This window comes from Streptomyces sp. DG2A-72 (assembly GCF_030499575.1).
Lineage (GTDB): Bacteria > Actinomycetota > Actinomycetes > Streptomycetales > Streptomycetaceae > Streptomyces.
In genome coordinates, this window is the sequence record NZ_JASTLC010000001.1 from 169,664 (window position 1) to 226,782 (window position 57,119).

The 57,119-nt window shown below is 70.0% G+C and carries 49 protein-coding genes and 10 pseudogenes (2 of these 59 running past the window's edge); 31 read left to right on the plus strand and 28 right to left on the minus strand.

Annotation, left to right across the window (positions count from 1 at the left end):
• Positions 1-404 carry the end of an IS110 family transposase gene (locus QQY66_RS00940; protein WP_301987093.1) on the plus strand. 691 nt of this gene lie to the left of the window's left edge, so only the last 404 of its 1,095 coding nucleotides appear in the window; its start codon lies off the left edge, out of view; its stop codon occupies positions 402-404.
• Between the two features lie 76 nt (positions 405-480).
• Here QQY66_RS00940 and QQY66_RS00945 read toward each other — a convergent pair whose 3' ends face one another.
• The 4 genes and pseudogenes from QQY66_RS00945 to QQY66_RS00960 form a co-directional block, all read right to left on the minus strand.
• The gene (locus QQY66_RS00945; RefSeq protein ID WP_301977098.1) at positions 481-1,350 is read right to left on the minus strand and encodes an alpha/beta hydrolase; all 870 of its coding nucleotides are present in this window, start codon (positions 1,348-1,350) and stop codon (positions 481-483) included.
• Between the two features lie 375 nt (positions 1,351-1,725).
• Complete coding sequence (locus QQY66_RS00950) at positions 1,726-2,874, minus strand: serine hydrolase (RefSeq protein ID WP_301977099.1); 1,149 nt, start codon at positions 2,872-2,874, stop codon at positions 1,726-1,728.
• Between the two features lie 237 nt (positions 2,875-3,111).
• A pseudogene (locus QQY66_RS00955) lies at positions 3,112-3,495 on the minus strand (transporter); the annotation flags it as partial.
• Positions 3,496-3,601: 106 nt separating this feature from the next.
• Entirely contained in the window at positions 3,602-3,940 is a 339-nt protein-coding gene (locus QQY66_RS00960) for a hypothetical protein (RefSeq protein WP_301977100.1), read from the minus strand.
• A 475-nt stretch (positions 3,941-4,415) separates the two neighbouring features.
• Between QQY66_RS00960 and QQY66_RS00965 the strand changes: the two genes are divergently transcribed.
• A complete protein-coding gene (locus QQY66_RS00965; protein ID WP_301977102.1) occupies positions 4,416-6,098 on the plus strand; it encodes an ABC transporter permease subunit in 1,683 nt (560 codons plus the stop codon).
• A gap of 35 nt (positions 6,099-6,133) precedes the next feature.
• Positions 6,134-7,522 (plus strand): nitrate/sulfonate/bicarbonate ABC transporter ATP-binding protein, encoded by a 1,389-nt coding sequence (locus QQY66_RS00970; RefSeq protein ID WP_301977103.1) that lies wholly within the window; start codon positions 6,134-6,136, stop codon positions 7,520-7,522.
• Positions 7,523-7,528: 6 nt separating this feature from the next.
• Here QQY66_RS00970 and QQY66_RS00975 read toward each other — a convergent pair whose 3' ends face one another.
• The 4 genes and pseudogenes from QQY66_RS00975 to QQY66_RS00990 form a co-directional block, all read right to left on the minus strand.
• Positions 7,529-7,936, minus strand: coding sequence for a metalloregulator ArsR/SmtB family transcription factor (locus QQY66_RS00975; protein WP_301977104.1), 408 nt, complete (start codon positions 7,934-7,936; stop codon positions 7,529-7,531).
• Between the two features lie 378 nt (positions 7,937-8,314).
• Positions 8,315-8,756: pseudogene (locus QQY66_RS00980) on the minus strand (SLC13 family permease); the annotation flags it as partial.
• Between the two features lie 123 nt (positions 8,757-8,879).
• Entirely contained in the window at positions 8,880-9,209 is a 330-nt protein-coding gene (locus tag QQY66_RS00985) for a penicillin-binding transpeptidase domain-containing protein (protein WP_301977105.1), read from the minus strand.
• Between the two features lie 216 nt (positions 9,210-9,425).
• Positions 9,426-9,949, minus strand: a pseudogene (locus QQY66_RS00990) (glycoside hydrolase domain-containing protein); the annotation flags it as partial.
• 422 nt (positions 9,950-10,371) lie between these two features.
• Here QQY66_RS00990 and QQY66_RS00995 point away from each other — a divergent pair.
• On the plus strand, positions 10,372-11,106 hold the full coding sequence (locus QQY66_RS00995) for a hypothetical protein (protein WP_301977106.1): 735 nt from the start codon (positions 10,372-10,374) through the stop codon (positions 11,104-11,106).
• A 710-nt stretch (positions 11,107-11,816) separates the two neighbouring features.
• On the plus strand, positions 11,817-12,509 hold the full coding sequence (locus QQY66_RS01000) for a hypothetical protein (protein WP_301977107.1): 693 nt from the start codon (positions 11,817-11,819) through the stop codon (positions 12,507-12,509).
• Between the two features lie 179 nt (positions 12,510-12,688).
• On the opposite strand, the gene QQY66_RS01005 is transcribed toward QQY66_RS01000, so the two are convergent.
• Together QQY66_RS01005 and QQY66_RS01010 are read right to left on the minus strand one after the other, a co-directional pair.
• A complete protein-coding gene (locus QQY66_RS01005; protein WP_301977108.1) occupies positions 12,689-12,907 on the minus strand; it encodes a hypothetical protein in 219 nt (72 codons plus the stop codon).
• Between the two features lie 98 nt (positions 12,908-13,005).
• Positions 13,006-13,512 carry a MarR family winged helix-turn-helix transcriptional regulator gene (locus QQY66_RS01010; protein WP_301977109.1) on the minus strand — a complete coding sequence of 169 codons (507 nt, stop codon included), beginning with the start codon at positions 13,510-13,512 and terminating at the stop codon, positions 13,006-13,008.
• Positions 13,513-13,658: 146 nt separating this feature from the next.
• Between QQY66_RS01010 and lgt the strand changes: the two genes are divergently transcribed.
• Complete coding sequence (gene lgt, locus QQY66_RS01015; RefSeq protein ID WP_301977110.1) at positions 13,659-14,540, plus strand: prolipoprotein diacylglyceryl transferase; 882 nt, start codon at positions 13,659-13,661, stop codon at positions 14,538-14,540.
• Between the two features lie 350 nt (positions 14,541-14,890).
• Positions 14,891-15,079: pseudogene (locus QQY66_RS01020) on the plus strand (phosphatase PAP2 family protein); the annotation flags it as partial.
• 78 nt (positions 15,080-15,157) lie between these two features.
• Here the strand turns inward: QQY66_RS01020 and QQY66_RS01025 are convergent.
• Together QQY66_RS01025 and QQY66_RS01030 are read right to left on the minus strand one after the other, a co-directional pair.
• Positions 15,158-16,447, minus strand: coding sequence for a hypothetical protein (locus QQY66_RS01025; RefSeq protein WP_301987754.1), 1,290 nt, complete (start codon positions 16,445-16,447; stop codon positions 15,158-15,160).
• A gap of 628 nt (positions 16,448-17,075) precedes the next feature.
• On the minus strand, positions 17,076-17,375 hold the full coding sequence (locus QQY66_RS01030) for a hypothetical protein (protein WP_301977111.1): 300 nt from the start codon (positions 17,373-17,375) through the stop codon (positions 17,076-17,078).
• Positions 17,376-17,658: 283 nt separating this feature from the next.
• On the opposite strand from QQY66_RS01030, the gene QQY66_RS01035 reads away from it, so the two are divergent.
• The 7 genes and pseudogenes from QQY66_RS01035 (at position 17,659) to QQY66_RS01065 (ending at position 26,482) form a co-directional block, all read left to right on the plus strand.
• Positions 17,659-19,995, plus strand: a complete 2,337-nt coding sequence (locus QQY66_RS01035) for a HAMP domain-containing protein (protein WP_301977112.1) — start codon at positions 17,659-17,661, stop codon at positions 19,993-19,995.
• A gap of 18 nt (positions 19,996-20,013) precedes the next feature.
• Positions 20,014-21,202: pseudogene (gene pgsB, locus QQY66_RS01040) on the plus strand (poly-gamma-glutamate synthase PgsB); the annotation flags it as partial.
• Positions 21,203-21,443: 241 nt separating this feature from the next.
• Positions 21,444-21,926: a poly-gamma-glutamate biosynthesis protein PgsC/CapC gene (locus QQY66_RS01045; RefSeq protein WP_301977113.1), complete on the plus strand. Its 483-nt coding sequence runs from the start codon at positions 21,444-21,446 to the stop codon at positions 21,924-21,926.
• Between the two features lie 31 nt (positions 21,927-21,957).
• The gene (locus tag QQY66_RS01050) at positions 21,958-23,031 is read left to right on the plus strand and encodes a hypothetical protein (RefSeq protein ID WP_301977114.1); all 1,074 of its coding nucleotides are present in this window, start codon (positions 21,958-21,960) and stop codon (positions 23,029-23,031) included.
• A gap of 51 nt (positions 23,032-23,082) precedes the next feature.
• Complete coding sequence (locus QQY66_RS01055) at positions 23,083-25,008, plus strand: glycosyltransferase family 39 protein (protein WP_301977115.1); 1,926 nt, start codon at positions 23,083-23,085, stop codon at positions 25,006-25,008.
• Positions 25,009-25,132: 124 nt separating this feature from the next.
• Positions 25,133-25,891 carry a hypothetical protein gene (locus QQY66_RS01060; RefSeq protein WP_301977116.1) on the plus strand — a complete coding sequence of 253 codons (759 nt, stop codon included), beginning with the start codon at positions 25,133-25,135 and terminating at the stop codon, positions 25,889-25,891.
• Positions 25,888-26,482, plus strand: a pseudogene (locus QQY66_RS01065) (ATP-binding protein). The gene QQY66_RS01060 and the pseudogene QQY66_RS01065 overlap by 4 nt, the downstream one beginning before the upstream one ends.
• Here QQY66_RS01065 and QQY66_RS01070 read toward each other — a convergent pair.
• Positions 26,457-27,314: an acyl-CoA thioester hydrolase/BAAT C-terminal domain-containing protein gene (locus QQY66_RS01070; RefSeq protein WP_301977117.1), complete on the minus strand. Its 858-nt coding sequence runs from the start codon at positions 27,312-27,314 to the stop codon at positions 26,457-26,459. The pseudogene QQY66_RS01065 and the gene QQY66_RS01070 sit on opposite strands and share 26 nt — an antisense overlap.
• 433 nt (positions 27,315-27,747) lie before the next feature.
• On the opposite strand from QQY66_RS01070, the gene QQY66_RS01075 reads away from it, so the two are divergent.
• From QQY66_RS01075 to QQY66_RS01085, 3 genes are all read left to right on the plus strand, one after another.
• A complete protein-coding gene (locus QQY66_RS01075; RefSeq protein ID WP_301987095.1) occupies positions 27,748-28,965 on the plus strand; it encodes an EfeM/EfeO family lipoprotein in 1,218 nt (405 codons plus the stop codon).
• A complete protein-coding gene (gene efeB, locus QQY66_RS01080) occupies positions 28,962-30,185 on the plus strand; it encodes an iron uptake transporter deferrochelatase/peroxidase subunit (RefSeq protein WP_301977118.1) in 1,224 nt (407 codons plus the stop codon). Before QQY66_RS01075 ends, efeB begins: the two co-directional genes overlap by 4 nt.
• 185 nt (positions 30,186-30,370) lie before the next feature.
• Positions 30,371-32,266, plus strand: a complete 1,896-nt coding sequence (locus QQY66_RS01085; protein ID WP_301977119.1) for a phospholipase C — start codon at positions 30,371-30,373, stop codon at positions 32,264-32,266.
• Positions 32,267-32,326: 60 nt separating this feature from the next.
• Here QQY66_RS01085 and QQY66_RS01090 read toward each other — a convergent pair whose 3' ends face one another.
• The 7 genes and pseudogenes from QQY66_RS01090 to QQY66_RS01120 all read right to left on the minus strand — a co-directional run bounded on the left by QQY66_RS01090 (position 32,327) and on the right by QQY66_RS01120 (position 40,961).
• Complete coding sequence (locus tag QQY66_RS01090; protein WP_301977120.1) at positions 32,327-33,724, minus strand: FAD-binding oxidoreductase; 1,398 nt, start codon at positions 33,722-33,724, stop codon at positions 32,327-32,329.
• A 410-nt stretch (positions 33,725-34,134) separates the two neighbouring features.
• Positions 34,135-35,298, minus strand: a pseudogene (locus tag QQY66_RS01095) (N-acetylmuramoyl-L-alanine amidase); the annotation flags it as partial.
• 169 nt (positions 35,299-35,467) lie between these two features.
• Positions 35,468-36,967, minus strand: coding sequence for an HAD-IA family hydrolase (locus QQY66_RS01100; protein ID WP_301977121.1), 1,500 nt, complete (start codon positions 36,965-36,967; stop codon positions 35,468-35,470).
• A 57-nt stretch (positions 36,968-37,024) separates the two neighbouring features.
• Complete coding sequence (locus tag QQY66_RS01105; RefSeq protein ID WP_301977122.1) at positions 37,025-38,104, minus strand: ABC transporter ATP-binding protein; 1,080 nt, start codon at positions 38,102-38,104, stop codon at positions 37,025-37,027.
• 3 nt (positions 38,105-38,107) lie between these two features.
• Positions 38,108-38,920, minus strand: a complete 813-nt coding sequence (locus tag QQY66_RS01110) for an ABC transporter permease (protein ID WP_301977123.1) — start codon at positions 38,918-38,920, stop codon at positions 38,108-38,110.
• A complete protein-coding gene (locus tag QQY66_RS01115; RefSeq protein WP_301977124.1) occupies positions 38,908-39,807 on the minus strand; it encodes an ABC transporter permease subunit in 900 nt (299 codons plus the stop codon). Before QQY66_RS01115 ends, QQY66_RS01110 begins: the two co-directional genes overlap by 13 nt.
• Positions 39,804-40,961, minus strand: coding sequence for an ABC transporter substrate-binding protein (locus tag QQY66_RS01120; RefSeq protein ID WP_301977126.1), 1,158 nt, complete (start codon positions 40,959-40,961; stop codon positions 39,804-39,806). The genes QQY66_RS01115 and QQY66_RS01120 overlap by 4 nt, the downstream gene beginning before the upstream one ends.
• Before the next feature lie 211 nt (positions 40,962-41,172).
• Between QQY66_RS01120 and QQY66_RS01125 the strand changes: the two genes are divergently transcribed.
• The 8 genes and pseudogenes from QQY66_RS01125 to QQY66_RS01160 all read left to right on the plus strand — a co-directional run bounded on the left by QQY66_RS01125 (position 41,173) and on the right by QQY66_RS01160 (position 49,076).
• Positions 41,173-41,934, plus strand: a complete 762-nt coding sequence (locus QQY66_RS01125) for a GntR family transcriptional regulator (RefSeq protein ID WP_301977127.1) — start codon at positions 41,173-41,175, stop codon at positions 41,932-41,934.
• Between the two features lie 199 nt (positions 41,935-42,133).
• Positions 42,134-42,797, plus strand: a pseudogene (locus tag QQY66_RS01130) (alpha/beta hydrolase family protein).
• A 733-nt stretch (positions 42,798-43,530) separates the two neighbouring features.
• Positions 43,531-43,668 carry a hypothetical protein gene (locus QQY66_RS01135; protein WP_301977128.1) on the plus strand — a complete coding sequence of 46 codons (138 nt, stop codon included), beginning with the start codon at positions 43,531-43,533 and terminating at the stop codon, positions 43,666-43,668.
• Positions 43,669-43,968: 300 nt separating this feature from the next.
• Positions 43,969-44,241, plus strand: a complete 273-nt coding sequence (locus tag QQY66_RS01140; RefSeq protein ID WP_301977129.1) for a small secreted hydrophilic protein — start codon at positions 43,969-43,971, stop codon at positions 44,239-44,241.
• The gene (locus QQY66_RS01145; protein ID WP_301977130.1) at positions 44,186-45,670 is read left to right on the plus strand and encodes an ATP-binding protein; all 1,485 of its coding nucleotides are present in this window, start codon (positions 44,186-44,188) and stop codon (positions 45,668-45,670) included. Before QQY66_RS01140 ends, QQY66_RS01145 begins: the two co-directional genes overlap by 56 nt.
• Positions 45,667-46,329: a response regulator transcription factor gene (locus tag QQY66_RS01150; protein ID WP_301977131.1), complete on the plus strand. Its 663-nt coding sequence runs from the start codon at positions 45,667-45,669 to the stop codon at positions 46,327-46,329. Before QQY66_RS01145 ends, QQY66_RS01150 begins: the two co-directional genes overlap by 4 nt.
• 72 nt (positions 46,330-46,401) lie before the next feature.
• Entirely contained in the window at positions 46,402-47,820 is a 1,419-nt protein-coding gene (locus QQY66_RS01155; protein WP_301977132.1) for an SLC13 family permease, read from the plus strand.
• A 14-nt stretch (positions 47,821-47,834) separates the two neighbouring features.
• Entirely contained in the window at positions 47,835-49,076 is a 1,242-nt protein-coding gene (locus tag QQY66_RS01160) for a glycerate kinase (protein WP_301987097.1), read from the plus strand.
• 67 nt (positions 49,077-49,143) lie between these two features.
• Here QQY66_RS01160 and QQY66_RS50180 read toward each other — a convergent pair whose 3' ends face one another.
• Positions 49,144-49,326, minus strand: coding sequence for a universal stress protein (locus QQY66_RS50180; protein WP_367667071.1), 183 nt, complete (start codon positions 49,324-49,326; stop codon positions 49,144-49,146).
• Between QQY66_RS50180 and QQY66_RS01165 the strand changes: the two genes are divergently transcribed.
• Positions 49,246-49,464 carry a hypothetical protein gene (locus QQY66_RS01165; protein ID WP_301977133.1) on the plus strand — a complete coding sequence of 73 codons (219 nt, stop codon included), beginning with the start codon at positions 49,246-49,248 and terminating at the stop codon, positions 49,462-49,464. The genes QQY66_RS50180 and QQY66_RS01165 overlap by 81 nt on opposite strands.
• 94 nt (positions 49,465-49,558) lie before the next feature.
• Here the strand turns inward: QQY66_RS01165 and QQY66_RS01170 are convergent, their stop codons facing one another.
• Complete coding sequence (locus QQY66_RS01170) at positions 49,559-49,780, minus strand: hypothetical protein (protein WP_301977134.1); 222 nt, start codon at positions 49,778-49,780, stop codon at positions 49,559-49,561.
• Between QQY66_RS01170 and QQY66_RS01175 the strand changes: the two are divergent.
• Positions 49,744-49,845 (plus strand): annotated as a pseudogene (locus QQY66_RS01175) (GTP 3',8-cyclase MoaA); the annotation flags it as partial. The gene QQY66_RS01170 and the pseudogene QQY66_RS01175 sit on opposite strands and share 37 nt — an antisense overlap.
• Before the next feature lie 255 nt (positions 49,846-50,100).
• Here the strand turns inward: QQY66_RS01175 and QQY66_RS01180 are convergent.
• Positions 50,101-50,484: a hypothetical protein gene (locus QQY66_RS01180; RefSeq protein ID WP_301977135.1), complete on the minus strand. Its 384-nt coding sequence runs from the start codon at positions 50,482-50,484 to the stop codon at positions 50,101-50,103.
• A gap of 97 nt (positions 50,485-50,581) precedes the next feature.
• Between QQY66_RS01180 and QQY66_RS01185 the strand changes: the two are divergent.
• A pseudogene (locus QQY66_RS01185) lies at positions 50,582-51,366 on the plus strand (IS5 family transposase); the annotation flags it as partial.
• 296 nt (positions 51,367-51,662) lie between these two features.
• Here the strand turns inward: QQY66_RS01185 and QQY66_RS01190 are convergent.
• The 4 genes from QQY66_RS01190 to QQY66_RS01205 all read right to left on the minus strand — a co-directional run bounded on the left by QQY66_RS01190 (position 51,663) and on the right by QQY66_RS01205 (position 54,076).
• The gene (locus tag QQY66_RS01190; protein ID WP_301977136.1) at positions 51,663-52,385 is read right to left on the minus strand and encodes a hypothetical protein; all 723 of its coding nucleotides are present in this window, start codon (positions 52,383-52,385) and stop codon (positions 51,663-51,665) included.
• A gap of 566 nt (positions 52,386-52,951) precedes the next feature.
• Positions 52,952-53,170, minus strand: a complete 219-nt coding sequence (locus QQY66_RS01195) for a transposase family protein (protein WP_301977137.1) — start codon at positions 53,168-53,170, stop codon at positions 52,952-52,954.
• A complete protein-coding gene (locus tag QQY66_RS01200; RefSeq protein WP_301977138.1) occupies positions 53,167-53,784 on the minus strand; it encodes a transposase family protein in 618 nt (205 codons plus the stop codon). Before QQY66_RS01200 ends, QQY66_RS01195 begins: the two co-directional genes overlap by 4 nt.
• Before the next feature lie 73 nt (positions 53,785-53,857).
• Positions 53,858-54,076, minus strand: a complete 219-nt coding sequence (locus QQY66_RS01205) for a hypothetical protein (protein WP_301977139.1) — start codon at positions 54,074-54,076, stop codon at positions 53,858-53,860.
• Positions 54,077-54,210: 134 nt separating this feature from the next.
• On the opposite strand from QQY66_RS01205, the gene QQY66_RS01210 reads away from it, so the two are divergent.
• From QQY66_RS01210 to QQY66_RS01220, 3 genes are all read left to right on the plus strand, one after another.
• Positions 54,211-54,363: a hypothetical protein gene (locus QQY66_RS01210; protein WP_301977140.1), complete on the plus strand. Its 153-nt coding sequence runs from the start codon at positions 54,211-54,213 to the stop codon at positions 54,361-54,363.
• A complete protein-coding gene (locus QQY66_RS01215; protein ID WP_301977141.1) occupies positions 54,345-55,529 on the plus strand; it encodes an ISL3 family transposase in 1,185 nt (394 codons plus the stop codon). The genes QQY66_RS01210 and QQY66_RS01215 overlap by 19 nt, the downstream gene beginning before the upstream one ends.
• 231 nt (positions 55,530-55,760) lie before the next feature.
• Positions 55,761-56,609 carry an alpha/beta hydrolase gene (locus QQY66_RS01220; RefSeq protein ID WP_301977142.1) on the plus strand — a complete coding sequence of 283 codons (849 nt, stop codon included), beginning with the start codon at positions 55,761-55,763 and terminating at the stop codon, positions 56,607-56,609.
• A 272-nt stretch (positions 56,610-56,881) separates the two neighbouring features.
• On the opposite strand, the gene QQY66_RS01225 is transcribed toward QQY66_RS01220, so the two are convergent.
• On the minus strand, positions 56,882-57,119 hold the 3' end of the coding sequence (locus QQY66_RS01225; RefSeq protein ID WP_301977143.1) for a hypothetical protein. Its footprint extends 401 nt past the window's final position; only the last 238 of its 639 coding nucleotides appear in the window; its start codon lies off the right edge, out of view — the gene reads right to left on this strand; the stop codon is at positions 56,882-56,884.

The window sequence follows — 57,119 nt, forward strand, 5'->3', positions numbered from 1 at the left end:
CGATCGGCGCCTGCGCGCCCAGGCTCCTTGATGTCTACGGCGTCGGCCCCGACACCGCTGCCGCGCTGCTGACAGCGGCCGGGGACACCCCACAGCGAATGGGCAGCGAGGCGTCCTTCGCCGCTCTCTGCGGCGCAAGCCCCGTCGAAGCATCCTCCGGCAAGACCCAGCGCCGCAGACTCAACCGCGGCGGTGACCGCCAGGCCAACTCCGCCCTCTACACGATCGTCCTGGCCCGGATGCGCTGGGACACTCGCACCCGCGCCTACGTCGAACGCCGAGTCTGTGAAGGCAAGACACGCCGGGAAGCTATTCGCTGCCTCAAACGCTACGTCGCACGCGAGATCTATCAGGCGATCGTCACACTCCGATCAAGCACGGACAAGCCAAGATCAGCTGCTTGACATCCATAGGGGCATCAAGCGCGGACACGTCAACATGGGCACCATCACCGCCGCCGCACTCCTCATCTGGCTCCGATCATGACCGGACAGACGGGGCCAAGAGCGTGGCAAGTTCATCCAGGACTCGGGCCGCCGGAGCCGGGTCGACCAGCCACTTCAGGTGGCTGCCCTCGAGAGTGCGGACGTCGTACGGGTTGTCCGGCGTCAGCTCGTTGCCCTCGCGGATCAGCCGGTCCTGCATGGCGAGCGGCATGCTCGCGTCGTTGGCCAGGCGGACGAAGGTCTTCGGGACGCGGCCCCAGGTCGCGGCCTGCGCCCGGTCGGTGGAGGTGCCGACGTCCAGGTTCTCATCAGGCTGGAATGTGTTCAGGAAGGTCAGGAACTCCTCGTCGGTGCCGTCGGCGAGGAAGGCCGCCTTGAGCGCCGCAAGGACGTCCGGATCCGCAGTGCGGAAGTTGACGCGGAGCAGGCCGAGTTCGGCTGGGTTCCCCGCCATCGCCGAAACCAGGGAAGCGGCGTCGACCGTGGCCATCTCCGGCTCGGCGTAGTAGTCGCCGACGTCGAGAGCGACCGGGCACCAGGCCGCGACATAGACGATGCGGTCGATCAGGTCCGGCCGCGCGTTGGCCGCGGCCGTGGCCGTGGCGCCGCCTCGGCTATGGGCGACAAGGATCACAGGGCCATTCCGCTTGGCCCGTTCCAGGATCCCGATCAGGTGCGCAGCGTTGTCGGCGAGCGTGACACCCTTGATCGAACCGGGCGCGGTGGCGAGCCCGTCCAGATCCTGCGGCGCCTGATAGGCGCGGGTGAAGGTCGCCCCGAAGCCGTGGCCGGGCAGGTCGACGGCGACCGAACGGTGTCCCAGGAGGCCGAGTTCGGCCTGGAGCGGTGCTGAGGAGAAGGAGTTCGCGAAGGCTCCGTGAACCAGTACGAACGTCGGTTGCATCTTTCTACTCACTCTCTGGCCTCTGCGGCGTCGGCGGCACGCGCGTCGCCAGCCCCGTCGCCACGAGTTACCTCGCGGTCGAGGAACAGGCCTTCGTCCTGCGGCGCACCGTCCCCGCCGCAGCGACGTCTTGGGGCGTGGTAAGCACAGGCGGTCAAGCGCAGGGCCTTCAGGGCAGCGTGCGGACAGTTGTTTGGTCCGACGAATCACCCTACCCAGCGGAAGATCATCCGCACTACCCGTATGAGCCCTTCCACTTGTGTACTTCGCCCGGCCCACGACCTCGACGGACAGACCCTCTTGTCACCGCTTTCAGCAAGCCCGGCGCCAGGCCTGAAGGGGGCGTCCCACGGCCAGAGATCGGAGAGACACTCCCTAGGAGCGGGTCCGGCACAGTTCCTGGTCCACAAGTGTGATCATGGCCTGCTGGGTGTCTTGGCCGCCGTCACTGGTGACGTACACCACGGCGGTCCGGGTCCCGTCTCGGGTGGCGCCACCCCAGGTCAGATAGCCGAGCAGTTCGCCCCGGTGACCGAAGTAGCTGCCGCCACACGACAACGGGATCTCGGCCAGACCGAGTCCATACCTCACGCCCAGCTCGGGCGCGGGCACGGTGGTCGTCATCTCGTCGAGTTGCGCCGGAGCCAGCAGACGGCCGCCGAGCAGCGCGGCGTAGAACCGGTTCAGGTCGAGCGCGGTACTGATGACCGATCCGGAGCCGACGGCCATACTCGAATTGAGCACCGTGACGTCGATGCCATCGCCGGTGCCGGTGCCGAACGCGTAGCCCTGGGCGCGCGGACCCAGGATGAACGGGAAGGTGCCGGGCATACTGGTGTCCCTCAGCCACAGCGGGCGGATGATCCGGTCGTTCACCTCCTGTGCCCAACTCCGGCCGGTGACCTTGTGGGTGATCATCGCGGCGAGAATGTAGTTGGTGTTGGAGTACGACCAGTCGGCGCTCAGGGAGGGTATGGGAGGGTGCTGCATCGCCAGCCCCACCAACTCCTCGGGGGTGTAGGTGCGGAACCGCTCGGCTTGATAGCCGTCCGCGCTTTTCAACGCGGGTATCTCCAGCCCGTCGTCACGGATGCCGCTGGTGTGCTGCAGCAGCTGCCGCACGGTGATCTGCCTGCCGTCGTTGCCGTTGCCCTGGACCACTCCCGGCAGCCACTGTTCGACGGTGTCCTCCAGGGAAATTCGCCCCTCGCCGACGAGTTGCAGCACGACCGTGGCGGTGAAGCTCTTGGTGGCGCCGCCTATCCGGAATCTTCCATTCCGAGGCATCTCCCTCCTGGTGCCCCTCTCGGCCGTCCCGGCGCGCGCACTGTCACGTGTGTCCGGTGACGTCGCCTCGGCGGACACACCGACGGCCCCGGTGTCGTGGACCGCATCCACCTGCTGCTGGAGCGGATCGGCCTGCGGCGGCCTCGCCGCCGCCGTCCCGGTCGACGTGGCGAAGAGAACCGCGCGCAGGCTGCTCAGGACAAGCAGGTTCCGCCGACGCCTTCCTGGCACATGCATGATGATCCCCGTCCTGTGCGGGTTGCCTGCGTGTTCAGCGCTCAGGCTGTGGCCCGCGGTGTTTCGCCCCCGGAGCCGGAGGTCGACGACCATCTCACCAGCGATGAAGGATCGGCCCATCCGGCTCTCCCCCTGACGCTCCGATGCGTTGTCCTCAGGGTGGTGCTGGGGGTTAACTTCCGTAGGGACGCTGAGGCTTCTTCCCCCAGCCGGCGCCGACCAGCAAGATCACGCTCTGTCGCCGTAGCGTTCCAGTTCGGGGCGCTGGTGAGCGACGATGGCGTCCTCCACGGCCAGCTCGTGCAGTCCGAACTGCTCCGCGGCCTGCCACAGTTGCTCCGGGGTCGGCCGATACAGCCCGATCCAGGCCATCGTGCCCGGCTCCCCGGGGAGCTGCTGGTAGGTCTCGGCCAGCGACGCGGGCGTGTCGATGCGGTGTCCCTCGCGGTAGGCGGCCGCGTCCAACACGCTGCGCTCCAGCGACACGCACGGAGGTTCCGGCTCCGCTCGTGGGTCCATCGAGTGCTCGAGTGCCGGGGCCGTCTCGTCGTGGCTCGCGTGGCCGGTCGGGCTCAGGGCCCACTTGCCGGCGCGGGCTGCGCGTGCTCGCCATTCGGACATGACCGAACCTCCAGAGGAAATACCGAAGCTGGTCCGCCGGTGGTTCCGGGCGGATGACACCTCGCCCGGCGAGGTCGGTGAGGGCCACGGAACGGCGTCCACGAGCCTAGGTGTTGCTGCGCTGCCGTGCGACGCGGCGCTTCGGGAGGGCCGCCTCCGGTTGCGATCGGAAGGCGGGCTGCCGTATCGAGCGAGGCGGCCGGCACGGCGCCGGGCAGGGCCAGTAGAGCCAGTGCTGCAACCTGGCCGCCGGTATCGGCCATGCGGGGCATGTGCGCCAGGCGAGGACCGCCAGATGCAGGACCAGGCACGCCCAGCCGCCCAGCCGCAGCCACCGGCGCCGGCCCTGTTGCCGGGCGGCGCCCAGGCCCGCAGCCCAGACCGCGCCGGGAGCGGCCATTACCGCGGAGGCCAGCACTGCGATCCAGAGGGTGACCGGCTTCATACCTCATTCACACCTCCCTGCCCTGCAGCACCCCGGGTGGGTCGCCCGGAGCGTCCGGCCTGGTCAGGACCCCGGCGGCCGCCCAGTGAGACGCCATCGCAAGTATTTGCATATCGGTGCAACAAAGAAGACACTGCTGCGGTCAGCCTGCGCCGCACCCTGCGCGCAGGGCCGGAACCTCATCACAGAGCGGAGGCAGCCATGGGCGCGGACCCTCCCAGTACACGCTGCCTCACCGGCAGCCTCTGAACCACCCGTTTCCCTGCGGCCTTCTCCGTACGGAGCGGGTGCGTCGCGGTCGTGCGTGCTCGCCTGCTCGATCGCCCTTCCCCTGCCTGCTCACGTGCACACGCCGGGCACTGCTCCTGACGGGCCGGCCGTGCAGTCGGAGGTTCATGTGATGTCGTTCCGGACGACAAGTTCTGCCGCCTCGCGGGTCTCGCTGCCATCCCGGGTGGCAGGCCGCCTGGCACGGATGACCTGGGTGGACGTGGTCGTCGCCGCCGCGGTCCTGGTGCTGCTGTATCTGACGCTGCGCGTCGGCCAGAGCACCACGGTCAGCTTCTCCCCCAGCCAGGTCGCCCACGTCGACACCGACCCGGCGCGGCTGCCATACGACGCGGTGCGCTCGCTGCTGCGCATGTTCGCCGCCCTCGCGCTCTCGGTCGTGTTCACCTTCGTCTACTCCTACGCCGCCGCCAAGAGTCGGCGCCTTGAACGGATCCTCATCCCGGCGCTGGACATCCTGCAGTCGGTGCCGGTCCTCGCCTTCCTGACCGTGGCCATCGCCGGGCTGGTCGCGATGTTCCCCGGCTCGATGCTCGCCCTGGAGGCGGCGTCGATCTTCGCGATCTTCACGTCCCAGGCGTGGAACATGACGTTCGGCTTCTACTACTCGCTCACCTCCCTGCCGCGCGAACTGGACGAGCTGTCTCGGTCGTTCGGCTTCACCCGCTGGATGCGGTTCTGGAAGGTCGAGGTCCCCGCCGGGATGATCGGCCTGGTCTGGAACGGCATGATGAGCTTCGGAGGCGGCTGGTTCTTCCTGGTCGTCTCCGAGGCGATCAGCGTCAACAACCAGAACTACACGCTGCCCGGCGTGGGCTCCTACGCCGGCGCGGCGATCGCCGACGGTGACCTGGGCAAGGTCGGCTGGGCCATCCTGACCATGACCGTGATGGTGATCGGCGTGAACTTCCTGTTCTGGCGGCCGCTGACCGCGTGGGCGGAGAAATTCAAGAACGAGCAGGCCGAGGCCAGCGAAGTGCAGCGGTCGGTGGTGCTGAACTTCCTGCGCCGTTCCCACTGGCCGCAGTTGCTCGGCCGCGTGGTGCGGCCGGTGGGCCGAAGGCTGAGCGAGGCAGCCCGGGTCTTCGGTACTGACGACCGTCCACTCGTGGTGGACCGCGCGCGGCAGCGGACCGGTGACCTCGTCTTCGCCCTCGTCGCGGGCGGGCTGATCCTTTGGGGCCTGCTCGACCTCGCGGGTTACCTCAACGACCGCACCGGACTTGGCGTGTTCGGCGAACCGCTGCTGCTGGGGCTGGCCACCCTGGGCCGGGTCGTGGCCCTGGTGATCGTCGCCACCGTGGTCTGGGTGCCGATCGGCGTGAAGATCGGCTTCTCGCCCCGGCTGACCCGGATCGCCCAGCCGGTGGTGCAGGTCCTGGCCAGCTTCCCGGCCAACTTCCTCTTCCCGCTGGCCACCTGGTTCTTCCTGAAGACCGGCCTGTCCATCGACATCGGCGGCATCCTGCTGATGGCGCTGGGCGCCCAGTGGTACATCCTCTTCAACACCATCGCCGGCGCCATGGCCATTCCCACTGACCTGCGGGAGGCCATGGCCGACCTGGGTGTCACCGGCTGGCAGCGGTGGCGGCGCCTGATCCTGCCCGGCATCTTCCCCTCGTACGTCACCGGCGGCATCACTGCCTCCGGCGGCGCCTGGAACGCCTCGATCGTCTCCGAGGTCGTCACCTTCGGCGGCACCACCCTCACCGCCACGGGCCTCGGCGCCTACATCGCGCACGCCACCGAGCGCGGCGACTATCCGCACCTGCTCGCCGGGATAGCCGTGATGAGCCTGTACGTCGTCGGCCTCAACCGGCTCTTCTGGCGCCGCCTGTACCGGCTCGCCGAGAACCGCTACGCCCTGTGAACTTCCCGCTTCTGCTTCACCACTTGGAGCCTGCCATGGCGCTGTCCTCCCTCCTCCGCAAGAAGACCACCGTCCCCGCCCCCGCCGGGCTGCCGCGCGCCACCGACGGCGAGGTCCTGCTCGAGGCCACCGGTGTCACCAAGTCCTACGCCGGCGCCGACGGTGAACTGCCCGTCCTGGCAGGCATCGACCTTGAGGTCCGGGCCGGGGAGATCGTCGCCCTGCTGGGCAAGTCGGGCTCGGGCAAGTCCACGCTCCTGCGCTGCCTGGCCGGGCTCATCCCGGCCAGCTCCGGCACCATCGCCTACCGCGGCACCACGCTCAACGGCGCCAACCCCGGCACCGCAATGGTGTTCCAGACCTTCGCGCTGCTGCCCTGGCTGACCGTGCAGCAGAACGTCGAACTCGGCCTGGAGGCGCGCGGCGTGCCCGCCGACCAGCGCGCCGAGGCCGCCGTGCAGGCCATCGACCTGATCGGCCTGGACGGCTTCGAATCGGCGTACCCGAAGGAGCTGTCCGGCGGCATGCGCCAGCGCGTCGGCTTCGCGCGGGCGTTGGTGGTCGAGCCGGACGTGCTGATGATGGACGAGCCCTTTTCCGCCCTCGACGTCCTCACCGCCGAGAACCTGCGCGGCGAGCTGATGGAGCTGTGGGAGTCCGGCCAGTTCCCCACCCGCGCCGTCGTCCTGGTCACCCACAACATCGAAGAGGCCGTACTCATGGCCGACCGCATCGTCGTCCTCGGCTCCCGCCCCTACGGCACCATCCGCGAGACCATCGACGTCGGCCTGGACCGTCCGCGCGACCGCGATTCGGCCCCCTTCGCGGAGCTCATCGACCGCGTCTACGGCATCATGACCGGCCGCCCCAAGGACACCACCCGACTGCCCGGACGCGTGGAGGCGGTGCAGCTGGACAAGCGCACCGTGGCCAACACCCCGCTGCCCACCGCCAGCGTCGACAGCCTCTCCGGCCTGGCGGAGATGGTCGCCAACCGCGGTGGCCGCTGCAACCTGGTGGACCTCTCTGACGATCTCGGGCTGGACGTCGACGACGTACTGCCCCTGGTCGACGCCCTCGAACTCCTCGGCCTGGCCAAGGTCAGCGAGAACGACCTGCTGCTCACCGACACCGGCACCGCCTTCGCCGGGGCCGACGTGCAGGAGTCCAAGACCCTCTTCGCCACCGCGGCCCTGGACGTACCGCTGATCAAACTGATCACCAACAGCCTGCGCCAGCAGGCCGACCGCACCCAAGGGGCCGGTCTCTTCCGCGACCTGCTCGCCCACCACTACACCAGCGAACAGGTCGACCAGCAGTTGGAGACCGCCACCGACTGGGGCCGCTACGCCGAGCTGTTCTCCTACGACGCCGGCCCCCAGGAGTACCACCTCGACGAGGACAGCAGTCCCGCGTCCCGCTGAGGCCCCTTACTGCTCGGTCGCCAACCGCCGGGCGCGCGCCGGACCGACCGCCTGCTCCTGGGCGAGTTCCGCGGCTTCCTGCGGTGCGTCCCCCGACCTCGTCCCCGTCTCACCGATCCCACCCGCAACCAGCGAAGCCTCCTCCAGCAGCCCCCGCACGCGCCCGGCGGCCCGGTAATAGATGCGCGTCCCGTCACGCCGGGAGGTCACCAGCCCGGCCGCCCGCAGCTTCGCCAGATGCTGCGAGGTCGCCGCGACATGCGCGCCCAGCAACTCGGCGAGCCTGCTCACCGGCAGCTCCTCCCGGCTGAGCGCCCACAGCAGCCGGTATCGGGAGGGGTCAGCCACCGCCTTGAGCACCGCCACGGCCCGGTCAGCGGCGTCCGCATCCCACGACTGAGTTTGCACATCCACGCAAATATGGTAACCGGCAGTTCATCCGGCAACACGTGCCCGTCATGAAAGAGCCGACATGACGGATCGCACCACTCCGCCACACCCGTCCTCCGTCGTCGACTGCGCCCTGTACGAGTCGGACGCCGCCGACCGGGCCTCCTCCCGCTCGACCAGGCCATGGACGCCGCCCGCACCACCCCCGGCAGCTTCGTCTGGATCGGCCTGCACGAACCCACCGCAGACCAACTCCAGACCGTTGCCCGTGCCTTCGCCGCACCCTCCCCCATAGCCCTGAACGGGCATGGGAGGTGCCCCCAGCCGTCGAGGACGCCCTCCACGCCCACCAGCGCCCCAAGCTGGAGCGCCACGACAACACCTTCTTCGTCACCATGCGCACGCGAATCGGGTGAAGCTCAGCCCGCTGGCCGTAAAAGCCAGAAGGTTCGTCCCGGGCGCCGGGCCGGGCGGCAGTGACGAACACCACCGGAACGAGCAACACCACCGTGGCGTCCAGGCTCACCACCGCCGTGATCACCGAGGCGGCCACGAACACCTGCACCAGCAACCGGCGCGGCCGCCCCACCTCGCCCCGGGCCATCCAGGCCCCGCAGGCGTGGAACAGGCCCTCGTCGTGGCACAGTTGGGCCAGCACCAGCACCGCCGCCAAGAACCCGATCACCGGCCCCAGCCGCGCCGCCTCGGTCAGCGCACTCTTCAGCGGGACCGCCCCGGTGGCGATCACCAAGGCGGCGGCCGGGACCGCGACCGCCGCTTCCGGCCAGCCCCAAGGACGTATGACCGCGCAGGCCAGCACCAGCAGCGGCAGAGCGGCGGACACGACCTCCGGAGCTAGGTGTTCAGGGCCTGCTTCCTTCCCACGTACGGTTCGTCACCTGACAGGGCGCACGAACGGGCGGTGCCTCACCACGACTGTCGTCGCTGACGGTGAAACAGCTCCCGGTCAGCAGCTGCCGGACGACGTATCCGGCGGAGTCCCGCCGGAGCTGCCGCCCTCGCCCAGCGCTGCGACGGCGATGCGGGAGTTGTACGCGGTAAGCCAACCGTTGGTGTGGTCCCCTTCCTCCGCGGTGCCCGTCTTGGCGCTCACGCCCGTAAGACCGCCGAGGCGTGGCGCCGCGGTGCCGATGGTGGCCACGCTGCGCATCATCGACTGCAGGTAGCCGGCCGTACGACTGGAGATCTGGCGCGGGACGGTGTCCTGGTGCTGTCCCGGCAGGATGATCGGCTGCTTGAACCCGGCGTTTCGCACGGTCGCCGCCACGGACGCCATGAACATCGGCGTGGCTGCCGCCTTTCCCGGACCGGTGAACTGGGCCGCCTGGTCGCCGCCCTGGACGTCCGGTGGAATGCTCGGGTCTGTGGTGGAATCCGTCCTTGATGAAGGAGGTGTTGCACGACACGGTGAACGCCTGCGCGATCGTGGAGGTCGGGTTGGCCCTCACGCCCGGGTCGTTGTGGAAGGTCTGGCTGTTGGTCGTCACCGAGTCCGTGCGTAGGCCAGGACGGCGTTGTTGCACGCCGTGTTGGTGATGTCGTAGGGCTCCATGTCGAGGCAGATCGGGCTGCCGGCGCTCATGCCGAGTGCCGATGCCTTGGCCACCGCGTCGGTGGCGTCCTTCGCTCCGAGGGCGGCGGCGGTGGAGGCGGTGAGCTTCTCCGGGTTGGAGCTCTGCTGGCAGGGCGGCTGGGCGCCGACGTAGATCGGGATGCAGCCGACCGCGCTGACCGATCTCACCCAGGACGCGGTCAGGTTGGGCTGGGAGCAGCCGCGGTTCCTGCCGCCGACGTAGACCGCGGCGGCGCCGTAGAAGCCCGTGTGCCACGCCCTCATCGCGGCCAGGGAGGGGCACGGCGCAGGTGTCGAACGCGTGGCCCGTGTACGTGCTCTGGGCGGGCCAGGTCGTGGCCGCCATCGAGGTCTGCCGCGATACCGGCACCTGCGACGACGGCCGCTCCCGACACCGCCCACGTGATGTACCTGCGCTTCTTCGACTGCCGATGCCCGGCCATCCCCACCCCAGTTGATGTGTTCCTGCGTTCATGCGCGACGGCGTACGGCGCCGAGCGACGTACGTCCGCGGGATGAAACGCGTTGCGAGCCCCCTGAAACGGCGCACGGCGATACGCGCACGGCGCCGGGGGCGGATCGCACCATGACCGGCCGCTTTCCCGCGGTCGGGAATCCTCGCTTCTCGATCATCACAAGGCTCACCCAAGACACAGCAAATCTTCAGGAGGCGGCGGATCCTTTGACCGAGCCTTGAGCAACCGGACACCGGTCCGTGGCCAGCGGTTCTCTAAACTGCGCCCGGGCCCGCTGATCACCAGGCCCGCCTGCACGGCTCCCGGACGTACCCGGCCTTCCCACACATGCGAAGCCCCGGATCCCGTGCGGCGCACTGTGCGACTTCTCTCTTCTCTCAAGGACTCCGATGCGTCTGCCGTCCCGCGCCCTCAAGGTGCTTGCCGCCGCGGCACTCCCGCTGGCTCTGGCCGCATGCTCCTCCGGCTCTTCCCACTCCGCCGACGGCCCGACCGCAGCGGCCGAGCCCGCCAAGGTCAAGGACCCCAACACCGGACTGCTGACGGGTACGCAGCTGAAGAAGGCCCTGGCGCCCGCGTCGTACTTCGCGTCCGGGTTCGCCGCCGACCCCAGCCTCACCCGGGACACCGGGGGCACCTACCAAAAGCCGTCCACCAAGAGCGCCGCCAAGCCGAACTGCGCCGCCCTCGGTGCCACGGCCTGGATCGACCTCACCGGTATTGAGGGGGTGTCGTTCGCGCAGAGCTCCTACATCGACAAGAACACGTCCGCCGAACTCGACCAGGAGATCGACGTCTACCGCGGTACGACCTCGGCAGACGTGATGAAGGCCCTGGCGAAGGTCGTGGCCGCGTGCCCGAGCTACACCGACTCCGACACCCACACCAAGGTGACGGTAACCGGCACGTCCACGGCCGGGCTCGGGGACGACGCCTACACCATCACGCTCACCGACAGCGCCTGGGAGAGCGGCACCACGCTGATCGCCACGCACGTGGGCACGGCCGTCGTCAGCGTGCTGTCCACGGACGGCGGCGACAACGGCGCCGCGAGCGCGAAGAAACTGACGGAACAGATCGTGGCGAACCTGAAGGGGAAGACCGATACGGCGAACCCTGCCTGATCACCCGACACCGGCGAGTGAGCGCCGCCGACGGACAACGCCGCCGGGCCGCCGCGGCACGCCCCGAGCGCGGTCGCGCCTCACTGGGGTGCTCCATGGCGCGCAACGCCGGCCGCACGCACCCGGCAACTGGCGGAAACCGCCGCCTCCTCCCCTGCTCCCGGGCGAGCAAGGAAGTTCACCACCCTGGCTGCCGTCGATTCGGTCTCCGGCCGGTGATGCTGGTGCGGCGGCCCGCGTCGTCGTATCGGTAGGTCACATCCGGCGTGCTGTCGCTGTAACTGAAGCCGGTCGTAGCCCCCGGACACCGACAGTGGCAGTGGCTGTGGTGCCCTCACGCTGGGGCGGCTGCGGCCAGGTGAGCCCGTGACGCTGTGCGGGCTGGAGCCGGTCGCGCTCCGGCTGCTGCCCGGACGGCTGCGAAGCGGCCGCCCGGTTGAGTCCGATGAGGCTGCGCCCCAGCACAGGGCTCTCCGGACTCAGTTCCTCCGGCTCTGGGCATCCGGAGCGCCGGTCCGGCCATGATCGTCCTGGTGCGGTGACGGCCCTGCCGCCACGCGTTGCCGGGATGCGGAAGTCCTCAGCCTTCGTTCATCGCCCGGGGCGGGCCTGTTGGCCGGGAAATGTGCGGTGAGAATATGCACGGGTAGGTCGCCGCACGACACGCCGGCCATCCGCGAGGGCATCACGTCGGGAGGAGGAAGGCGGTCATGACAGGTCGGCGACGACGCGCCAGACGCCGCCGTTCCTTCCTGCGGGGCCCGGGAAGATCGCCAGGGTACTCCAGCAGCCCATCCACTTGGTCCGTAGCCGAGGGCCTGTTCGTAGCGTTCGTCGGCACGGTGCTCGTCGTCGGCTCCAGCGTGTACTGCGTACTGGCTGGGCCGGCCGCGCTGAGCGCGGGTGAGGCCGGAGCCATCTGCACCCTGGCGCTCGCGTTGTATCTGCTCATCGTGCGGGCGGGTCGTGTGCTGGTGGGCGCCATCGTCCTGACGGGTCTGGCGCTGTCCGTGCTCCTGCCCCGGGTGACGGCGGAGATCGCGCTGACCGAGCGCGGCCACCGACAGGACGTGATCGTCACCGCGGTCCAGACCGAGCAGACTGCGTCCGGCCGCGGTTCCGGTGTCCGCTGCACCTACGCCTGGGAGGACGGGGCTCCCGTCTCCGTCCGGATACGCCGGGGCTGTGGCACGACGACCTCGGCGGGCGAGCACCTCACCGTGCTGTTCGACCCCAAGGGCGTGATCACACCACGTGCCGTCGGCCCCTTCCGGCTCGGCCGATTCGTCGGCACAGCGGCACTCACGCTGGCGCTGCCCCTGCTGTGTGTCGTCGCCGTGGCGCGCTCCTACCGTCTGCCCGCGGCCCACGCGCCACGGCGACGAGCGGCCGCCGGTAGGTGAGCGTAGGTGAGCGACGGCGCTGGAGCCGCTCTCGGACTCGGCGTCGTCGTCCGGTTCGGGCGGGGGCGTCCGCCTGCTGGGCAGGGCGCGGAGTTGTCCCTGGGGCCACCAGCAGCAGGCCCCAGCGGAAGGCGGGACGGACGATCAGATCTGAATCACGGTGTTCGGTGGGTGACTTCTCACCGCCTCCTGCATCGCCGCGCGTTCCACTCCGGATGGCTCCAGTGGGTGATCGGCAGGACGTTCAGCAGAACTGCGGGTGCCCCCGCCGCCACCCGGTAGGTGGCCATGAGCCAGGCGACGGCCGCCCACGCCACGAGTGCGTCGAGGACGACCAGTGTGAGGAGCAGGCCCCGGCCGCTCTGCAACAGGCGTTTGAGAATCTGCCAGGCAGTCACGAGCACACCCCCCCCCAAGCGGCGGCGTCACTCGCTCCCGCTGTTGCGGACGAGACCGCCGGGCAGCGGCCCGGAACGGCGGCGTGAGATTCCGTGGGTCAGCCCGCCGCCGAGTCGTCGCCCGGCTCGCCCAGTTCCTCGGCGAGCTGGAAGAGGGCGGGCAGTGCGCCCGCGATGGCCACGCGTGCCCCCTCGTCGAGGGCGCCGAGTGCGGCATCCATACGGCGTTCATGGGCCGCGGTCCAGGCGGCGAGCTGTTCGCGTCCGGCCTCGGCGAGGGTGACGACGGAGGCGCGGCGGTCGGCGGGGTCGACCTCGCGGACGACCAGTCCCGCGGTGATCATCTGGCCGATCAAGCCGCTGACGGTGCTGGGGGCCAGGCGCTGACGGGCGGCGAGGTCACTGATCCGGGCCGGTGAGTGCTCGCCGAGCGCCTGCAGCAGCTCGACCTGCGCCATGGGGAGGGTCTCCCAGGGGTAGTCGGTGCGGATCGAGGCGCGCAGCGCGCGGCGCAGCCGGGTGACGGCCTCGGTGAGCTGCCGGGCGCCCGACGCCTCAGCAGCGGGCCGGGACGCGGGAACTTCGGAGCGAGGCTGCGCGGACACGCGGCAAGACTAACCGGACTGCCCGAGTGCGCCTGCCCGCTGAAGACAAGCTCCCGACGACCGAATACTTCGGTGTCCGATGTACTGTCGGGCGAGTCTTCCCCGGCCCGCGGGCCGGGCCTCGCGCATGCAGAACGGTCGAGCTCATGAACCTGGCGTACCTGCCCAGCCCCTCCCAGGGTGTGTGGCATCTCGGGCCGGTGCCCATCCGCGCGTACGCGCTGTGCATCCTGGCCGGCATCTTCACCGCCGTGTGGCTGACCGGCCGCCGCTGGGAGGCACGAGGCGGTCGGCGCGAGGACATCGCCGACATCGCGATCTGGGCGGTGCCCTTCGGCATCCTGGGCGGCCGTCTCTACCACGTGATCACCGACCCGGAGCTGTACTTCACCGCCGGCAAGCAGCCCATCCGCGCCCTGTACATCTGGGACGGCGGCCTCGGCATCCCCGGAGCCGTGGCGCTCGGCGCGGTGGGTGCCTGGCTGGGCTGCCGCCGCCGCGGCATCAAGCTCGCCGACTTCGCCGACGCCGTCGCGCCCGGCCTGGTGCTGGCACAGGCGATCGGCCGCTGGGGCAACTACTTCAACCAGGAGTTGTACGGCCGCCCCACCGACCTGCCGTGGGCGCTGTACATCGACCCGGCCCACCGCCCCGCCGACAGCCCGGACATTGCCCTGTACCACCCCACCTTCCTGTACGAGTCGCTGTGGAACCTCGGCGTGATGGCGCTCCTGCTCTGCCTCGACCGCCGCTGGCATACGCGGCTTCGACGCGGGCGCCTGTTCGCCTGCTACGTGCTCGCCTACACCGCCGGGCGGGCCTGGATCGAGGCGCTGCGCATCGACCACGCCAACCACTTCCTGGGCCTGCGGCTGAACGACTACGTCAGCCTGGTCCTGTTCACCGGCGCGCTGGTGTACCTGATCGCCACCCGCCGTCCGCGCCCGGACGACGACGCGCCCTACCCGGGTACCGACGGCGAGGAAACAGTGCCGGAGCCGGCCCAGGCGTCCGGCGGGAAGCGGTAGTGACGGCCCTCCCGGACGGCGGAGACGTCGCGGGTCACGGCCGGGCGGCCGTACACAGGATGGCGCATCGGCCCGCTGCTGCCCTCCCGTCTGCGTCCGCTCACGCGGCCCCGGCCATGGGTGGAGCTGGCCTTCACCGCGCTGCTCCACTGGGCCGACACCCTCACCCGCAACGCCGTGTCCGCCCACCGCACCGCCGCCCTCACCGCGCCCACCTGATCCTGGACACCGAACCCGATCTGCACCTGAACGTCGAGCTCACGGTCAACCACGCGGCCGACAAGGTGAGCTGGCTGATCGTGGGGATGAACTACTACTAGGCCACCCTGCACTTCATCGTCACCGCAGCCGTGCTGGTCTGGCTGTACGTCCGCCACCCCGACCGCTACCGCACCGTGCGCACCGCCCCGTACACGACCACCCTGCTGGCCCTGGCCGGCTTCGCGTTCTGCGCCACCGCCCCGCCCCGCTTTCTGAGCGGGCAGGGCTTCATCGACACCGTGGTCACCCACCACACCTGGGGCTCCTGGGCGTCCGGGGACGTTGCGTCACTGTCCAACCAGTACGCCGCAATGCCGTCCGTGCACATCATCTGGTCCGGAGGTGCCCCGGATGGGTCACCACCTCCAGCCATGGCCTCCGCCGAAATGGGCCATGGCCAGCGCGGTCGTGGTCAGCACCAGCCAGCGCAGCAGCGGGCCGCGCAGGAACTGGGCCGCCATCGCCCAGGCGATGGCGGCGTACCAGGGCATGGACCAGGGTGCCACGAGGACCCAGGCGAAGGTGAGCGCGAACGGCATCGTGTAGCTGGGGGATACGTCTGCCGGGACGCGGCGATGCAGCCACCAGGCGAGCCCGAGCATCATGGCCGGCCACATGACCGCCGTGACGGCAGCCGCCGGCCGATGGCCGAGCGCAGCCGCCTCAAAGGGCTGGAGTACCTCCCACAGTGAGGGCGTAGAGACCATGTGGGAGGCCGCCGACAGGGGCGATATCGCATGCGGCCCGTACGGGCTGTACAGCACCAGCAGCGTCAGCACGCCGGACGCAGCAAGCCGCGCAGCCGCCCACCAGCGGCCCCGCCGTATCAGAACCCACACGAGGGCCGCACCGACCAGGACTGCACTGATCTTCACGCCACAGGCAAGAGCGGCGAGGACACCGACAAGGACATCGTGATGCGGCCGTCCGGACCGAAGGGTCGCGCACTGGACGGCGGCGGCGCAGACGGCCAAGGCGGCGACAAAGGTGTCCAGATGGCCGCCCGTGACGAGCAGCGCGATGAGCAGGGGATTGGCCACCCACATCAGGCCCGCCCGGACGGGGTCGTCGGCGATGCGCATCAGCAGGTACCCGGTGGCCAGGAACATCGCTCCGTTGGCCATCATCAGGAGCCATATCGTCGTTCCGGCCCTTGCGCCGCCCACGAGCGCCGCGGCTTCTTGCAGCCAGGTGGCGACGGGACCGTAGACGGAGGGCGTGTGTTTCCACGCGGAACCGACCAAGTGGGCGTAGAGGCCGCCGAGTTGGGCGGGCGACATCACATACGGATCGCCCCCGAGGGCGGCGATCCGGCCGTAGGCGGCATAGCTGGCCGCATCGGAGGATCCGACGGGAGTGAGGTTGGTGACGACCATGACCGCGGCGGCGCCGACGGCGAGCAGGCGGCGAGGGCTGGGGCGCCAGCCACGGCTGCGGGCCGCGAGCATGCCTGCCAGCCCGAGAGACGACAGCGCAAGGGCCGCGTAGGTGAGCACGGTGGAGTCGATGCCGGGCATGGTGCCCAGCCAGGCCGGTCCGAGCCGTGCGTCGAGCGTGTGGTTGTTCGGGGCGCCGGCGCCCACCAGCGCGAGAAGCACGACACCCGTCACTGACAGGCTGACGGCCACCGCGGGCCGGGCGATCACGTTCGGCAACCGTGGGGACGACGGATCGACGGGCGAGTCGGCCGCCTCTTGTGGCGCACGTGCTCGTCCGGCCGAGGCAGGCGCGAGCCGAGCTGCCAGTCCCTCCGCGGGGCCTTGCGAGCCCGTCTCCGTCGCCCGGCTCAACGCGGACATGCCGGACGCACACGCAGGGCGCCGGCAGCCGGCGGCCGGGGGTCGGTCGTCACTGTGGCTCCATGTATCGCATTCGGGGTGTTGTGCAGTGCGGCATTCGGCACGAAGACGAAACTCCTGCTTGATGGCGGTACGACGGATGGCATGCGGTCTCCGCGGTGGCTGTGCGCTCGACGTGGGCGACTGTTGTGTGGCAGTGCATGACGCTATCTGGGGCGGACGTTGGCGTAGCCGCCGCGTCCTCCCCGCTCGCCTCACACCGAGCAGCGCACATCGCGGGCTCGCACGACGAGCAGGCCCTGACGCAGGGTGAGGACCAGCCAGACCCCTGCCAGCGCGCCCAGCCAGTGGTGATGGGTGACCAAGTCCGCCGGCCAGTACCCCCAGAGTGACCACCAGATCGACGGCAGTCAGCCACACGTCGGCAGTCAGCCACACGTCGCGCCTCCAGCGGGGCACGACGGCCAGGGCGGGGTCACGCCTCATCACGGCCCTCATCCGGCCCAGGTCCCGATCGGGTCCCGGCGGGACCGGCACAGGCCGCGCCGAGGGCCGGCAGCGCGACGGCCAGCAAGGTGAGCGCGGCCTCTCGCCCTCCGCTCGCCCGGCCTCCGACGTGCAGGGCGAAGGTCACCAGCGCCACGCCCAGCCCGGTGCCCAGCCCGCGGGCCATGTTGACCAGGCCGCCGCCGGTTCCGGACGAGCTTGCGGGGATCGCCCCCATGACCATGGCGTTGTTGGCCGGGGTGAAGCTGCCCAGCCCCAGTCCGGTCACCGTCCCATCACGGCGGCCCGACGCCAGCACCGCCAACGCCGCCAACGCCGCCAACGCCGCCAACGGGCACCGGATTCGCCTGGAGGGCGGCAGCGGAACAACAGGACGGACCCAGCCGGAATGCAGGAGCCCTCGGAAGAGCCGAATCTCCACTTCCCACTTCGGTTCCCACCTGATCCTTACTGCTTTCACGTCAAGGAAGTGAAGAAGTGATGACCATTCCGCAATAACCTGCGTGCGTTCAGCGACCGTTGTCGGCTTTTTGCAGGTGCTTGTCGACGCTGTGAGAGGATCCGCCCTGCCCAACTACGCCCGGGCGCCGCGACGACACCGCACTCGCCGCCGCGCCGACATGCCGCTCGTAGGTGGCGTCCGCCCGCCGGTCGCCATCCTGATGGTGCTTCTGCTCTCGGTCGCCGGACTCACCGTCTACGCCCTCGGCTCCATCCCCAGCGAGCAGGTGCCGCTTGCGGTGCGGGACGCCGAGCAGCAGATCGCCGCGGATGCTGCCGTGTCCGTCCGGGGCTCCATCAGCGCGGAGGCGAGCACGCTGCGCCGTGCTGCCCAGGCATACACCCCGCCCCGTACGACCGCGCCCGCGACGGCCCTCAAGGCGGTCGTCGCCGGGCGTCGACTGGTGCGCGGCGCCGCCCTGGTCGATCCGGCCACCGGCCAACTGCTGGCCGCGAGCGGCGGGACCGTGCCGCTCGCCGGGATCGGCGTGGATGACCTGGCCGCAGACACGGAGAGCACCACCGTCCCGCCGCGGCTCGTGACCGCCGTCTCCGGCGCCCGCATCCTCTACTTCGCCCGGCTCACGGTGCCCGAGCGCAGCCAGGACGCCAACGCCGACCAGAGCCAGGACCAAACACACCAGCAGACCAGGCACTGGCTGGTGGTGGTCCTCGAACCACTGCCGGCGCCCGCGGTACACGGAGGCGGCCGCGTCGCTTGGTTGGCGGGGGGCGACGGCACCGTCCTGGCGACCGCTACCGGCGGGCAGGCTCCCTCCGGCACCGACCGGACCCTGCCCCGAACCGCAGCCCGGGCCGCCGGAGCCTCCGGATGGCGGAGCGACGCCTCCGGCAGCCTGCTCGGCGCCACCGCCACCGGCACGCGCACCGTGGCTGGTTGGGCGGCGGTCGACACCAGCGGGCTCCACCTGACGGTCGTGACCGCGCAGTCCGTCCCGCTCACCGCCCAGTCCACCGACTATCTGCGGATCGCCCTGCTGACGGGCGGCGCGCTCGCCGCCATCGCCGTGGTGACCTGGCTGTTGCTCGTCTTCGCCGTGCAGCGCCCGCTGCTGCGGCTGCACCTGTCCGCCGCCCGCCTCGCCCGGGGCGCCGTCGGTCGGCACCCGCTCGCCTCCGAGGACCTGTCGCGGCCCGTACCGGTGCCCGCATACGGGGAACCGCGCCGCACAGGCAGAGCGTTGGAGGCCCTGCGGCGACAACTGCTCGGTACGGACACGCCGGAGGAGATCCTTGCCCCGAGGGGGCCAGGGACCCGGGCGCTGGTGGCCTGCTGCGCTCTGCTGGTCACCGCCTGGGCCGCCCCGATGCTCTTCGTCGTCAACCAGGTGGACACGCCCGCCTCCGTGCCCGCGAGCGTGGTCGCCGGCCAGCAGACGCGCACCCAGTACGCGGCCTACCGGGTGCGGCAGTCGCTCGACCAGTCGTACACCGACCTGGTCGACGTCTCCGTGTCGCTGAAAGGCAAGAGCACGGCCCAGCAGCGCCAGGTGCTGCGGAAGACGCTGGCCGACCACGGCCAGTACCGCTCGCTCTACCTGCTCGACCGTGCCGGCGCCATCGTGCTGCGGGTCGGCCAGACGCCGCTGCGCACCATCGTCCATGTCCCGGACGGCAGCGGCATCACCAGCGTCAACACGTACGGAAAGATCCCGGCCATCGCCGCGTACGCGCACATCCCGGCGGCGACGGCGAAGGCTCCCGGTGTGGCGATCTTCGGCGAGATCGACGTGAAGGTGCTCGACGGTCGGCTCCCCGAGCCCGGCCTGGGCAGTGTGTGGCTGACGGACAGCCACGACAAGGTACTGGCCGCCGGCGTGGGCTTCCGGGCGTTCCAGCCGCTGTCCGGCCCAGGGCTGAGGCGGCTCGCCGACCGCACCCGGGCGCCCGGCTCCGCCGGCACCGCAACCGGCGCGGTGCTGACCTCCTCGGGCGTCTCGCGGGCGATGTCCGTGGCCGCCGCCGCGCCACTGGCTCAGGCCGGTCCGGCCGCGGGCCTGGGCTGGCGGGTCGTCACCTCCAAGCCGGCCGCCTCGCTGCGCCTGCCGGTCTTCCGGGCCGAACGGATGACCATGCTGGCCGGGCTGCTGGGGCTGGCAGTGGGGGTGGCCTGCCTGAGCTGGGTGCACATCGTGGTGGTGCGACCCCTGCGAGCCCTGGCGCGACTCGCCGAGCGGTTGGCGGGCGGCGACCGCCGCACCGTGCTGTACCCGGTGAACCACGACGAGACCGGTTCCGTCACTCGCAGTCTGGAGCAGATCCGGCAGGCGCTTGCCGACCAGGCCCGGTCGGGGACGACATTGCCTGCCGTAACCCGCACGGAAGCCTCGTCGCCGGTCACGGCCGAGTACACACCAGCGCAGTGAACACTAAGGCGGGCTGAAGTGCTCTTCCTCTACATCATGGTGCTGCTGAGCAGCGCCGTGCTGCTGACAGCCGGTGTCATCGAGCAGCGGCGGCACTACGCGGCGCTGGATCAGATCCCGGTGCGGGTCCTGGTGAACGGCATCCGCGGCAAGTCCTCCATCACCCGGCTGTGCGCAGGGGCGTTGCGCGGAGGCGAGCTGGTGACGGTGGCCAAGACCACCGGCACGGCCGCCCGCTTCATCCACCCGGACGCCACCGAGGAGCCGGTCTACCGCAAGTTCGGTCTGGCCAACATCGTGGAGCAGATCGGCATCGTGCGACGGGCGGCGGCGTACACGCCGGACGCACTGGTGATCGAGTGCATGGCCGTGATGCCCGCGCTGCAGGAGGTCAATCAGGAGAAGCTGATCCGCTCCACCATCGGCGTGCTGTGCAACGTCCGCGAGGACCACCTGGCCGAGATGGGCCCCACGCTGGACGACGTCGCCCGTTCGCTGTCCCGCTCGATGCCGGTCGGCGGGGTGTGCGTCACCGCGGAGAAGGAGCGGCTGCACATCCTGCGGGAAGAGGCCCAGAAGCGGAACTGCCGCCTCATCGCGGTGGATCCGGAGACGGTCAGCGACGCGGAACTGCGGGGCTTCAGCTGGTTCACGTTCAAGGAGAACGTGGCCATCGCGCTGGCCGTCGCCGAACTGCTGGGTGTCGAACGGAAGACGGCGCTCAAGGGCATGTGGGACGCGCCGCCGGACCCGGGCGTGCTCTCCGTCGAGCGCTACCGCACGCACGACGGCAAACGACTGCGGTTCGCCAACGTCTTCGCCGCCAACGATCCGGAGTCGACGCTGATGAACGTCCGTCAGCTGTTGGATCTCGGTGCGATCCGCCGCCCGCTCAACGTGGTCGTCAACTGCCGCCCGGATCGGGTGGAACGCAACGGTCAGATGGGCGCGATCATCCCCGACCTCGGCCCCGAACGCGGTCTTCCTCATCGGCCATCCGACCAAGAGCGCCAAGGACGCCATCCCGTCCTCGTTCGCCGGCCGGGTGATCGACCTGGGCGGCGACCGCCGTGACCCGCGGGAGCTGACCGAGGCCGTCCTGGCCGAGCTCGGCCCGGCCTCGTCGCTTGTGGCGGTGGGCAACATCCACGGCCAGGGCGAGCTGTTGCTGGAAATTCTCGCCGAGCTGCCGCTGGACGACTCGGAGGAGCCGCTCACCCCGGCGCCGAACCCCGGGCGTCTGGGCGAGGACACCCTGCAGATCGCGGTGGCCAGCCCGCCCGAGCCCGAGCCCTTCAGCTGGGTGGCGCCGCTGGAGACCCCGGCGCACGGCATCCACATCCCCGGCCACCGTGGACTGAACCGCCCGTACGCGCACCCGGACACCGACCGGTCCGAACCAGAGCCGGACGGCTCGCGGACCCGTACCAGCCGATGAGGAACCAGCAGTGATATCCGCCAACCTCACACCGCAGGTCGCCGCGCTGGGAATCGCGCTGGGCCTGGTCTTCTCTCTCGTGTGCTACCTGACCACCAACCTCTCACCCGGCGGGATGATCACCCCCGGCTGGGTGGCGCTGACACTAGTCACCCATGTGCAGCTGGCGGCGATGATGGTCGGCGTGGCCGCGCTCACCTACGGCGCGACCCGGCTGCTGCAGCGCAACGTGATCCTCTACGGCAAGCGGCTTTTCGCCGCGGTGGTCGTGTGCGCAGTGGTCATGCAGACCGCCGTGATGCTTGCGCTCAACCATCAGTTCCCGCTGCTGTACACCTCGCAGACGTTGGGCTTCATCGTGCCCGGCCTGATCTCGTACCAGCTCGTCCGCCAGCCCTTCGGGGCGACCGTGCTCTCCACCACCGCCGTGACCCTGGCCACCTACGTGATCATCGTCGCGGGGCTGCTGCTCGGCGCCGTGCCCACCACCTGACCCGCCGCCTCGCACGCTCCAGGAGGACGAGATGAATCCCGACTCCGGGTCCAGTCACCGCAAGGACGGCGGCCTGACCCGCCGCCAGGTCCTCGGCTCCCTCGCCGGCCTCGCTGTGGCAGGCGCGGGCGGCGCATACGCCTGGCAGCACCGCACCGGCGCGAACATCCCCGAAGTGGACGGCTCCGTGCCCGAGGGACGGCGCACCGGCGACCACCGGTTCGAGCGGCTCGGCAACCCGGACCGCACCGTCGTACGCGACGCCGACGGCAGCATCGTGGCCACCTTCACCGACGGGGCGCGCACGGCCGTGCTCACCGGCCCCTCCCGCACCTTCAGCGAACCCCGCACGACCACAGCCACCGTCACCACGGACGCCTGGGTGCGCGTCCTGCCCAGCGAGTGGCGGCAGGGCGGGGAGAAGAGCCCCTGGTTCAAAGGGTGGTTCCTCAAGGCGCTCGGCAACACCAGCCCGGACGTCTTCGCGGTCGCGTTCCAGTACAGCAGCGCCGGGGCGCCGGACAAGCACGACTCCGCCGGGCTGCGCTACGCCGGCACGGCCCACTTCGGGCCCCGCAATCCAGGTGTCGGATCCTCGCTGGACTTCGGCTACCACGACGAGCAGTCCGACTTCTACGACTACCTCGGTATTCCGTGGACCTTCCCGGACGGCAGCCGCGTCGAGCCGGAGAAAGCCCGCTACGGCGACGTGGACTGCTCCGGCTTCCAGCGTCTGGTGTGGGGCTACCGGATGGGCATACCCATGCACAACACCAATACCGCGGGCGTCGGCCTGCCCCGCCGCGCCTACGCCATCGCTGCCTACGGCCCCGGGAAACTGCTCATTCCCAACAAGGGTCAGCAGCCCACCGACCTCGGCGTGCTGCAACCCGGCGATCTGGTCTTCTTCGCCATCATCAAGAACGAGCCGAACGTCATCGACCACTGCGGGACGTACCTGGGCCTCGACAACGGGGGCCGCCCCCGCTTCTACTCGAGCCGCTCCGCCGCCAACGGCCCCACCATGGGTGACCTCGCCGGCCACGCCCTGCTCGACGGCACCGACTTCTACGCCCACGGCTTCCGCGCCGCCCGCCGCCTGTAGCGGTACCTACCGCCCCGAGCCGACCAGCACCGCACGAAGGACGACCCCATCATGGCCACCGCTCCCCGTGCCCGGGAAACCGGCGCGCACCGCCGCAGGGCCGACCGCTCCCGCCGCAGCGACGCCCTCGACGCGGGGTGGGACGCCCCCGCGCGCTGGGAGCGCGCGAGCCTGTTCGGCGTGCTCGCCGCCGCCGCGCTGCTCTACGGCTGGGGCCTGAACCGCGCCGCCGTGCACCCCTACTACGGCGCGGCCATCCGCTCCATGGCCACCAGCCGGCGGGCGTTCCTCTTCGGCGGCCTCGACCCCAGCGGCACGATCAGCATCGACAAGACACCCGGCGGCTTGTGGCCCGACGCGGTCTCGGTGTGGCTCTTCGGCCCGCACACCTGGGCGGTGGCGCTGCCGCACGTCATGGAGGGCGTGCTCAGCATCTACGTGCTGCACCGGACGGTGCGCGCCTGGGCCGGGCCGCTGGCCGCCCTGATCGCGGCGCTGGCACTCATCGCCACTCCCGCGACGGCTGTGCTCAACCGGGCCACCATCCCGGACGAGTTGCTCACCCTGCTGCTGGTGCTGGCCGCCGGGTCGCTCCTGACGGCGGCGCGCAGCGGACGGTTGGTGCCGCTGCTGGCCTGCGGCATGTGGGTCGGCCTGGCCTTCCAGGCGAAGATGCTGCAAGCGTGGCTTGTGCTGCCGGTCTTCGTGGCGGTCTACCTGCTGGCGGCCCCGGGCGGGGCGTTGCGTCGCGTCGGGCGGGCGGCCCTGCTGGGCGCCACCGCGCTGGCGGTCTCCTCTTCGTGGCTGTTGCTGGTGCTGGCGACGCGCCCGGCCGACCGCCCCTACCTGGACGGCACCACCAACAACAACCCCTTCACTCTGGTCTTCGGCTACAACGGCATCAGCCGCTTCGGCGGTGACCCCGGCGCGCTGGGAGCCGTACCGGGCACGTCCGCCAGCCGCACCACCGGCAACACCGGGTGGGGGATGCTGGTCAACCACACCGTCGGCCCTCAGATCGCCTGGCTCCTGCCGCTGGCCGTGCTGGCGGCGCTGCTGGGCGTGCTGTGGCGGGCCGGGCAGCCGCGCGGCGACCTGGCGCGGGCCGGCTTCCTTCTGTGGGGCGGCTGGCTGGCCCTGCACGTCGCCGTCTTCAGTACCTCCAACGGCAACCACGCCTACTACACCGCCGTCATCGCCCCCGCGCTCGCCGCGCTGAGCGGCGGCGGCCTGGCCGTCTTCTGGCAGGAGTACCGGGAACCGCGGGCCGCCTGGCATCGCGCGGTACTGCCCGCGGCAATCGCGCTGACCTCGGGCTGGGCCCTGCTGCTGGACGCGCACACCCTCTTCACCACCTGGCTGCTGCCCGTGGTCGTGATGCTCGCCCTGTGCAGCGTCGCCGCGCTGTCACAGCGCGGGCCGCGCACGGGGCCCCGGCAGCGGGCCTGGGGCCTGGCCGCCGGCGTCGCCGCCGTGCTCGTCCTCCCCACGGCCTGGGCGGTGTCCAGCATCGACCCGCTCTACGCCGGGGCCGCCACCTCCCCACTGGCCGGCCCGGTCGGCGGCCACTACGCCGACCTGCACGGCCACGAACCCGTGATCACCACCGGGCTTTCCACGCCGAGCGCCCGCGACAAGGCCCTGCTCGCCTATCTGACGGCCCATCGGAGCGGCGAGAAGTACCTGCTGGCCGCCCAAGCCGCGTACACCGCCGAGCCCCTGCTGCGGGCCGCCTCCGATCCGCTGCTGGTCATGGGCGGTTTCACCGGGCTGACGCCCTTCCCGACCGCGGCGCAGCTGAGCACGCTCGTGGGCGAGCACCAGGTCCGCTACGCAATGCTGACGACCCAGCGACCGAGCACCCAGACGACCACCTGGGTCAAGGGCCACTGCTCACGCTTGTCTTCACGCGCATACGAAAAGCGTCGGACGGATGGGAGGTTCACCCTCTATGACTGCCGTCCGAAGGCTGGCTGACCGGCGCAGTGTTCACGCTTGATCTGGCCAAGCCTCCGACACTGGTTTGCAGGCCCCGCCACCATGCCCGCTGCGTCACCGAGGGCCCCGCCTCCGGGTGACTGGCCAGGGCGGCGTGCTGTGGATGTCCTTGTCCAAGCAGGAGTTGTTTGACCGGATCCGCCGCGACAGCCGGCAGCTGGGGCTGTCGATCCGGGCGTTGTCGCGGAAGTACGGGGTGCACCGGGGTCTGGTGCGGGAGGCGCCGCACCTGCTGCCGCTGCCGCCGGAACCGTTCGAGACGGCGATGGCTTTCCAGCCGCGGGTCACCGTCCACCTGAGCGGCGACATGCTGGTCGTCTTCGACAACCGCCGCGAAATCGCTCGCCACGTCCGGCTCGCCGGCCGGGGGCTGGAGCACTTGGTTCTGGACCATTATCTGGAGGTGCTGCTGCGCAAGTCCGGCGCCCTGGACCGCTCCGAGGCGCTGCACCAGGCCCGCGCCGAGGGCACCTTCACCGCCGAGCACGAGGCGTTCTGGGCTCTGGCCAAGCAGCAGCTCGGCGCGAGCGATGAGACGAAAGCCCTGGTCAGGATCCTGCTGCTGCACCGCCATCAGCAGCACGCCGACGTGATCGCCGGCCTTCGCGCCGCGGTGGCGCTGGGCACCCGCAGCGAGGACGCGGTCGCGCTGGAGGCCCGCAAGGCCGCGCAGGCCGGCGGCCGGGCCCCCACCGTCAGCGCCGCCCCGGCACCGTCCGACCCATTCGAGCCGTCCGGTCCCCAGGTCAGCCACCTCACCGCGCGCCGCCTGGCCAGCTCCCTGCCCGAAGACGCCCGCCCGCTGCCCCGCCTGGAGGAATGGGACGAACTGCTCCACCTGCGCCGGATGGACTCGTCATGACCAGCACGCATCACGCCCTGACCGCCCGAGCGTCCGACGCCGCGATCGACACCGCCTGCCGTATGGTCCGGCTGCCCACCATGCGGACCCAGGCGGCAGACACCATCGCCCGCGCCGAACGCGAAGGGCTCTCCTACGCGGGTTTCCTCGCCGAGCTGCTGATGGCCGAGTGCGAATCTCGCCACCTGCGACTGGATCACCAAGAGCTACCCGCTGTGTCTGACCGGGGACTCCGGCACGGGCAAGTCCCACCTGTTGATCGGCTTGGGCACCGCTGCCGCTACGGCCGGCTACCGCGTCCGTTACACGACCGCCGCCGCCCTGGTGAACGAGCTGGTGGAGGCGGCCGACGACAAGCAGCTGGGCAAGACCATCGCCTCCAACGAGGCGTTCACCGGCTGGTCCAAGACCTTTACCGATCCACGGCTCTGTGCGGCGATCGTGGACCGGCTCACCTTCAACGCCACCCTGATCGAGACCGGCACCGATTCTTACCGCCTGGCCCGCACAACGGGACGAAGCAAGAAACGGCCGCTCAACATCAGACGCGATCAACACGAGAGAGTCAGCCATCACTACGGAGCATGCTGAGGATGTGGGGCCAGGCAGCCGCCCCCAAAAGTGCGTCAGCTTCGGGCGTGCCTCCGTACAGGAATCGCGCGGATGCCGACGCGGGGCTCTCGCCTGGAAGCCGCAGGCGGTGGCCGGCATCGTGGCGGGCGACCAGACGCACGGTGGTCCCGGCTGAGCGCCGGCGCCTGGCCAGTTGTTCGGCGAAGGGAAGCGACGGCCACATCGCGTCGTCGCCGCCCGCGACCAGCAGGAGATCAGCCCGAGCCTTGTCCACGGGGATCTCAGCTGGAGGGAGCAGGTGCGCGAAGGTCAGCTCACTGCGTTCGTACCATCCGCGGATGGCGACCGGCCCGCTGCCCGGCTCTGCGGGAGTCCACGAATCATCCATCGGAATGAAAGGCAGCGCCTGCTCTCGCCAGGTCCAGGACGATCGATAGGGGTGCTGCGCTCCGTCACAGCCTGGTCCGATGTTGCACCAGACGCGAGACGTGGGCGACAGCGCGATGACCACGTCCACGCGCGGATCGTGCACCGCCGTAAGCAGAGCTGCCTCAGCCCCCTTTGAGTAACCCAGGATGCCGATGCGTTCCGCCCCATTCGCTTGGAGCAAGTCGACGGCGGTGGTGAAGATCTCCAGGGGGATCTCGCAGATTCCCGGGGACTGCCCCGGCCCGCCGAACCAGCGGATCGACAAGGCAGTCATGCCCTGCTCTGCGAGGATGTGTGTTCTCTCCCGTTCGACGCGCCCGCTGGAACCCGCCAGAACCAGAACGCCGATGTCGCTGCCGCGGGCAGGAGCGACCAAAACGCCTTCCCAAGGATCGGTCAGCTCGCGCTCAGTGACATCCACATGGCCCCTGTCGGTCCGCCTCAGCCGCTCAGCACAGCCTAATCGGCCTCGTCGCCCGTCCCAGACCGACCGCACCCCGGCCCCGCACAGCCGCCAGCAGAGGCAATCCTGCGGTCCCACATGACGCCGCTCTCCGGGGCCACCTCAAGTCGCCGGATCTTCACCGACCACCTGCAGAATGGAGCCGATTGGAGTCGCCTGGGTGGGGCCGCTGAATGCCGCCCCACCCAGGTGACCGGGTAGCCCATGGCACTATCGGGCAACGGGTGAACTGCGGACGAATTCTGGCTTTTCCTCTGGTCAGGACCTGGTCAGGAACGAGGTTGCGGCTCTGCGGCCTGCTTAGGCTCGTCAGCGCCGCCTCGTTCGTACGACTCCCAGGAGGCCCGGCGTGCCCGAAACCGCCCTTGACGCCGACGTCGTGTCCGGCCCCATGCCGCCCCCGCCCGGCCCCGCCACCCGGCGGCGCATGGTGCTGCTCGCGGGCGGCGCCCTGGTGGCCGCGGCGGCGATTACTGCGGGCGTGCTGACGGCCGGAGGCTCCGGTGCCGGCACGCCCGCACCGACCGCGCCCGACGGCCTGCGGCACACCACCGTCGAGGTCGCCCCCTCCGGCTGCGGACGCGGCTGGACGCACCCCGCTGCGGGCCGCCAAGTGTTCGACCTGCGCAACACCTCCAGTACGGCGGCCGAGGTGTATCTGACCGACCCGAAGACGGGCGCGGTGTACGGGGAGGTCGAGGGGCTCGCCCCGGGCACCGTCCGCCCGATGCCGGTGGTCCTCGGCGACGGCTCGTTCGCCTTCAAGTGCCTGCCCGACGACGCGGATGCCGTCACCGGCCCCACCGTGCACATCACCGGCGCCGACGTGAAGAGCGGCCCGGCGGCCGTTCCCGTCTCCCAGCAGGACCTCATCCCGCCCACGCTCGCATACCAGACATGGATCCAAGCCCGCACCGTCGAGCTGGCGCAGAAGACCGACGTACTGCGCGACGCCGTCGTCCGCGGCGACCTCTCCGCCGCCCGTGCCGCCTGGCTGCCCGCACACCTGGTGTACGAGCGGATGGGCGCCGCGTACGGCACCTTCGGCGACGCCGACTCGTCGATCAACGGGACCACGGCCGGGCTGTCCGGCGGCGTCCACGACCCGGACTTCGCCGGGTTCCACCGGCTCGAGTACGGCCTCTGGCACGGCGAGTCGGCCGGCAGCCTGCGCGGCCCGGCCGACCGGCTCGCCAAGGCCGTACGCGCGCTGCGCGACAGTTGGCCCACCCAGCGGATGGACCCGGCCGACGTCGGCCTGCGCGCGCACGAAATCCTGGAGAACACCGTGCAGTTCGAGCTGACCGGCCGCACCGACTACGGCAGCGGCACCAACCTGGCCACCGCCCGCGCCAACCTCGACGGCACCCGGGTGCTGCTCGGGTACCTGCGCCCGCTGCTCAAGACCCGCGACACCGGCCTGCCCGGCCTCGACACCTGGGTGGACCGCACCCAGCACACGCTCGACGGCTTCGACCACAACGGCCGCTGGACCCCGCTGGCCGAACTCACCCGCACGCAGCGGGAGAAGGTCGACGCGGACCTGAGCGAACTGGTCGAGCGGCTCGCTGATGTGGCCGCCCTCACCGACGTACGGAGGACCGCGTGAACCCGGTGTACAAGGTCGGCCGCCGGGGCTTCCTGGCGAGCGCGGCAGCCGTGGCCGGCACCGGACTCGTGGCCGCCGACCACGGCGCCGCCTCCGCCGCCGCACCGGACCAGGCGAGCAGACGTGTGCCCTTCCACGGCATGCACCAGGCCGGGATCACCACCCCGGCCCAACGCGCCACCGCCTTCCTGTCCTTCGACGCCACCGCCGAAAGCCGCGACGAACTGACCGACCTGCTGTGTACCCTCACCGACCGGGCCCGCTTCCTCACCACCGGCGGCAGCCCGGACTCGCTCGGCATCACTGCTCCCCCGACCGACTCCGGCACCCTCGGCACGACCATCCCGGCCGACCATCTGACCGTCACTGTCGGCGTCGGCGCCTCCCTCTTCGACGACCGCTACGGCCTCGCGAACCGAAGGCCGCACCGGCTCACCGCCATGCCCTCATTCCCCGACGACGACCTCAACGCCGCCTGGTGCCACGGCGATCTGAGCGTGCAGTTCTGCGCCGCCAACCCGGACACGGTGCTGCACGCCCTGCGCGACGTCACCCGGCACACCCGCGGCGGCATGCAGGTGCGCTGGCGCATGGACGGCTTCATCAGCCCGCCCCGCCCCTCCGGCACCCCGCGCAACCACATGGGCTTCAAGGACGGCACCGCCAACCCCGACGTGCGCGACGCCCGCGAGATGAACCGCCTCGTGTGGGTGGGCAGGGACAGCGGCGAGCCGGACTGGGCGACCGGCGGCAGCTACCAGGTCGTACGTCTCATCCGCATGCTGGTGGAGTTCTGGGACCGGGTCTCAATCACCGAGCAGGAGCGGATGTTCGGCCGCGCCCGCGACACCGGCGCGCCCCTGGACGGCCGCCACGAGGCCGACACCCCCAACTACCCCCAGGACCCCAAGGGCGACGTGATCCCACTGGACAGCCACATCCGGCTGGCCAACCCGCGCACCCCCGCCACCGACGACCAGCGCATCCTGCGCCGCGCCTACAACTACGACCTCGGCATGGACAGCAACGGCAACCTCGACATGGGCCTGCTGTTCTGCTGCTACCAGCAGGACCTGGCCCGGCAGTTCGAGACCTTGCAGAAACGGCTGGCCGGCGAACCGCTGGTCGACTACATCACCCCGTTCGGCGGCGGCTACTTCTTCGCCCTGCCCGGTGTCAGGGACACATCCGACTGGCTGGGACGCGGCATGATGGCCTGATCTCGCCGACCCATACCGGTCAAGAACAGCCAAAAAGACCATGAGGATTTCCTGACCGAACGTTCTCTCGCCCGTCGTTGCCGCTCCCCCGCCCCGCCGCCACGATTGCCCAAGATCCCGTGGTAGACGCCATGGCCACCTACGTCGTGGCAGCGGAACTCAGTGCTCTCGGAAGGCGAGACAGCATGATCGGCACAGGAAGAATCCCAGGCACGCGACGCCGGTTGGCTCGCGTGGGCGCTCTGCTCGGCGCCGCCGCCCTGGCGACCGCGAGCGGCGCCGTCCCCGCGTCGGCAGCCTCGGCGCACGGCGGTCACGGCCTCTTGGGCACGCGCACGGCGACGCCGATCAAGCACGTGGTGGTGATCTACGACGAGAACGTGTCATTCGACCACTACTTCGCCACGTACCCCCAGGCCGCCAACACCGACGGCACCACGTTCAAGGCCGCGGCCCACACCCCGAAGACCGACAACCTCCGCACCGCCGGGCTGCTGACGAAGAACCCGAACCTGTACGCCCCCAAGCGGCTTTCCGGCTCACAGGCCATGACCTGCGACCAGAACCACTCCTACGGCCCCGAGCAGTACGCGGCCGACGGCGGCAAGGCCGACAAGTACGTCGAGAACACCGAAGTCAGCAAGTGCACCGGCCTGTTCGGCGAACCCGGCCTGGTGATGGACTACTACGACGGCAACACCGTCACCGCCCTGTGGAACTACGCCCAGCACTACACCCTCAACGAGAGGTCCTTCAGCTCGGTCTACGGCCCCTCCACCCCCGGCGCCCTCAGCCTGGTCTCCGGCCAGACCCACGGCGTCATCTCCGTCGACCCCGCCTCCGGCACCGAAAACCCGAAGCAGACCAAGACCCCTGACTCGTACACCGTCGTCTCCCCGAACTCCCAGGGCGTCGGCACGGTCACCAACGACCCCGACCCCGCCTACGACGACTGCTCCGACAAGGACCACACCAGCACCAACGCGCTCGCCGCGATGCAGGGCAGGAACATCGGCGACCTGCTCAACGCCAAGGGCGTGACGTGGGGTTGGTTCCAGGGCGGCTTCCGGCCCAGCACCCCGTGGGACGGTAAGCAGGGCGACTACGCCGAGTGCGGAGGCACCGCACACACCAACGTCGGCGGCGCGGCGGTGGAGGACTACAGCCCCCACCACTCGCCCTTCGAGTACTACAAGTCCACGGCCAACCCACACCACCTCGCCCCGAAGAACATCGCCGAGATCGGGCACAACGGCCGCGCCAACCACAACTACGACCTGGCCGACTTCGACGCCGCCCTCAAGACCGGCCACCTCCCCGCGGTCAGCTTCCTCAAGGCCGCCGAGTACCAGGACGGCCACGCCGGTTACTCCGACCCGGTCGACGAGCAGCACTTCCTCGTCAAGGAGATCAACGCCCTGCAGCAGTCCCCCGAGTGGAAGTCCACCGCCGTCGTGGTCGCCTACGACGACTCCGACGGCTGGTACGACCACGTCACCTCGAAGGTGCTCAACGGCTCGAAGGACTCCACCGTCGGCTCCAACGGCAAGGCCCTCGACAGCCCCGCCTGCCAGGCCGGCCCGGCTGCCGCGGGCGGCTACGCGGACCGCTGCGGCCCCGGCACCCGCCAGCCGCTGCTGGTCATCTCCCCCTACAGCAAGGTCAATTCGGTCGACCGCACTCCCACCGAGCAGGCGTCGATCACCCAGTTCATCGAGGACAACTGGCACACCGGCCGCATCGGCGACGCCTCCTTCGACCGCCGCGCCGGCACCCTCACCCACATGTTCGACTTCCGGCACCCCAACAACCGGCAGGTGCTGCTCAACTCGGACGGCTCGGTCAAGTCGGTGAAGAAGATCCCGCACTGTGCCCAGACGCCGGCGTCCGCCTCCACCCAGGCCGCGTACCCGCCGTACGTCCAAGACCTCAAGGCCCAGAACGTCGCCGACAGCAGCCCCGCATCCCCGGCCCTGCCCATCACCCTCGCCGCAGGGCTTCTGACCGCGGGTGCGGCAACTGCCGGGTTCGCCCTGCACCGCCGCAGGACACGCGCCGGAGGCAGCACCCCGAGCGTGTGAACCGCTCGCAGCTCAGCGGGCGGCGCCGGTTCGGACCGGTCGCGGGGCATGGACCCGGCATCATGCGGCTGACGGCGGGATGTTCTGGTTGGCGCGGAAGAAGTTGTCCGGGTCGTAGGCGCGCTTGACCGACGCCAGCCTGTCGTAGTTGCCGCGGTAAGTGCTTCTCACTCGCTCCGGGCCCTCCTGCTCTCCCAGGAAGTTGATGTAGGAGCCGCCCATGGAGTGCGGGTGCAGATCGGTCCAGTAATCGACGCACCACTGCCGGATCACGTCGGCGTTGGCGGGGTCGGGGTCGATTCCGCCGATCACGCCCGACCAGACGGCGTCCCGGTACGCCCACGCCGTGTCGTCGGCACTTACCCGGTGGGCCGCCCCGTCCACCGGGTACAGGTGCATCGTCGACAGATCGGTGGGGATGTTCTCCCCGTACCGCTGGTGCACCTCGATCGCGGCGTCGGAGATGCTGTCGAAGAAGTCGCCGCGCCAGTACCACTGCAGTCCCTTGGGGATCAGTTCGTCGAACATGGTCTGCAGGCCGGGGTAGGGCATGGGGGTCGTGAAGTGGAAGGCGGGCGGCGCCGGTTCGTTCACCGCGGACAGCATCTCCTCCAGGCGGTTGGCTTCGAGGTCACCGGTGTAGCACCACACCACGCCGCACACCTTCTGCCCGTGGATCGGCTCCGGGAACGGTGGCCCGGGCGGCACGACGAGCACGGCGAAGAAGCCGCTGAGGTCCTCCGGTGCAGCGGGCAGGAACTCCCGGTACCAGCGCAGCACCTCCCCGGTGCGGTCGATGGGCCACACCGTCACCGCGACCCCGACCGTGTGCACCGGATGCAGGCGGAAGTTGAACGATGTGATCACGCCGAAGTTCCCGCCGCCTCCCCGCAGTGCCCAGAACAGGTCCGGGTGGTCCTTCTCCGATGCGGTGACGAAGGTGCCGTCGGCGAGGACGACGTCGGCGGACAGCAGGCTGTCGATCGTCAGTGCGTACTTGCGGGTGAGATGACCGTGGCCGCCGCCCAGGGTGAGGCCGCCCACCCCGGTGGTCGACATGATGCCGGCCGGCACGCCGAGGCCGAATGCGTGGGTTGCGTGGTCCACGTCACCGAGCTGACTGCCGCCGCCCACCCGCACGGTGCTCGTCGCCGGGTCCACGCGCACCCAGCGCATCGGTGACAGGTCGAGCACCAGCCCGTCGTCGACCAGGCACAGACCCGGCCCGCTGTGGCCGCCGCCGCGCACCGCGAGCTCCACGCCGGCGTCCTGGGCGAAGGCGATCGTGGCCTTCACGTCCGCGGCGTCGACACACTGCGCGATGGCGGCGGGCCGCCGGTCGATCATGGCGTTGTAGATGCTTCGGGCCTCGTCATAGCCCGGGTTCTGGGGAGCGAGGACAGATCCCCGCAGTGCCTCGCGCAGGCTCTGGAGAGCCGTTCCGTCGATACCGCCCATGGCTGAACACCCCATTGGGAGAACCGGAAAGATCGTGACCTCGCGGACGGATGGGACGCGCGACGTCCGAGCGGACCCCCCGGAGGCGTGCGTGGACCCGTGTGCGCTTCGAATCAACACCGTCGAGGCGGGCACTCACCCACCACGTTTCAGTCTCGTTCAGCCCGGCACCGCCCGCAATTCGAGCACAGGGCCGGGGCGACAACCGCCCACCTCACCTGGGCACCGCACGTAGGCGACGGCAGGGCACACAGGCCAGCACGCCAGCCGCCGCCCAAGGCATCGAACGGCACCGTCCTGCCGAGGTGGCTCGCATCCACACAGGTGTCGCGTCACCGAGTCGCAACAAGCGGGGCCCGACTGCAGTCGGGTCCCGCCAGGTTCTGGGCTGCTCTTACCGAAGGGAAGGGCTACTTGATGTACACAAGGCCGTCGGTGGTGATGGTCGGACGGCCGCTGGTGCCGACCACGACGATCTTGACGGTGTGCTTGGCGCTGCTCGACCAGGTCTTGGTCCAGATCGCCTGCCGGTACAGGGTCGTGGAGGACTTCAGTAGTTGCCGGCGTAGTCGTAGGCCCGCATCGACCAGGTGGTGGCGGTGCCGGACTTGGCGGTCTTGCTGTCGCTGGTGGTGGGCGGGCCGTAGGTGGCCGTGGTGGGCGAGAGCAGCTTCACGTAGCGCAGAGGGGCGTTGTCCGCGGCCTTCTCACCGAGCGTGACCGGCACGGCGGTGGTGTTGACGGTGCCGCTGCGCAGCGACAGCTTCGGAGTGGTGCACGGCCCGCACGGCGACGGTGTGGCTGCCCAGGGCCAGGGTTGCACTGGCGGAGGTGGCGGTGCCCGAGGTGGTGGCGACGGTCTTGCCGTCGACCAGCAGCTGGAAGCTCTTGATGAGCGAGGACGGCGTGGTGGCCGTCCAGCGCGCGGTGATGGCGCCCTTCGTGCAGTACGTCGAGCCCGCCAGAGTGGCGCTGGCGACCGAGGTGACCTTCAGACCCTGAACCGGGCCGGCCGCCCAGGTGCGGATGGTCGGCAGCTGGGCGTAGAGGGAGTTACCGGGGCACTCGGTGCTGTAACCGTCACGGTGACCGGAGATCCGCTTGAACGTGTACGTGCTGCCCGCGGTGAAGCTGGTGCCAGCGTAGTTCTTCTGGCTCGCGCCTGCGGTGAGCTGAGCGGTTCCGGGGCCGTACTGGCCGAGCTTCCAGGCCGCCACGCGGGCGACGGAGGCCAGCGCGGCGTTGGAGGCGCCGGTGGAGGCGTAGTCACCCAGCACCGCGATGCCCGTGGATTCCCGGTTCCAGCCGTAAGTGTGGGCGCCGAGCACCGGCAGGTCGATGCCGCCCTTGCGGCCCTCGAATGTGGTAGGCGTAGATGCCCCGCACGGCCGACGCCGATTCGGCGCAGGAGTAGTCGTTGCGCCAGCGGTATGGCGGACGAAGCCGACCTTGACGTCCGTGTTGCACTCCAACGGGTCGGGGCTGAGCGACTCGTCCGCACCCCAGTCGGCACGCGAGGTGATCGGCGGCTGAGGCACGGTGGACGGCGGAGCGGAGGGCGCGGTGGGCGACGGACGCGCTCGTCGAGAGGGACGCCGATCCCGAGTCGGTGGGGGTGGTCGCGGGCGTGGGGTGTCGGTCGGCGTCGGGGACGTGGTGGTCTGGCCATCCCCCGCCGCCTCACTCCGTCCGCCTTTCGGCCCACTCCCGGAGCCGACCCCTCCGCCCCGTCCCTGCGTCGGATCACCGGTCCTGGATCGGACGCAGCCGGTCCACGGCGTGGTCCAGGGCGAAGGTGGTGATCACTGCCGCGTGGTCCGAGGGCCAGTCGTTGCCGGTGACGTCGGGCCAGCTGCGCGGGGTGCCGCTGACGAAGGTCGTGGAGTCGAGGACCCGAAGGCCCTCGCCGTTGTGGAGAACGTAGTCGATGCGGTCCTGTGGTTCGGGGCGTCCGCTGCCGTCCTCGTGCACGGAGTGGATCGGCGACCAGGTGTGGCCGGGGTGCTTCGCCGGATCCGGATGGGCCTCGCGGTAGGAGTCGCGCAGGCCCGCCTCCTCGGCGGCCTTCGTCACCGGCCACGCGACGTCCGGCCAGTCCAGGTGGGAGGGGCTGTTCATGTCGCCGACGAGCACGACCGGGGTGGTGTCGTCGGCCGATGCGGCGATCCTGCGCAGAGCGTCCCGCATCTGTGCGAGCCGCACCTCCTCGTGGGCGATCAGGTCGGCGGCCGGGAGCACGTCGAAGGCTGCCTCGTAGGGCCCGTACGGCGTGTAGTCGAGATGGGCCGTCCAGATGTCGACCTCCCGGCCCGGAGCGACCCTGACCCGTACCCCGGCCGCACCGTAGAAGCCGACGTGCTGGTCGCCGAAGTGGGCGACGATGGGGTGCCGGCTGATGATGCCGAGGTTCTCGCCGGCCCGGTGGTGGTACCAGCCGAGGGCCTCGGCCAGTTCCTGGGCTGCGGTACCTGCCGTCTCCTGGAGGCCGACGATGTCGGCGCCGGTCTCCAGGATGGCCTTGAGTTGCTTGGCCCGGTGGTCGTCGACCTTCGTGCCGCCGTGCCACAGGTTCCAGCTCATGACGCGCAGTTCGTACGCGACCAGGGCGCGCAGGTGTTCCGGGGTGACCCCGACGAGGCTGGTGAGCACGCTCCGCCTGGGTGCCGCGGCGATCGGTGCCAGCGAGGGGACCACGAGAACGGCGCACCCGGCGGCCTCGGCCGAGCTGGCACCGGTGTGAGTGTCCTCGACCGCGACGCAGCGGGTCGGGTCGACGCCGAGGGCACGGCAGGCGGTGAGGTAGGGATCGGGGGCGGGTTTGGCGCGCTCGGTGTCGTCGGCGGTGACGGTGACCGCGAACCGTCCGGCGCCGAGGGCGTCGAGCACGGTATCGGCGACGGCTCGGGCAGATGCCGTGACCAGGGCGGTGGGTACGCCCTCACGGGCCAGGGCGTCGAGCAGCTCCAGGGCGCCGGGGCGCGGCACGATACCGGTGCGGACGCGGTCTGCGAACTCCCGGTGCAGCTCGTGGGCGATCTCCGCCACCGGGGTTCCCGTGGCTCCGGCGAGCCAGGCGGCGGTGTGCTCGACGGGGCGTCCGAGCACCTCCGGCTGGTCCGCCTCGGTCAGCCGCCTGCCGAGTCCGCCCGCGATCTGTTCCACTGCCTGCCACCACAGCCGCTCGGTGTCGACGAGCGTGCCGTCCATGTCGAACAGGACCGCCTGGAGCTGCTGTTGGGGCATGGGTGCTCTCTCTCACAAGGTGTGGGGGGATGCGGTGTGCGCTGCGGCGGCGGGAGATCAGTCCGTACGTTCGGCGACGAGGACCGGCCGCTGCGGGAGGGAGAGCCGTACGGCGGTTCCCGCCCCGAGTCCGGCCGCCTCGTACGTGGGCACATCGGCCTTCACCTCGGTTCCGTCGGTGAGCCGGACGGTCAGCCGCGTGGCCGCCCCGAGGAACGCCGTGGCCACCACCAGTGCGTCGCCGGACACGTCCGCCGAGACGTTCACCGCCTCCGGCCGCACCAGCACATCGACCTCCGTCGCGGCCGGCGCCTCACCGTCGACCGGCAGCCGCTGCCCGAGCGCTTCGACCGCAGCGCCCTTCACAAGCCCGGGAATCCGGCTCATCGTGCCGACGAACTCGGCGACGAAGGCGGTGGCGGGTCGTGCGTACAACTCGGCTGGGGCCGCGCACTGTTCGAGCCTCCCGGCTCGCATGACGGCGACCCGGTCGGCGATCGACAGGGCCTCTTCCTGGTCGTGCGTCACGAACAGAGTGGTGATGCCGAGCTCCTGCTGCAGGCGGCGGATCTCCTCGCGCAGGGTGAGACGGACCTTGGCGTCGAGTGCCGACAGCGGTTCGTCGAGGAGGAGCACGCGTGGGCGCAGGGCGAGGGCGCGGGCCAGAGCGATGCGCTGCTGCTGACCGCCGGAAAGCTGGTGCGGGAAGCGTTCGCCCTTGTCGGCGAGGCCCACCAGGTCCAGCAACTCGGCGGCACGCGCCCGCCGTTCGGCCGTAGGCACCTTGCGCATCCGCAGCCCGAAGGCCACGTTGTCGAGAGCGCTGAGGTGCGGGAAGAGGCTGTACGACTGGAAGACCATCCCGGCGTCGCGGCGGTGGGCCGGGACGCGGGTGACGTCCTCGCCGTCGACCAGCACCTCGCCGGCATCGGGGTGTTCGAACCCGGCGAGCATGCGCAGCGCGGTGGTCTTGCCGCAGCCGGACGGACCGAGCAGGGCCAGGAACTCCCCCGGCCGCACGGTCAGGTCAAGGCCGTCCAGGGCGACGGTCGTGCCGAACTCGCGGCGCAGGCCCCGGAACTCGACGGTAGCCGCCTTCTGAGCGGCGGCCGTCTTCTCAAGCGTGGTGACGGTCATGGTTCATCCCCGGGAAGCGGTTCGGGAGCGCCCGCCGATTGTGGTGAGCGCGAGGAGCATGGCCCAGGTGACGAGCAGACTGAGCACGGACACTGCGACGGAGAGCTGAGCGTTGGAGCCGCTGACGTTCACGATCCACACGGCGAAGGGCGTAAAGCCCAGCAGCTGCGCGACCGTGAACTCGCCGAGCACCAGGGCCAGCGTGAGGAAGGAGGCGTTGAGCAGGGCGCCGCGCAGGTTGGGCAGGACGGCCTGGACGAGCGCCTGCGGCCAGCCGGCCCCGCAGCTGCGGGCGGCCTCGACGAGGGTGGATACGTCGATGGCGCGCAGTCCGGCGTCCAGGGCGCGGTACACGAAGGGCAGCGCCATCACGACGTAGGCCAGGACGAGGACGAACGGGAAGTCCGGGTTCTGGATGGCGACGAAGGTCTGGAACAGCGGGGTGCGCGAGAGGTGTTCGGGCCCCCACTTCAGCACCGTCCCGATGCCGGCGACGAACGCGATGGGCGGCACGACCAGCGGCAGCGAGCACACCACCTCGACGACCGGCCGCAGCCGGGGCGCGCCGAGCCGCAGCGCGACCATGGCGGGCACCATCAGCAACAGCACGATGGCGATGGTGACGGCGGCGAGCTCCAACGAGAGCAGCAGGCTGGAGACGAAGCCGTCGGTGGAGAAAATCTGACCGTAGGCGTCGAAGGTGATGCCCTGCCCGGGCACGTCGACCGTGAAGACCACGGACGCGGCCAGCGGCACCAGGAAGTACAGTCCGGCGAGGCCGAGCACACCCCACCGCCACAGGTTCAGGCGAGCCATCGCGCGCTCCGTCGTTGCAGGGGCAGGTACACGGCCATGACCAGGCCCGCGACGAGGACCATGTCGAGGCTGAGGGCGAGTGCCACGTTCTCCTGGCCGACGAGGACGTTGCCGGAGAGGGCGTCGGCGATCTGCAGGGTGACCAGCGGGATGGAGCTGCCCACCATGGCGGCGGCGGTGGCATACGCGGCGAAAGCGCTGCCGAACAGCAACACGAACCCGCCCAGCAGCGTAGGCGCCAGCACCGGCAACGCCACGTGCCGCCAGTACTGCACCGCGGTAGCACCGTTGTTCTGCGCGGCCTCGCGCCACTGCACGCGCAGCCCCTCCAGGGCCGGGGTGATGGTGAGCACCATCAGCGGTATCAGGAAGTACAGATAGACGAGCACCAGCCCCCAAAAGCTGTAAAGGTCCCAGCCCTTGTCCGTCAGACCCAGGTGCCGGGTCAGCACACCGGCGTTGCCGAGCGTGGCGACGAAGGCGAACGCCAGCGGGACACCACCGAAGTTGGCGAGGACCCCGGACGCGGTGAGCACGGCCTCGCGCAGCGCCCGGAACCGGGAGGTCACCACGGCCTGCGCGAGCGGCAGCCCGAGCACGGCACCCAGGGCGGCGGAAACGGCGGACAGCTTGACGCTGCCGAGGAGAGCCGTGAGATACGCGCCCTGCAGCGAGGCGCTCAGGTTCTCCACGGTGTACGAACTGGCGCCCGTGGCCGGGTCCTTGACGGTGAAGGCGCCGTCGAGCATGGCCAGGGCGGGGAGCCCGAAGGCGAGCGCGGTGAAGGCGAGCAGCGGGACGACGGCGAGCCAGCCGAGGGCACGGCGCCGCCGCTGCACCGGAGCGGCGGTCACCGTGTCGTCGACCCGCGTGAGGGTGGCCGTCATCCGGAGACGGCCTTCGCCCAGCCCTGCCCGAGGACCGTCTTGGCCTTGTTCTGCTGCTCCTCGGTCGGGAAAGAGGGCGTCCCGGAGACCTCGGGCAGCTTGGCCGCGGCCGTCTTGTCGAGGGTGCCGGCCTTCTCCATGGCGGGCATCAGGGCCGGGCGGGCGTATCCCTTGAGCCACAGGTTCTGGCCCTCGACGCTGTAGAGGTACTCCTCCCACAGGCGGGCGGCCGCCGGGTGCGGGGCGTCCTTGTTGATGGCCTGGGAGTAGTACTGGGAGAACTTGCCGTCGCTCGGCACCGACACCGTCCAGTCGACGCCCTTGGACTTGAACTCCTCGGCGTAACCGGCGTTGAGGTAGTCCCAGTCGATGGTGATAGGCGTCTCGCCCTTCTCGACGGTGGCCGGGGTCGCCTCGACGGGCGTGTAGTTGCCGTTCTTCTTGAGCTTGCCGAAGAAGTCGATGCCGGGCTGAATGTCGTCGAAGGAACCGCCTTCGGCGAGGGAGGCCGCCCAGACGCCGGCGAAGGCCGAACCCGACTTGGTCGGGTTGCCGTTGAGAGCGACCTGGCCCTTGTACTGCGGCTTCAGCAGGTCGGCGAAGGTCTCGGGGCACTCCTTGACCCGCTTCGCGTCGCACCCGATGGAGATGTAGCCGCCGTAGTCGTTGTACCAGCGCCCCTGCCCGTCCTTCTGCTCCGCAGGAATGTCGGCGAAGGCCGCCGCCTTGTACGGCGCGAGCAGCCCCTGCTGGGCCGCGCTCAGCGCGAAGGAGCTGCCGAGGTCGAGCACGTCCGGCGAACGGTCCTGGCCCTTGCGCGAGGTGACGGCGTTGATCTCGTCCTGGCTGGAGCCGCCCGGGTTCTCGACCTCGACCTTGATGCCGTACTTCTTCTCGAAGCCGTCGATGAGGGCGCCGTAGTTGGCCCAGTCACGGGGCAGCGCGATGGCGTGCAGCGTGCCCTCCGCCTTGGCCGCCTTCACCAGCGCGTCCATGCCGCCGAAGCCGGCGGCGGAAGTGGCGGTGGCGGCGTTCTTGCCGTCGGCGGTGGTGGACGCGTTGTCGGGGGCGGCGCCGCACGCACTCAGAGCAAGGGCGGCGACGACGGCGAGGGAGCCGCCAAGGACGGCTGTTCTCGGCAGGGACACAGTCACGGGTCTCTCCAGGGGGCGCACGAGAGGGAAGGCAGTGCGGATAACTTGTCTGAACAAGTTGAGCTCAGTAGGCCCGTCACTGGTGTCGCGTTCGTGAACTCCGGCGAAACCCTGACCTCCACTTCCCTGATTCTTACCGACCATTTCCCATGCCCCTGGGAACTCGATAGGCTGCTCACGCTGTGCACAGCGATCTAGGCAGAGGGGAAGCATGGCGGCACGACACGAGGAGATCGCCGACGAACTCCGGCGGGAGATCGACCGCGAGGAGTACACCGTCGGCAGTGTGCTGCCCTCGGAGACCGACCTCGCGGCCCGCTACGGTGTCTCCCGCGGCACCGTCCGCCAGGCCGTCGCCGCCCTGACCGCCGAGGGGCTCATCGGTTCTCGCCAGGGCGCCCGCCGCGTGGTCCTGGCCAGCCGCCGCAGCCAGAGCTTCGCCGAGCTGCGCAGCTTCGCTCAGTGGGCGCACGCGATGGGGCGCGAGGCGACCGGCCGGGTGGTGGCACAGGGGTACCGCCCGGCAACCAAGGAGGACGCGGTACGCCTGCAACTGCGCGTCGGAGCCCCGGTGTTGCACGTTCTGCGGGTTCGCGCCCTGGACGGCGAACCGGTATTGCTGGAGCGGACCGTGTACGCCGACTGGATCTCCCCCACCGTAGAGCCGATCGAGCCGGACTGCCCGTCCATCACCCAACGCCTCTACGACGACACAGGGCTGGTCTTCGCATACGGCGAGCACGTCATCGACGCGGTGGCGGCCGGCGCCCAGGACGCCGAACTGCTCAGGGTGCGCCGCACCAGCCCGCTCCTTCGCGTTCGCCGGGTCACCACGACCCACGAAGGGCGCCCGGTGGAGTGGTCGGACGACCGCTACCGCTCGGACGCCGTGAGCTTCAGCGTGCACAACTCGATCGGGAACAACGCGCTGGCCCGGAAGACCGCGGACCAGGTGTGCTGCTTGGAGTCGTGATCACGTGGCGGGAAAAGGGTTCGGCGGGGTGATGCTCGGACTGGTAGCTTCGCTGCCGACCGTGACATCGCCCGAGGAGGTGAGACCCATGAACGCTGTTTCCATGTGGGTGCTCCCTCTCTTCGTCACAGTCGGGCGATTGACGTAGGTGTCGCCGGGAGCGCCTCGACAACAAGGCACTCCCGAAAGGCAACAACCTATGCACTCTCTGCAGTTCACTGGCGAGTCGTCGTCGAACGGCATGGTCGAACGCGACTTCACCGTGGGCGAGGTCCCCGGCGTGCTCTGGTCGCCCGCACCCGGCCCCGATCGCGCGCCCCTGGTGCTGATGGGGCACGGCGGCGGCACGCACAAGAAGTGGCCGGCGATGACGGGCCGTGCACACCGCCTCGTGACCAGCGGCGGTTTCCACGTCGCCGTCATCGACGCGCCCGGCCACGGCGACCGGCCACGCACGTCGCACGACGAGCAAGAGATCGCCGCGCTGTACCGGGCGAGGGCGGCGGGCGAACCGGAAGGCCCGATCGTCGTCCGCTACAACGCCCACCTGGCAGAACGCGCCGTACCCGAGTGGCAGGCGACCTTGGACGCCCTCCAGGAACTTCCGGAGATCGGCGCCGAAGGGCCGGTCGGCTACTTCGGTCTGAACGCAGATCACCATCCCGATCGAGTTCGTGCTCCAGTGGGACGACGAGCACATCCCACGCCAATCCGGTCTCGCGTTGTTCGACGCCTTCGCCTCGAAGGAGAAGACGTTGCACGCCAACGCGGGCAGGCACAAGGAGCTGCCCAGGTTCGAGGCCGACAGCGCGGTCCGGTTCTTCGCACGCCACCTCGGCGGAGCGGTCACCTCGCCGGCCTGACGTGAACGGTATCGGCGTCCGGCTTGCCGGTCAGGCGCCGATACCGCGGCCCCGGTTGTGGACCATGCGGTGGCTGCCGGCAGCCTGCCGGTGCGACGGTTGCCGCCTGCGGGGAGACCGGCTGCGGGAGCTGACGCCGACCGACTGACCTGGTGCAGGTGCAGGTGCAGGTGCGGGCGCGTGCAGGGCAACTGCTGCCCTACGACCAGTGGATGGTGTACCAATCGCTGAACTTGGCCTTCACCGCGCACCCGGACGCCCGCACCGAAGCGGCCCGGCTGCAGTTGAACGACCTGAGGCGGCCGAGCTACGACGGCTGCGCGACAGTCTCCAGACGGGGCAGGCCGGGCCGTCTCCGGCCGGGTACGGCGGCGGGGAGGAACACGCCGCTGCCGCTTGCCGTTCGGCTGCCGGATCCGGCACCCTGGCCCGCAGCCATACCAGCAGCCCCAGCACCGCGACACCGGGCGCGGCGAGCACGCCGGCCACGAGCAGGGGACCGACCAGGGGCTCCCACCTGGTCCATGGCCTCGTGCCCGGCGAAGCCCAGGCCACGCCCCGTCGCCGCCGTGGCGTGCGACAGCAGCGTGTCCTTCGCCGACGAGCGCACCGCTGTCCCCGGGCGGTCGGCGATCACCGGAGCGCACGCCGTCCAGAGCACCCGGCCACACCCAGCAGTGGCACCGAGACGGCTGTCAGGGCGTACCCGGCGATCGCCAGCCACCAGAAGCGGGTGCGATTGGCCAGCGGGCCGGAGAACAGCCGCAGCCCCAGGGCAGCGAGGGTCCTGCCCGTTGCCGACGCCTACGAGGTCGGACGCCCCCTCATCAAGCAGATCCTGACCGGCAACACCCAGACCGGCTGCTGCTGAACACACCCCCGAGGGGCTGCGCCCGGATCCGGGGTGGACCTTGCGGAAAATTGCGAGGCCGCAGGTCAGGCGGTCACAGTGGGGGCCTGCGGGATGCTGGGCGCTCAGGTCGCATTACGGAATCGCTCACGCGCAAGTGGGCTGGATTCGTCACCGCAGGGCGGGCTCCACGATTGCTGCTGTCAAGGGCGCGGCCCGCGCGGTGTCCGGCCCTGGTGTGGCTGGGCCACCATGTTCCGATGAAGAGTTCTTCATCTTCTGCTCATCGTGCCCGTGCGGTATGGCCCGCAAGATCGCCTCATGGTCTTCTCGAAGCGCATCGCCGTCCTGGCCGCGGTCGTGGCGATTCCTCTCGGTATCGCCACGACCAGCTATGTCCTGACGGACAGCCCGAGTTCGGCAGAGGTGCCGCGCAAGGTGGAGCTGGACAGTGGATCGCCCTCGGCGACGCCCACGAAGCCGACGCCGAGCGACGAGGTGGTGTCACGGCCACCGGTGCACAACGATGCCTCCGGTGATGACGACGACCGTGATACGGGAGACGCAGACGACGGACCTCGTGACGACGGCTGAGCCCGCTGCTGTACGCAGACGGGTCTCGGCCCGGGTCCGCATCCTGCTCTGGCTGCTGTTCGTCATGGCGGTCGCGCTCGCCTCGGTGGCCACGACCACACGCTCGATCCTGCTGCGGGAGGTCGACGCCCGGGTCAGTGTGGAGCTCTCCCAGGAGGCGAACGAGTTCAGCAACTTCGAGGAGCGGAGCGCGGACCCCGAGACCGGGCGGCCGTTCACCGATCCGGGGCGGCTGCTGCGGACCTACCTGGCGGGTCAGTACCCCGATCCCGATGAGGAACTGATGGGGCTCATGAGACGCCCGGGCACGGATCCCGCGACGCTCGTCCAGGACCGCGAGGTTCCGGTGAAACTGCCCCTGCACCAGGACGACTCGGCGCTCCGGGAGATCTTCGCGTCCCCGGACTCCACCGGCACTCAGGACCGCGCCGTCGGCGAGATCCGCTGGGCCAAGGTCGCCGTCGCCCGCTCCGGCAGTGCTCCGGAGGCGGCCTTCGTCGTCGCCGTCCACCCGGGGCGCGAAAAGGCCCGCGCCAATGAGGTGTTCCGCGTCCTTCTCGTCATCTCCGGGGTCGCACTGCTGATGACCACCGGCATCGGCTGGGTGGTCGCCGGACGCATCCTCAAACCCGTCCGTCTCGTGCGCACCACCGCCGCGGATCTCACCGAGCACGACCTCACCCGGCGCATCCCGGTGCGCGGCAACGACGACATCGCCGCCCTCGCCGAGACGTTCAACGCGATGCTGGACCGTCTGGAGCGCGCCTTCGCGGCCCAGCGTGAGTTCGTCGACGACGCGGGCCACGAGTTGCGCACGCCGATCACCATCGTGCGCGGCCATCTGGAGCTGATGGGTGACGACCCGGCGGAGCGTGCGGAGACCGTGCGCCTGGTCACGGACGAACTGGACCGGATGAGCCGGATCGTGGAGGACCTGCTGCTGCTCGCCAAGGCCGAGCGCCCCGACTTCGTCACCCCCGAGCCGGTGCAGCTCGCCGAGCTCACCGCCGACGTCTTCGTCAAGGCGCGCACGCTGGGCGAGCGCCGCTGGGAGCTCGCCGAGGTCGCCGACCGCGAGGTGCGGCTCGATCCGCAGCGCGTCACGCAGGCGATGGTGCAGCTCGCGCAGAACGCCGTGCAGCACACGACCGCCGGGCAGTCGATCCGCATAGGCTCCCGCGCCGTCGGCTCGCACATCGAGCTGTACGTCGCCGATTCCGGGCCGGGCGTGCAGCCCGAGGACGCCGACGTGATCTTCGAGCGGTTCCGGCGCGGGACCGCCCGGCGCGGCGCCCGCGGCTCGGGGGCCGGGCTCGGCCTCGCGATCGTCAAGGCCATCGCCGAGGGCCACCACGGACACGTACGGCTGGAAGACACCGAGGGCGGCGGCGCCACCTTCGTCCTCGTACTGGAAGAGGAGCGCACGTGAACCGGATTCTCATCGTCGAGGACGAAGAGCGCATCGCCTCCTTCGTGGAGAAGGGCCTGCGCGCCAACGGCTTCACCACGACCGTCGTGGCCGACGGCGACGCGGCCTATGAGTACGCCCTGACCGGCGGCTTCGACCTGGTGGTGTTGGACATCGGGCTGCCGGGCCGGGACGGTTTCACGGTGCTGCGGGAACTGCGCGAGGCCCGGGTCACCGTCCCGGTGATCGTGCTGACCGCGCGGGACTCCGTACGGGACACAGTGGCTGGTCTGGAAGGCGGCGCCGACGACTGGATGACCAAGCCGTTCCGCTTCGAGGAACTTCTCGCTCGGGTGCGGCTGCGGTTGCGTACGGCGGCCCGGGCGCCGGAGGTGACGGTGCTGCGGTCCGGCTCGCTGAGCCTGGACCTGCGCACTCGCAGGGCGCGGGCCGGGGAGCGGACGGTGGACCTGACGGCTCGTGAGTTCGTGCTCCTGGAGCTGTTCCTGCGGCATCCGGGGCAGGTGCTGTCCCGGGAGCAGATCCTGTCGCACGTGTGGGGCTACGACTTCGACCCCGGGTCCAACATCGTGGACGTCTACGTGCGGACGCTGCGCAAGAAACTGGGGCCGGAGCAGGTGGAGACGGTACGCGGGATGGGTTACCGGCTGCCGACATGACGAGCGGCCGCGTGAAGTTTCCTTCATGTACGGCTCATCGAAGGCTCACCACCCGAGTGAACCCTCAATAGCGTGACCCTGAATCTTCGCCTGACCGCGGCCCTGTGCGTGGCGCTGTCCCTGTGCGCGCTGCTCGCGGTGCCCGGCAACTTCCCCGGCCTGAGCGGGGAAGCGCGCCTCACTCTCGCCGTGTTCGCCCTGGCGACCTGTGCCTGGATCGGCACGCCGATCGACGACACGTACATCGCGCTGGGCGCCGGACTCGCGCTGACGGCGACCGGGGTGATCAGCAGCGAGACACTCTTCGGGACGCTCGGCGACCAGACAGTATGGCTGCTGATCTGCGCCTTCGTCCTGGCGGCCGCAGTGGCCCGGACCGGGCTCGCGGGGCGGGCGGCGGCGTTTCTGGTCGGCGGGGCGCGCACCGTGCGGCAGCTGGTGCATCTGACCACGGCGGCGCTGGTGGTCACGGCGTTCGCGGTGCCGGCCACCTCGGGCCGGGCCGCGCTCGCTCTGCCGGTGTTCCTGGCCCTCGCCAAGGCGCTCGCCGATCGGAGGCGGCTGGTCGTGATGCTGGCGCTGCTGTTCCCGACCGTGATCCTGCTGTCGGCGGTGGCGACCCTGATCGGCGCGGGTGCGCATCTGATCACCGCGTCGGTGCTGTGGGAGGCGACCGGCGAGCGGATCGGCTTCACCCAGTGGCTGCTGCTGGGGCTGCCGCTGGCTGTGGTGTCCTCCCACCTGGCCGCCGAGGTGGTGCTGTTGACGACGACCGGGCGCACGGACCGGAAGGGACCGGTACGGATCACCGCCGAGCAGATCCAGGAGCACAGCGACCAGCCGGTGACCGGTCCTTGGTCGTCCGCCGAGACGCGGTGCGCGCTGCTGCTCGGCACGGTCGTCGTGCTGTGGTGCAGCGAGCCGCTGCACCGGGTGTCGCCCGCCGTCGTCGCGTTGATCGGCGCGGTCGTCGCCTCCTCACCGGCCCTGGGCACCGTGCGTCTGAAGGAAGCGCTGAAGACCGTACCGTGGCCACTGCTGCTGTTCATGGCCGCGACGATGGCGATGGGCGTTGCGCTCGCCGAGTCGGGCGCCGCGAAGTGGCTGGTCTCCGGGCTCCCCAAGGGAGTCACCCCGGCCGTCTTCCTGACGGTCGTGGTCGTGATCAGTACGGTGGCTCATCTCGTCCTGCAGTCCCGTTCGGCGCGCTCGTCCGTCCTCGTCCCGCTGGTCGTGGCGGCCGCCGCCGTAGCCGGGGTCAACCCCGTGGCCGCCGCGCTGGCGTCGACCGCGGCAGCGGGCTTCTGCCACACGCTTCCCGCCTCCGCGAAACCGGTCGCGCTCTTCGCCGACATACCCGGCCTCCCCACCTACACCCCGCGCGACCTGCTGCGGCTGTCCGCCGTCCTGGCGCCGCTCACCGCCGCGCTGGTCCTGCTCTTCGCCCTCGCCGTGTGGCCACTGCTCGGCGTACCCGTCCTGAAGTCCTGAAGGAGCCCTCGATGATGCTGTCCCGTATCGCTGTCGCTCCCAGCGGCTTCAAGGAGTCCCTGTCCGCACGAGAGGCGGCAGAGGCCATCGCCACCGGCGTACGCCGTGTCGTCCCCTACGCCGACATCGATCTGATCCCGCTGGTGGACGGCGGCGAGGGCACGGCGGCGGCCCTGGCCGCCCAGGCCGGCGGCCGGCTCGTCGCGCTGCCCGCCACGGGCCCGGTCGGCGAGCCGGTCGGCACCCACTTCGCGCGGCTGCCCGACGGCACGGCCGTGGTCGAGATGGCGGCCGTCGCCGGGTTGTCGCTGGTGCCGCGCAGGATGCGCGATCCGGGCACCACCACGACGTATGGAGTCGGCGAGCTGATTCGTGCCGCGCTCGACGCTGGGGCGCGGCGCATCCTGGTGGGCTGCGGCGACTCCGGTACGTCCGACGGGGGTGCCGGAGCACTCCAGGCGCTCGGCGCCCGTCTGCTGGACGCGGACGGCTGGGAACTCCCGCCCGGTGGGCGGGAGTTGATCCGCCTGCGCCGCATCGACCCGAGCGGCCTGGACCCGCGCCTGAAGGTGGTCGATCTGCGGGTCGCCTGCAACCCGTGCAACGTGCTGTGCGGCGAGCGCGGCGTCGCCCGCGTCTTCGGCCCTCAGAAGGGCGCGACCCCTGCCCAGGTCGAAGAGCTGGCGGCTGCCCTGGAGCACTGGGCGGACGTCCTCACCCGGGACCTTGATGTGGGCACGGACCTCTGCCACGGTCCCGGAACCGGCGCCTCCGGCGGGCTCGGCGCCGGGCTCGCCGCGCTCGGCGCCCGCCTCCTGCCCCGTTTCGATGTCCTCCTCGACCACCTCGACCTCGACACTCGATTGGCCCGCACCGACCTCGTCATCACCGCCGAGGGCGCCCTCGACCACCAGACCCCACGCGGCAAGGTCCCCTCCGAAGTGGCCCGGCGCGCCAAACGGTTCGGACGGCCGGTGCTCGCTCTGGCCGGCACCATCGGGGAGGGCGCCCACGAAGTCGGGGCGACGGGTGTGGACGCATACAGCGCGATCCTGCCCGCCCCCGTTTCGCTGTCGGAGGCACTGGGCCGTGGCGGCGAGTTCCTCACCGACGCGACCGAACGCGCCCTGCGGATGATCCTGCTGGGCACCCGGCTGCTCCGGGATCGGGCAGAGATGCCCGGGGACGCGGCACCCCTCCTCAATGCGGTGGCTCCGCCATCGAGCGGGATCCTCACCAGCGGGTGGCAGCAGTAGAGGCCGCGGAGTACGCCGATGCCGTATTCGGTCAGTAGTGCGGCGCCAATGGGCGGGCCGGGAACGCTCAGTCGCCATCCCCGGCCGTGGGCGGGCTGACCAGGAGCACCGGGAGACGGGTGCGCTCCGCAGCGGCGAGGGCGACCGGGCCGAGGCCGGTGGTGCGCAGGTGGCTGTCCTCGCCGTGGCGGCCGATGACGATGAGGTCGCAGCCGTGGTGGCGGGCGGAGGCGTGGAGATCGTCGGGGATCTCGGTGTTCTCGCCCCATTCAAGGCGGACTTTGGCACCGTCTGTGTTGTTCGTCGCCGGTTTCGGTGTGCTGGGACGGCACGGGCGATGATGACGCCGTTGCCGTCGGCGATGGTCAGGGCGGTGGCCAGAGCGTGACAGGCGGCGGGCGAGGCGTCCCAGCCGACGAGGATCCTGTGGAACGGGGATGCGGGCATCGCGGCGCTCTCCTCTCGTACTGGGCGTACCGGTGTCATGCCAGGGCCGTCACGAGGGCGAGGACGGCGACCAGGGTGATGAGCATGTAGGCGAGGTAGGCGTCCAGGTGCCCGGATGCAACCGCTTGGCCGCGGAGGTGACGCTGGAGGTCGACCTCGGCGACCTTCACCGTGATCAGCTCGCCTTCATCGACCAGCTGATCCGGGGTCTCGACCGGCTCTGCTTCCAGGGCTGGCCGACGGCTGCCCCGGCCCACTGGTCTGGGCGGGGGAGCACGACTACGAACTGCGCTTCATCGAGCAGATGGCCCTGGACCCCCAACGCAGCCGGAATCGCACTGCCTGGGTGGCGGGCGCACCTCAACTGATCGGAAGGTGTTGGCCGGCCAAGCAACTTTGCCAGTGGCCATCGATCGCTGTTGTGGTCGGGTAGCCGGTCACGGCAACGTGACCCGGCTACCGGCAGTTGGCCCGTTTGGCCAACTGGAGCGCTGAGTTCGGAAGCCTCTGAACTGCGGTGATGCTCGAGAAGTTGAACGGCTAAGGGCTGCACAAGCCCGCTCATGCGGTCAGCCAGCTAGGGGGTCGTCGAGCGGAAGAGGGCCAGGAGTGTCTGGCCCGGCGGGGTGTCCGCGTCGAAGAACTGCGTGGCCAGCGTGGGCGGCACGGCCGTTCCGTGCATGCGGACCTCGTGACACCTGAAGCAGAACGCCGCCTCAAACAGCACCAGGTCGAGAGAGTCCTCGTATGCTCGGACGCTCCATCCTGGCGAGAAGCCGCAGCGGTGCTGTTCGCTGCCGGGCAGGCTCTCGATCAAGGTCAGGGCGTCGGCGGCCTCGCTACCGGCCCAGTGGGCGACCGTCGTGCCGGGGTATGGGACGCCCCGCTTGGTCGGGAGGGCGGAGATCCTTATGACCTCGATCAGCGCGGTGGCGGCAACAGCTTCGGCGGGGATCTGCATGTGCGTAGTGTGCCCGCCGGCCCGGCGGGCAACTTAGAGGCCCTAACAGAAGTGGTTGATCATGTGACTGTTGGTTTGTCCGCTCGTTGGTCTGGCCGTGCGGAAACATCAGTCGCGACCGTGGGATGTGTCGGATGAACTGTGGGCGCTGATCGAGCCGTTGCTACCCAAGCCGGGTCCGAAGCTGGTCGAAGGACGGCCGAGGGTGCCGGACCGCCAGGCCCTGTGCGGCATCCTGTTCGTGCTGCACACCGGCATCCAGTGGGAGTACCTGCACCAGGAGCTGGGCTTTGGCTCGGGCATGACCTGCTGGCGGCGCTTGGCCGCGTGGAACGAGGCCGGCGTGTGGGACCAACCGCATGTCGTGCTGCTCAAGCGACTGCGGTCGGCGAAGAAGCTGGACTGGTCCCGGGCGGTGATCGACTCCTCCCATGTCCGGGCGGCCCACAGGGGCCCAAAAGCGGTCCCAGCCCGGTCGACCGTGCGCGACCGGGCAGCAAGCACCACGTCCTCACCGACGCCCAGGGCATCCCGCTCGCGGTGTCGCTGACTGGCGGCAACCGCAACGACGTCACCCAACTCCTGCCCCTGCTCGACAAGATCCCCGCCGTCGCAGGGGCCGTCGGCCGACCCAGACACCGGCCCGACGCGCTGCTCGCCGACCGCGGCTACGACCACGACAAGTACCGGCGCCTGCTGTGGCAGCGCGGCATCCGCCCGGTCATCGCCGAACGCGGCCAGCCCCACGGTTCCGGCCTGGGCATCTTCCGGTATGCCGTCGAAAGAACGATCGCCTGGCTGCACGGCTTCCGCCGCCTGCGTATCCGATGGGAGCGACGCGACGACATCCACGAGGCCTTCCTCGGCCTCGCCACCTGTCTCATCACCTATAGACACGTCCGACGGGGTCCTGCGGCGGGACGAGTCGATCGCGAGGGCCTCGGCCTGTCCACGGTTGAGCGGAGTGAGTGGGCTGGAGAGGAGTTCGCCGGGGCTGGGGCCAACTGGCGGGCGGCGTCGCCTGGAACTATCCGGGAAGCGTCGCCCGTTGCGCTGGAGCCGGCAACGCCGATACCGAGGCTCCCCCGCCGGGGCTTCGGAGACGTGAGCATGCAGGGCTTTGTCAGCGGGAGAGGGGCATGCGGGGATGGGGCCGTGAGGACCCCATCCCCGCATGATCAGTTGTTGTGGCGGTGCAGTCTGGCTCTGGCCTTGCGTTTCCAGTCGTCCTCAGGTGGAGGTGGAGGTGTTTCCTGCGGCTGGTTCAACGCGTCCCTGCGGCGTGTTTCCCCGCATTGATCACTCTGCTTGTGTACGAGATCCGGTTCGTGCTGCCTGGGCCAGATCTGGAGGAGGTAGTCCTCAAGCGGCTCCGAGACATGGGCGTCGTGGGCACGGTCACGCCCGCGGGCATGGACGCGTACACGATAGTGGCCAGGGCCGAACCGGGTCAGCAGCGGCAGGTCCGGGGGGTCGTCCATCAGCGGGGCAACCCGCATGTGCCCGGAGAGGGATCCGACGCTGTGGTCCACCACCTCGTCCCACCCCTCGGTATCCAGGCAAACCACGGGATGCTCGTACACCTCAGCGGTCATCCTGACCACACCGCTGTTGGCTCCCACCAGCACGACCGCCAGGCCCGGCCTGGAGAAGATCAACCCGTTGTACGGGCGGAACGGAGGCGGGTCGTACTGTCCTGCATCTGCAAGGTGGAAGGCGTGGTACTCGACCCGCACCCATCCGGACCCGAGTGCGACGGGTTCACTCATACCAGGCATGGTAGGGGCGCTTCCCCAGCCAACGATCCAGACGTGGAGCGGGTCCTTCTCGATGACCCGGTTGTCGATGTAGAAGCGGTTCAGGAGGCTGCCGGCGCAGCTGTTCTGCCCGGCCGGGATCATGCAGGCACTCCAGCCGTTCGGGCCCGTGCCGCCAGTGGGGAGCCCGCTGATCTGGCACCAGTTGAAGGTACGACCCGGGTAGGGGCTGAGTTGCAGCCGTGTGCCTGTTTAGGCTCCCTGCCAGGTGGAGCGGAAGGGGTATTCGTCGCAGCTGTAGCCAGTCGGGCAATTCGCGCAACGTCGCGCTGGTCAGCCGCTGGAGCGGCCGGCCGTCCGGATAGGCGCCGGGAAGCCTGGACGCCTGGGCATCCCGGATGTGGCGTGCGTAGCTCGGGTTGGGCCAGTGAGGCTGACCACGTCGGCCGACGCGTAATTCGGAATGACGCATCCGACTGCGGACGTGCCCGGGGTGTCGTTGTCGCAGCGCACATCGAAATGTCGCCGGCAGCGCTGACCGTTGTCTTCGGCAGGATGTCGCCGTAGGTCAGGCCCGTATCGGTGACCGTTTGGCTGGGGAAGTCTTTGGGCCTCCGCCAACTTGAAGTCACAGGTCAAAGGGCTGGTGTGATCGTTGCTCAGGGTGCTCACGCTGGTCATGGGCGGCTGTCTTCGCAGTAGATCGTCCGTCAGCGGTTGATCTCGAGGTTGGTCAGGACGAGCAGGGCGCGCAGGAGGTGGGTGGCGTGGGTGGGGTCGGTGCGGAGCTTGGCGAGGGTCCGCCAGTTCTTGAGGTGGGCGAAGCTGTGCTCGACCGGTGCGCGTCCGACGGCGAGGACGCGGTTGGCGTCCTTCTGGCCGGGGGTGAGTTTGCGGGCGCGGGCGGCGGCGAAGCCTGTGATGATCACGGGGCGAGTACGTCGTTGTCCAGGCCGCGGAAGCCGAGGTTGGCGAGGGCGCTGAGGCCGACGGCGCGCAGGTGGGCCAGGACGTGGTCGTGGCGGGCGGCGGTGATGTCGTGGGTGCTACCGGGCCGGGCGGCGGATATCCAGATCAGACGACCGTTTTCGTCGGTCAGAGCGAGGAAGTGCAGGCCGTGACGGCGGTGTTTGCCGGAATAGTTCCGACGGTTGGCCCTTCCCGTGCGGCGCTGGGTGGGAATGAAGGTGCCGTCGATCAGGACGACCTCCCCGCCCCGCACGGCACCCTTCTGCAGTGCGCGGTCCAGGCGTGGGGCCTGCGCGGCGAGCAGGGAGATCAGTTCGTCGCGCCAGCGGCGGACGGTGGACTCGGAGATGTTGTTGCCGCCGGCCATTTCGGCCAGGCGCTGATCGTGGCGCAGCACGGCTAGGACGATCACCGCGATCTTCCCTGGTGGCAGGATCCGCCACCTGGACCGGATCGCCTTGAGGTGGCGGCGCAGCAGGTCGGCGAGGTGGTTGACGGTGCGCGTGGACAGCGACAGGCGGCACTGGTAGACAAGCTGGCAGGTGTCCTCGGCGTGCTCTTCGGTTCTCTTCACACAGTGCCCAACGGACGCCGGGGACACCCCGGTTACGCCCCGATCCCGCCGCTGCGGGCGGCGGAGCCCTCGGTCACAGGCGGGTAGTGAACCGGCCGTCGGGCAGTTTCCGCAGCCAGCCGCGGTCGACCATCCTGATCAGCTTTCCGCGCAGCGGCTCCAGCTTGGCCCGCACGCTGACATCCACCCCCACCATCTCGCCGACCTGGCGGGCCATGACCGGCCCGGCAGCCTGCCGCACGGCCGCGAGGATCCGCTGATAGTGGGTCTTCGAACTTGAGCGGTGTGTCATCCCGAGTGGACTGACTGGCTGTCACGTTGCGTGAAGACCACGGGTGGTGGAGGTTGCCCTGGTAGCAGGATGCCCGTGGCCATGAGTGATCATTTCTGTTCTCGACGCAGAACGATCACCCAGAAACCACGGGCTTGGACAACGATACGACGTTGCTGCTCGACCTGGACGGCCTGGCCGTCGCGCGGGTGGAGCGGCTGGAGGACGGCACCCGCCGGGTGCACCTGATCACCGCCGATGAGCGGGCACGGGCCTGTCCCGAGTGCGGGTGTTCGCCACCCGGGTGAAGGGCTCCGCGACGACCCGGCCCCGCGATCTGCCGTACGGCGAGAGCGGGCTGGAGTTCCGCTGGCACAAACGCCGCTGGTGGTGCCGGGAGCCCGGCTGCCCGTGCCGGTCCTTCACCGAGCAGATCCCGCAGCTACCGGCCGGCGCGCGGATCACCATGCGGCTGCGCGGTGCCGATGGGCGGCGGATACGCGACGCCGCCTCCACCGTCATCCAGGCCGCCCGTGACCTGCACCTGTCCTGGCCCACCGTGATGGACGCCTTCCGCACCGCCACACATGAGGTCACCCTGGCGCCGCTGCCCGAGGTGAAGGTGCTGGGCATCGACGAGACCCGGCACGGACGGCCGCGCTGGGAACAGGACCCCGCCACGGGCAAATGGATGCTGACGCGCGATCGGTGGCACACGGGGTTCGTCGACGCACTCGGCGCCGGCGGCCTGCTCGGCCAGGTCGAGGGACGCACCGTCGCCGATGTGCTCGCCTGGCTCGCCACCACCCCGCTGGCCTGGAGAAATGGCATCGAGTACGTGGCCATCGACATGTCGGCCACCTACCGCGCCGTCGTCCGCACCGGTCTCCCGCACGCCACCGTCGTGGTCGATCACTTCCACGTCGTCCAGCGCGCCAACAAGATGCTGTCCACGGTCAGGCGCCGCACCACCGCCGCGACCCGCGGCCGGCGCGGACGCGCCAGTGACCCGGAGTGGAAAGCCAGACGCCGCCTGCTGCGCAACCGAGAGGACCTCACCGACGAGCAGTTCGCCACGATGTGGAACGCACTGCTGGGCGAGGGAAGGATCGGCCAGACCCTGTTGACGGCGTGGATCGCCAAGGAGAACCTCCGCAACCTCCTCGCGCGCGCCCGCACTGGCGCCGACCGCCATCAAGTCGGCCACGCTCGCTGGAAGTTCCTCAGCTGGTGCGCGGACTCCGACATCCCCGAGGTGAGGCAGCTCGCCGTCACCGTCGACCGCTGGTGGCCGGAGATCGAAGCGTTCATCCACACCGGGCACAGCAACGCCAAAAGCGAAGGCATCAACCGCGTGATCAAGCTCGTCGCTCGCAACGCGTTCGGCTTCCGCAATGCCGACAACCAACGACTACGGACACACTGCGTCACCACACGCCGAGCCCGCGGACACCTCCGCACCGCTCAACTTTGAAGACCCCCCAATCCAAGCGACCGCGTGCCACGCGTTCGCGTGACATGCCCATTGCCAGCCTGTCGCGTAATCTTCGAAATCGGGACGCCCGAGGATGAATATCGGATGTATTCGAGGTTCGACAGCAATCCCGAGAACCGATCTCTACGAGTTCAGCCTGAGTTTGTGAAGGGGAGGGTCATGCAACGAGCTCGAAAGTCAGCCACGCTGTTCATCAGCACGCTTCTCGCCATGGCGATTGCATTCGTGGCGGCAGCCCCGGCAAGCGCCGCGCCAAGTCGGTCCGACGGCAGAGGCAACACCGTGATCTTTGTTCACGGATTCGATCCGGACGGCGCGGCGAACACCAACTGCGAAAGTTACTGGAGAGATGCTATTGGCCATTTCGAGGCCAAGGGCTGGAACAGCAGAAAGCTGGTAACGTTCGGCTACTATTCCGAGGGGAACGCCTGCACCCACAAGTACAACGGTACCCGTGCAACGTCCATCACGACGGTGGCCAAGGCGCTCGCCAACCGCATCTACAGGAGCTACACCAGCCAGGGCAAGAAGGTCGATGTCGTCGCCCATTCCATGGGTGGCCTCGTGATCCGTTCCGCGCTGTACCACGTCAACAAGGGCACCAGCGGCTTTCCGTCGCGTCTCTATGTAGAGGACGTTGTCACGCTCGGCACTCCGCACGACGGGGCAAACGAGACACAGATCAACTTGTGCAAGGCCAGGTTCCCCATCGCGCACAAGCAGTGCAGTCAGATGCATCCGGACAGCACCTTCCTCAGGAGGCTTCCCGAAACTCCGAGTCGCTCGCAAATGGGAACGGACTGGACGGCAATGTCGTCCGCCGACGACAGTACGGTTGGGGTTGGTTCCGGAGTCGGGATCAGGGCGAATCACAAAACCCAGTACAACGGCAGCGGACTGTATGAGGTTAGCCACAGTGGGCTGAAGGAACTCAGGGGCCGGGATGGCTATCGCTCCCGCTTTTATCACAAGAGCACTGGTAGCTGGAGCGCCTGGGGCGACCGGCCGGGGCCGATTCACAAGGCAGATGTGGCCGCATCCGCCCATCGCAACCAGTAAATTCCTCATCCCGGCTTGATCGTGTGACGCCGGATCAGCCCAGGACGCGGAGCGAGCACGGCACCTTGCGATCATGGAGTTCTCGACGCTTCATGATCTGCAAGGTTGCCGTGCTCGTTTCTCCATTATCTCCCACGTCCCTCGTACCGGATCGGTGCCCCTGCCCGTCTCGTCGCCAGGGGTGGCTGTACTCCAGGGTCTGATCGAGGCTTTCGCCCGGGTGCCCGATCCACGCAATCCGTGCGGTGTTCGTTACCAGCTGGCCACGCTACTCACGGTGGGGGTGTGGCGCGATGTCCAGCGCCGGGCACAACTCCCTGACCGCGATTGCCGAATGGGGCAGGCGCTGCGCCCAGGCGGTACTGGCCGACGAACGACCGCAAGGCGTCACGGAGTTGATCCGCACACCAGATCGAGCGGGCCAGGAACCACTGGACCCGGTACGGACTCGGATGCCCAACGTGCTCGGCGATCTGTCCCCCGTTCTTACGCTCGACCGGCGCCACCAGT

Excerpts from the sequence above, each read along its gene's own strand:
- QQY66_RS00945 (WP_301977098.1), bottom strand. The coding sequence starts at position 1,350 with ATGCAACCGACGTTCGTACTGGTTCACGGAGCCTTCGCGAACTCCTTC.
- QQY66_RS00950 (WP_301977099.1), bottom strand. The coding sequence starts at position 2,874 with ATGCATGTGCCAGGAAGGCGTCGGCGGAACCTGCTTGTCCTGAGCAGC.
- QQY66_RS00960 (WP_301977100.1), bottom strand. The coding sequence starts at position 3,940 with ATGAAGCCGGTCACCCTCTGGATCGCAGTGCTGGCCTCCGCGGTAATG.
- QQY66_RS00965 (WP_301977102.1), top strand. The coding sequence starts at position 4,416 with ATGACCTGGGTGGACGTGGTCGTCGCCGCCGCGGTCCTGGTGCTGCTG.
- QQY66_RS00970 (WP_301977103.1), top strand. The coding sequence starts at position 6,134 with ATGGCGCTGTCCTCCCTCCTCCGCAAGAAGACCACCGTCCCCGCCCCC.
- QQY66_RS00985 (WP_301977105.1), bottom strand. The coding sequence starts at position 9,209 with ATGGCGTCCGTGGCGGCGACCGTGCGAAACGCCGGGTTCAAGCAGCCG.
- QQY66_RS00995 (WP_301977106.1), top strand. The coding sequence starts at position 10,372 with ATGCGTCTGCCGTCCCGCGCCCTCAAGGTGCTTGCCGCCGCGGCACTC.
- QQY66_RS01000 (WP_301977107.1), top strand. The coding sequence starts at position 11,817 with ATGACAGGTCGGCGACGACGCGCCAGACGCCGCCGTTCCTTCCTGCGG.
- lgt (WP_301977110.1), top strand. The coding sequence starts at position 13,659 with ATGAACCTGGCGTACCTGCCCAGCCCCTCCCAGGGTGTGTGGCATCTC.
- QQY66_RS01050 (WP_301977114.1), top strand. The coding sequence starts at position 21,958 with ATGAATCCCGACTCCGGGTCCAGTCACCGCAAGGACGGCGGCCTGACC.
- QQY66_RS01055 (WP_301977115.1), top strand. The coding sequence starts at position 23,083 with ATGGCCACCGCTCCCCGTGCCCGGGAAACCGGCGCGCACCGCCGCAGG.
- QQY66_RS01060 (WP_301977116.1), top strand. The coding sequence starts at position 25,133 with ATGTCCTTGTCCAAGCAGGAGTTGTTTGACCGGATCCGCCGCGACAGC.
- QQY66_RS01075 (WP_301987095.1), top strand. The coding sequence starts at position 27,748 with ATGCCGCCCCCGCCCGGCCCCGCCACCCGGCGGCGCATGGTGCTGCTC.
- QQY66_RS01085 (WP_301977119.1), top strand. The coding sequence starts at position 30,371 with ATGATCGGCACAGGAAGAATCCCAGGCACGCGACGCCGGTTGGCTCGC.
- QQY66_RS01090 (WP_301977120.1), bottom strand. The coding sequence starts at position 33,724 with ATGGGCGGTATCGACGGAACGGCTCTCCAGAGCCTGCGCGAGGCACTG.
- QQY66_RS01100 (WP_301977121.1), bottom strand. The coding sequence starts at position 36,967 with ATGCCCCAACAGCAGCTCCAGGCGGTCCTGTTCGACATGGACGGCACG.
- QQY66_RS01105 (WP_301977122.1), bottom strand. The coding sequence starts at position 38,104 with ATGACCGTCACCACGCTTGAGAAGACGGCCGCCGCTCAGAAGGCGGCT.
- QQY66_RS01110 (WP_301977123.1), bottom strand. The coding sequence starts at position 38,920 with ATGGCTCGCCTGAACCTGTGGCGGTGGGGTGTGCTCGGCCTCGCCGGA.
- QQY66_RS01115 (WP_301977124.1), bottom strand. The coding sequence starts at position 39,807 with ATGACGGCCACCCTCACGCGGGTCGACGACACGGTGACCGCCGCTCCG.
- QQY66_RS01125 (WP_301977127.1), top strand. The coding sequence starts at position 41,173 with ATGGCGGCACGACACGAGGAGATCGCCGACGAACTCCGGCGGGAGATC.
- QQY66_RS01140 (WP_301977129.1), top strand. The coding sequence starts at position 43,969 with ATGGTCTTCTCGAAGCGCATCGCCGTCCTGGCCGCGGTCGTGGCGATT.
- QQY66_RS01145 (WP_301977130.1), top strand. The coding sequence starts at position 44,186 with ATGACGACGACCGTGATACGGGAGACGCAGACGACGGACCTCGTGACG.
- QQY66_RS01160 (WP_301987097.1), top strand. The coding sequence starts at position 47,835 with ATGCTGTCCCGTATCGCTGTCGCTCCCAGCGGCTTCAAGGAGTCCCTG.
- QQY66_RS01180 (WP_301977135.1), bottom strand. The coding sequence starts at position 50,484 with ATGCAGATCCCCGCCGAAGCTGTTGCCGCCACCGCGCTGATCGAGGTC.
- QQY66_RS01190 (WP_301977136.1), bottom strand. The coding sequence starts at position 52,385 with ATGATCCCGGCCGGGCAGAACAGCTGCGCCGGCAGCCTCCTGAACCGC.
- QQY66_RS01205 (WP_301977139.1), bottom strand. The coding sequence starts at position 54,076 with ATGACACACCGCTCAAGTTCGAAGACCCACTATCAGCGGATCCTCGCG.
- QQY66_RS01220 (WP_301977142.1), top strand. The coding sequence starts at position 55,761 with ATGGCGATTGCATTCGTGGCGGCAGCCCCGGCAAGCGCCGCGCCAAGT.